This is a genomic window from Kitasatospora sp. LaBMicrA B282 (assembly GCF_050325825.1).
Classification (GTDB): Bacteria; Actinomycetota; Actinomycetes; order Streptomycetales; family Streptomycetaceae; genus Kitasatospora.
The window spans coordinates 1-53,986 of the sequence record NZ_JBNQTI010000044.1; the positions used below are offsets into that span (position 1 = coordinate 1).

Genomic DNA, 53,986 nt, shown 5'->3' on the forward strand with positions numbered 1-53,986 from the left:
GAGCACTCCCACCTCCTTGAGAGGGTAAGGCTCCCAGTAGACGACTGGGTTGATAGGCCGGATGTGGAAGCCCAGTAATGGGTGGAGCTGACCGGTACTAATAGGCCGAGGGCTTGTCCTCAGTTGCTCGCGTCCACTGTGTTGTTCTGAAACAACGACCACCATCCCGTAACGGGTGGGTGCGGTTGACAGTTTCATAGTGTTTCGGTGGTCATAGCGTGAGGGAAACGCCCGGTTACATTCCGAACCCGGAAGCTAAGCCTCACAGCGCCGATGGTACTGCAGGGGGGACCCTGTGGGAGAGTAGGACGCCGCCGAACAATTCTTCTGAAGAAGCCCCCGACCTTTCCGGTCGGGGGCTTCTTCGCGTTTACGAGTCGCGCGGAATGCGCCCCAGGGCGGGCCGTTCCCGGTAGAGCGCGACGGCGATGTCCACCAGCGGGATCCGGTCCAGTTGCTCGACCTCGGCGAGCGGGATCCAGGCAGCCAGGTCGGTCGACCCGTCCGTCTCGTTCCGCAGCTCCCCGCCGGTGACCCGCCCCTGGTAGATGATCCGCAGGCCGTGGAAGTCCCGGGGGAACGCGTGCTGCGGGTCCGGCGGGTAGTGCACGTGGTACGAGTCGACGCCGAGCAGCCGTTCCAGTTCCACCTGGTAGCCGGTCTCCTCGGCGAGCTCGCGGATGGCCGCGTCGTACGGGTCCTCGCCGTGGTCGAGGCCGCCACCGGGCATGGTCCAGAGCCGTTCGCCGGTGGGGGAGATCCAGCGCGCGAGCAGGATCCGGTCGTCCTCGACGCAGACGGCGTAAGCGGCCGGACGGACTTTCTTGATCGCATCTGATGACATGAGGGGCAGCGTAGGGTCCCAGGCATGGAGATCGCCAAGAACATCATCGACACCGAGGCCCTGGACCCCGAGCAGCTCGCCGCGGTGCAGACCGTGTTGCGGGCCGCTGCCGCGGAGGACGGGCGGGAGGCCGTCTCCGAGGCGGGCCGGCTCCGGCTGCGGGCGGGGGAGTCGCGCCCGGGCGTCGTCCACTTCGTGCAGAGCGCGCCGGCGGACCGGGCTCCCGGCGCCCCCGGCGGTTACGCGCAGCTGGAACTCCCGGCCGCCCCCGGCCCCGCCACCGCGGAGCTGGCCGTCCACCCCGAGCAGCGCGGGCGCGGGCTGGGCCGGGCGTTGGTGGCGGCGGTGCTCGACGGGGCCGGCCCGGAGCGTGCGGTCGACTTCTGGGCGCACGGCGGTCACCCGGCGGCCGGCCGACTGGCCGCGGCCCACGGCGCGGAGCTGGTCCGCGAGCTGCGGCAGATGCGCCGCACCGGGCCGGCGCCCGAGGCGGTGCCGCTGCCGGCGGGCGTGACCGTGCGCACCTTCCGCCCCGGCGTGGACGACGAGGCCTGGCTGCGGTTGAACGCGCTGGCCTTCGCCCACCACCCGGAGCAGGGCTCGTGGACCGCCCGGGACCTGGCCGAGCGGATTGCCGAGCCGTGGTTCGACCCGGCCGGCTTCTTCCTGGCGGTGCGCGGCGAGCGGCTGGTCGGGTTCCACTGGACCAAGGTGCACCCGGCCAGCGCGGCCGAGCCGGCGTTGGGCGAGGTCTACGTGGTCGGGGTGGACCCGGCCGAGCAGGGCAACGGCCTGGGCCGGGCGCTCACCGCGGTGGGTCTGCGGCACCTGGCGGAGGACCGTGCGCTGCCCACCGTGCTGCTCTACGTCGACGCCGACAACACGGCGGCCGTCCGGGTCTACGAACGGGCCGGGTTCACCGTGCACGAGGTAGACCTGATGTATCGGGTCGCGGAGGACCGGCGGCGGTGACGGCGGGCAGTAGGGCCGACCACCTCAGCTTTCCTCCTGGCCATGCGGTGTTTACCGTGGATTCAATTGCCGCCGCGAAGATCACAGGATGACGTCCGTAGTGTCTCGCTCCCGCAGCTTGGGCCACACCGCCGGGGCCGGTCGGCTAACGACCGCCGCGGGTGGTCGGCCCGCTCGGTCGCACCCGGATGCGGGTGCGACCGGGGGCCTGCGGGTGGGTGCCCCGGACGCCCCTTGGAGGAGTTGGAACCCATGACCGTCCCCCACCCGGTCGCGGCCGAAGAGCCCGAAGCCTCCGACCCGTCAGGAGCCCCCGCCATGCCCGAGTCGCCCGGTGTGCCGACCCCCTCCCGCCTGACCCAGGCGCTCGGGGTGGCCCTGGACCAGTTCCCCGACGCCGACCGCGTCGTCGAACTGGACGAGCTGCCGCAGGGCCGGTTCCTGGACCGGGAGCGCAGCTGGCTGGCGTTCAACGAGCGGGTGCTGGAGCTCGCCGAGGACCCGCAGATCCCGCTGCTGGAGCGGGCCAAGTTCCTGGCCATCTTCGCCAGCAACCTGGACGAGTTCTTCATGGTCCGGGTGGCCGGCCTGAAGCGCCGGATCGCCACCGGAGTGGCCCAGCGCAGCGCCGCCGGCCTGCAGCCGCGCGAGGTGCTGGACCAGATCTGGACCAGGTCCCGCGAGCTGATGGCCCGTCATGCCGCCACCTTCCAGCAGGACGTGCTGCCGGACCTGGCGACCGAGGGCATCGAGGTGGTGCGCTGGGCGGAGCTGACCGACAAGGAGCAGGGCCGGCTGCACACCCTCTTCCGGCAGCAGATCTTCCCGGTGCTGACCCCGCTGGCGGTCGACCCGGCGCACCCCTTCCCGTACATATCGGGCCTGAGCCTGAACCTCGCGGTGGTGGTGCGCAACCCGGTCTCCGGGCACAAGCACTTCGCCCGGGTGAAGGTTCCGCAGTCGCTCTCCCGCTTCCTGGAGGCCTCGCCGCAGCGGTACGTGCCGCTGGAGGACGTGATGGGCGCCCACCTGGAGGAGCTCTTCCCGGGCATGGAGGTGCTGGCCCACCACACCTTCCGGGTGACCCGCAACGAGGACCTCGAGGTGGAGGAGGACGACACCGAGAACATCCTCAAGGCGCTGGAGAAGGAGCTCATGCGGCGCCGGTTCGGGCCGCCGGTGCGGCTGGAGGTGGAGGAGTCGATCGACCCCTACATCCTCGACCTGCTGGTGCGCGAGCTGAACATCAGTCAGGCCGAGGTGTTCCCGCTGCCCGGGCCGCTGGACCTGACCGGGCTGTTCGGGATCGCCGAGCTGGACCGGCCGGAGCTGAAGTACTCCAAGTTCGTGGCCGGCACCGCGCGCGGGCTGACCGACGTGGAGTCGGCCTCGCAGCCGGACATCTTCGCCGCGATGCGCGAGCGCGACGTGCTGCTGCACCACCCGTACGACAGCTTCTCCACCTCGGTGCAGGCCTTCCTGGAGCAGGCCGCGGCGGACCCGCACGTGCTGGCGATCAAGCAGACGCTGTACCGCACCTCGGGCGACTCGCCGATCGTCGACGCGCTGATCGACGCGGCCGAGTCCGGCAAGCAGGTGCTGGTGCTGGTGGAGATCAAGGCGCGCTTCGACGAGCAGGCCAACATCAAGTGGGCCCGCAAGCTGGAGGAGGCGGGCTGCCACGTGGTGTACGGGCTGGTCGGCCTGAAGACGCACTGCAAGCTGTCGCTGGTGGTGCGTCAGGAGGGCGAGCTGCTGCGGCGGTACGCCCACGTCGGCACCGGCAACTACCACCCGAAGACGGCCCGGGTCTACGAGGACCTGGGGCTGCTGACCGCCGATCCGCAGGTCGGCGCCGACCTGTCGGACCTGTTCAACCGGCTCTCCGGCTACTCGCGCCGGGAGTCCTACCGCCGGCTGCTGACCGCGCCGCGCGGGCTGCGCGACGGGCTGCTGGCCCGGATCCAGAACGAGGTCGCCAACGCGCGGGCCGGCCTGCCGGCCTACGTGAAGCTCAAGATGAACTCGATCGTCGACGAGGCCGTGATCGACGCGCTCTACCGGGCCTCGCAGGCCGGGGTGCCGGTCGACGTCCTGGTGCGCGGCATCTGTGCGATCCGACCCGGCGTGGTCGGACTGAGTGAGAACATCCGGGTGCGCAGCATCCTCGGGCGCTTCCTGGAACACTCCCGGATCTTCGTCTTCGGCAACGGCGGTGATCCCGAAGTCTGGTTCGGCAGCGCCGATATGATGCACCGTAATCTGGATCGGCGGATCGAGGCGCTGCTCCGGGTGGCGGATCCGGCGCACCGGGCGGAGCTGTCCGGGCTGCTCGACCTCGGCATGGCCGAGGGCACCGCCTCCTGGCACCTGGGCCCGGACGGGGCGTGGACCAGACACAGCCAGGACGGTGACGGGCAGCGGCTGCGGGACATCCAGGAGCTGCTCATCGACTCGCGCCAGCGTCGCCGGAGCGTCGCCAGCCTGCTCTGACCTTCCGACCCGCTTCCGACCGCTTCCGACCGCTGCTGAACATCCGTCGCCTGCCCTGGGGGAACGGGGAGACCCACGACATGACTGACGCGCCCATGACGGCCTCGGCGTCCACCGCGACCGCCGGGGAGGTTCTCTCGCGGTGCCTGACCGAACAGGCCGGCCTCTTCCTGCGTGCCCTGCCGCAGGCCGTGGGGGAGGCCGGGGCCCGGCCCGGTGCGCTGCCCTCGGTGAACTCGCCGGGCGGCGCCGCCGGGACCGGTGAGCTGTTGCGTGCCGTGCGGCGGATCGGCGGTGCGCTGCACACCTTCGGCACGCTCTGCGAGCCGGTGTGGGCCGAGGAGTCGCGGACCGAGCTGCGCTGGCTGCTCGGCCTGCTCGCCCAGGAGCCGGCCTTCGTGCGCCGGTCGGCCCGGTTGCTGGCGGCGCTGGACACGTTGAGCTCCACCGGTCAGGGCACGGCTCCCGGCATGCTCGCCGGGCACCAGGGCGCGCCCAAGGCGCGGGCGCTGCTGGAGCGGCAACTCACGCTGGCCCGGACCCGGGTGCACAGCACGGTGCTGCAGGAGCTGCGCTCGGCGCGGCTGCACGCGCTGGCCGACCGGATGACGTTGCTGGTCGGGGAGGCGCCGCTGCTGCCGGTGGCGCAGGCCCGGGCGGGCGAGGTGCTGCCGGCCCAGGCGGCGGGGGCGTTCGCGGCGCTGGAGCAGGCGGTGGCGGCGCTGCCGTTGCAGCGGGCGGCCACCGCGTACCAGGGGGATGCGTTGCACCGGCTGGGCGCGGCGCCGGCCGTGAGTGCCGGGGTGCCCGCGCAGGGGCGGAGCGCGGGGGACGCGGACGGGGCGCTGGCGGCGGACGACGCGCCGTGGTCCCGGGTGCGGATCCTGGTGAAGCGGGCCCGCTACGCGCTGGAGGTGTGCGGGCGGCCGGGGCTGGAGCTGGACGTGCTGGACCAGGTGCTGGACCGGCACCAGGAGGCGGCGGACGCGGCGGTGACGGTGGCGACGGCGGCGCGCACGCCGCGGATCACCCCGGCCACGGCGTACGTGCTGGGGGTGGTGCATGCTGATCAACGACTGGAGGTCGAGGCGGCGCGGTACGCCTTCGGCCTGCAGTGGCCGAAGCTTCCGCACCTCGGATGGCAGGAATGGGCGAGCGCCTGAGCGCTGGGCACGAGCAGGACCCCCGGATGTCGGCCGCCGCGGCGGCGCCGGGGGCGGCTGCGGGATCGGCGACTGCGGGCTCGGCGGCTACTGGCACGGGGCCCGCGCTGGCCCGGCGGCAGCTGCGGGAGGCGAAGCGGCAGGGGTTGTGGACCGGGTCGGCGGTGGACGCCGCGGCCCGGCGGCCGCCGCATCCGGTGGCGGGGCGGCGGGCCGGGGGAGCGGGGCGGGTGGGGACGGTGCTGGCGGCCGGGGCGGTGGTGTGGCTGCCGGGCGGGCCGCGGCGGGACGGCACGGGTGAGCGCAAGCCGCGGATCGCGGTGATCCACCGGCCGAAGTACGACGACTGGAGCCTGCCCAAGGGGAAGCTGCACGCCGGCGAGACGCCGTGGCAGGCGGCACTGCGCGAGGTGGAGGAGGAGACCGGGCTGGTCTGCCGGCTGCAGGCGCCGCTGCCGGTGCAGCACTACCTGGCGCAGGGGCGGCCCAAGGAGGTGCGGTACTGGGCGGCGGTGCCGATCGGGGGCGAGTTCCGGCCGAACCGCGAGGTGGACCGGATGAAGTGGTTGAAGCCGGAGAAGGCCAAGGCCAGGCTGACGCACGCCCGGGACCGGGAGTTGGTCGACGCGTTGCTGGCGGTCCTCGGGCGTTTGCCGGAGTGACGGCTGGTGGCCGTCCGGTGACGTGGCTTGGCCGATTCCTTACCGTGATGCAACCGTGACTACCGACCCGTGTTTCCTGGCATCCCTCCGAGGTTCACTCCCCGTTCACTTGCGACCGGCTGATGCGTCACCTGGCCCACTTAGCTTCGGTCCTACCGGAGGGCCGTAGAGGCCCCGGACCAACAGCAAAGGCCCGCAGCATCCGTCCCGCCTGGGCGATCGCGCACGGTCTGTGCCAAAGAAAGGGACACCCTGTGAAGCTCCAGCGGAACGGCCGCTCCAAGGCCCTCGCGATCGGTGCCGTGGCGCTCGTCAGCACGCTGTCGCTCGCGGCCTGCGGCTCCGACAACAACAGCAAGCCCGCCGCCTCCGGCAGCGCCTCCGGCGGCGCCTCCGCCGCGGCGATCACCTGCGCCACCAAGCAGGCTCCGCTGCAGGGTGCCGGTTCGACCGCCCAGGGCAACGCGATCGACGTCTGGAAGGCCGCCTACGGCGAGGCCTGCTCGGGCTCGCAGGTCGCCTACAACGGTGTCGGCTCCGGTGCCGGTGTCGCCCAGTTCAACCAGGGCAAGGTGGCCTTCGCCGGCTCCGACTTCGCCCTGAAGTCGACCGACGTGGACGCCTCCAAGGCGGTCTGCCAGAACGGCGGCCAGGCCATCGACCTGCCGATGGTGGCCGGTCTGGTCACCCTGGTCTTCAACGTCCCCGGTGTGAACAACCTGGTCCTCGACGGCCCGACCGCCGCGAAGATCTTCGACGGTCAGATCACCAAGTGGAACGACCCGGCGATCGCCGCGCTGAACCCGGGCGTCACCCTGCCGGGCGACAACATCCAGACCTTCCACCGGTCGGACGACTCGGGCACCAGCTTCAACCTGACCTCGTACTTCGCCAAGACCTCGGGCGGCGCCTGGTCCTACCCGGCCAGCAAGACCTGGGCGGGCAAGGGCGGCCAGTCGGCCACCGGCAGCGCCGGTGTCGCGGCCCAGATCAAGCAGGTGCCGGACTCGATCGGCTACGTCGAGCTGTCCTACGCGCAGAACAACGGCCTGAAGACCGCCTCGATCTCCACCGGTGCCAGCAAGCCGGTCGACGCCACCGCCGCCAACGCCGCCACCACGCTGGCCAACTCCACCGTGATCGGCACCGGCAACGACCTGGCGCTGCAGCTGGACTACGGCACCAAGGCCGAGAACGCCTACCCGATCGTCCTGGTGACCTACGAGATCGCCTGTGACAAGGGCAACGCCCCGGCCACCCTGGACAGCCTGAAGTCCTTCTTCACCTACATCGCCAGCAACGGCGGCCAGCAGGCCATCGCCGACAAGGGCTACGTCCCGCTGCCGGCCCCGGTCGCCAGCAAGGTCCAGGCCGCCATCACCAGCCTGAGCTGACCTCCGGGTCCGCATGACCGGTCGGCGATCCCGCGTCGGGGGGACGGGGTCGCCGATCGGCCGCACCGGCATTTCCGCGCCGGTTCCCAATCGCTTTTCCAGCCGTTTCGCACCGTTCGTCCGGGGCACCGCCGCCATGGTGCCGCCCGCCCGCCGGGTCGCACCGCCAGACCGGAGTAAGAACCTCATGACCTCCTCCCCACCGCCCGACTCCGAGCAGTCCGGGCCTCCCGCGTCCAACCAGGGCCGTCCGCCCGCGTCCGCCGGCACGCCCAAGCAGAGCTCGCTCAAGGGCAACAGCCGGTTCGGCGACAGCCTCTTCTTCGGCCTCTCGGCCGGTTCCGGGATCCTGCTGCTGGCCATCATGGCCGCGATCGCGGGCTTCCTGATCTACCGCAGTGGCATCGCGATCAGCAAGGACCACACCAACTTCCTGACCACCTTCGGGTGGGACCCGGACAACATCCTCAAGCCGAGCTTCGGCATCGCCGTGCTGGCCTTCGGCACGGTGGTCAGCGCGGCCATCGCGATGGTCATCGCGGTCCCGGTCGCGATCGGCATCGCGCTGTTCATCTCGCACTACGCGCCGCGCCGGATCGCCCAGCCGTTCGCCTACCTGGTGGACCTGCTGGCCGCCGTGCCCAGCATCGTCTACGGCCTGTGGGGCGCGCTCTTCCTGGTGCCGCACCTGAACGGCCTGATGAGCTGGCTGAACGAGTACCTCGGGTGGACCTACATCTTCAAGACCACCCACCCCGGTGCGCCGGCCCGCAGCCTGTTCACCGTCGGCATCATCCTGGCGATCATGATCCTGCCGATCATCACCGCGGTCAGCCGCGAGGTGTTCCGCCAGGTCCCGCGGATGCACGAGGAGGCGGCGCTGGCGCTCGGCGCCACCCGCTGGGAGATGATCCGCACCGCGGTGCTGCCGTTCGGCCGCCCGGGCATCATCTCGGCCTCGATGCTGGGCCTGGGCCGCGCGCTCGGCGAGACCATCGCGGTGGCCACCGTGCTCTCCTCCAGCAGCGAGCTCTCGCTGCACATCCTGGACGCGGGCGGCGGCACCTTCGCGCAGAACATCGCCCTGAAGTTCGGTGAGGCGGGCTCGCTCGGCAAGGACGCCCTGATGGCGGCCGGCCTGGTGCTGTTCGCGATCACACTGCTGGTGAACGGTGCGGCGCGGCTGATCATCGCCCGTCGCAAGGAGTACTCGGGGGCCAACGCATGACCACCGCGCCTTCCGTCGCGGACCGCACGCCGGTCCCGCAGCTCAAGCAGTCGCTGACCGCGGCCCGGCTGCCCCGCTGGGCACCGGCCGGGGTGGCGGCCCTGTCGATCGGCCTCGGCTGCGGCATCGGTGCCGCCGCCGGCCTGATCAGCCACCTGCAGTGGGGACTGATCTCCGCCCTGCTCTTCGTCGCCATCACCTTCGGCCTGTCGGCCCGGGTCGAGGGCGTGCGGCAGGCCAAGGACCGGATCGCCACCTCGCTGATCTGGGTCGCCTTCATCCTCGCGGTCATCCCGCTGGTCTCGCTGATGGTCTACACCATCCAGCAGGGCGCCGGCGTGGTGAACGCGGACTTCCTGTCCCACTCGATGCGCGGCGTGGTGGCCTCCTCCGGCCCCGGCGGCGGCGTCTACCACGCGCTGCTCGGCACGCTGCAGCAGATCGGACTGGCCACCGCGATGGCCGCGCCGATCGGTCTGCTCACCGCGGTCTACCTGGTCGAGTACGGCCGGGGCACGCTGGCCAAGGTGGTCACCTTCTTCGTCGACGTCATGACGGGCATCCCGTCGATTGTCGCCGGTCTGTTCGTCCTCTCCGTCTGGAACATCGGTCTCGGCTTCCAGTACTCCGGCTTCTCGGGTGCCCTCGCACTGGCGATCCTGATGATGCCGGTGGTCGTCCGGTCCACCGAGGAGATGCTCAAGCTCGTCCCGAACGAGCTGCGCGAGGCCTCGTACGCGCTGGGCGTGCCCAAGTGGAAGACCATCCTGCGGATCGTCATCCCGACCGCGATCGGCGGCATCGCCACCGGTGTGATGCTGGCGGTGGCCCGCATCGCGGGTGAGACCGCGCCGGTGATGATGCTGGTGGGCGTCTGGGACTCGATCAACGCGAACCCGTTCGTCGGGCCGCAGGAGTCGCTGCCGGTCTTCATCTGGCAGCAGTACTCCCAGGTCAACAACCAGTACGGCTACGCCCGTGCCTGGGGTGCCGCACTGGTGCTGATCGCGCTGGTGATGGGGCTCAACCTGATCGCCCGCGGCATCGCCCGCTGGCGTTCGCCCAAGGCCGGGCACTGACCGACCGACTGACGTACGAACAGACGAGAGAAGACGAAAGATCATGGCTAAGCGCATCGACGTCAGCGGACTGTCGGCCTACTACGGTGGCACCAAGGCCATCGAGGACATCTCGATGACCATCGAGCCCCGCTCGGTGACGGCCTTCATCGGCCCCTCCGGCTGCGGCAAGTCCACCTTCCTGCGCACCCTCAACCGGATGCACGAGGTGATCCCCGGCGCCCGGGTCGAGGGCAAGGTCCTGCTGGACGACGAGAACCTGTACGGGGCCGGCGTGGACCCGGTGGCGGTGCGGCGCACCGTCGGGATGGTCTTCCAGCGGCCCAACCCGTTCCCGACCATGTCGATCTACGAGAACGTGGTCGCCGGGCTCAAGCTCGCCGGGGTGAAGAAGAAGTCGGTGCTGGACGGCGTGGTGGAGACCTCGCTGAAGGGCGCCAACCTGTGGAACGAGGTCAAGGACCGGCTGAACAAGCCGGGCGCCGGCCTCTCCGGCGGTCAGCAGCAGCGCCTGTGCATCGCCCGGGCGATCGCGGTCGAGCCGCAGGTCCTGCTGATGGACGAGCCCTGCTCGGCCCTGGACCCGATCTCCACGCTGGCGATCGAGGACCTGATCGGCGAGCTCAAGGAGCGGTTCACGATCGTCATCGTGACCCACAACATGCAGCAGGCGGCCCGCGTCTCGGACCGCACCGCCTTCTTCAACCTGGCCGGCGTCGGCCAGCCGGGCAAGCTGATCGAGCTGGACGACACCCAGCGGATCTTCTCCAACCCGTCGGTGCAGGCGACCGAGGACTACATCTCCGGCCGCTTCGGCTGATCGGCCGCACCGCGGCCACCGAGCTGCTCCGTGGCGCTGCATGGCGGTGCCGCCGCGGAGCATAGAAAGGGCCCGCCCCCGGGACGCGGGGGCGGGCCCTTCCGTCTGCTCGCACGGCTCGGGACGACCGGGTGGTTCAGCCCACCGCGGCGTAGGTGACCGCGTAGACGGCGGCGGCCACCAGGGCCGCGGCCGGCATGGTGATGAACCAGCCGAGCACGATGTTCTTGGCCACGCCCCAGCGGACCGCGCGGACCCGCTTGGTGGCGCCCACGCCCATGATCGCCGAGGTGATCACGTGGGTGGTGGAGATCGGGGCCTTGAAGACGTACGAGGTGATGTACATGATCACGGCCGAGGTCGACTCGGCGGCGAAGCCCTGCGGCGGGTCCAGCTCGATGATCTTGCGACCGAGGGTCCGCATGATCCGCCAGCCGCCCGCGTAGGTGCCCAGCGACAGGAACGCGGCGCAGGAGACCTTGACCCAGATCGGGATCCCGTTGCCGCTCTGGTGGCCGGAGATGGTCAGCGCCATCACCACCACGCCCATCGTCTTCTGCGCGTCCTGCAGGCCGTGGGCCAGCGCCATGGCCGCGGCCGAGGCGGTCTGGGCGACCCGGAAGTTGCGCTTGGCCCGGTGCGGGTTGGCGCGCCGGAAGATCCACAGGATGGCCAGCATCACCAGGTAGCCGGCGATCAGGCCGACGATCGGCGAGACCACCATCGGGATGACGATCTTCTCGATCACGCCGTGCCAGATCACCGTGGTGCCGCCGGCCATGGCCGCACCGACCAGTCCGCCGAAGAGCGCGTGCGAGGAGGAGGACGGCAGGCCGAAGTACCAGGTGATCAGGTTCCAGACGATCGCCCCGACCAGGCCGCCGAAGAGGATGGTCATCCCCTTGGCGCCGTGCGGGGTCTCGATCAGGCCCTTGGAGACGGTCTCCGCCACCCCGCTGCCGAGGAAGGCGCCGGCCAGGTTCATCACCGCGGCCATCGCGAGTGCGGCCCTGGGGGTCAGGGCCCGGGTGGAGACCGAGGTGGCGATGGCGTTCGCCGAGTCGTGGAAGCCGTTGGTGTAGGTGAAGAAGAAGGCGACGCCGATGACGCAGATGAGTGCTGCCATGTCCACGCTGGTCAGGACTCCTTGACGGCGATGGTCTCCACCGTGTTGGCCACGTGCTCGAAGGCGTCGGCGGCCTCCTCCAGCACGTCCACCACCTGCTTGAGCTTGAGCACCTCGATCGCCTCGTACTGGCCGCTGAAGAGGTGGGCCAGCAGCTTGCGGTGGATCTGGTCGGCCTGGTTCTCCAGCCGGTTGACCTCGATCCAGTACTCGTTGAGGTGCGCCATGCTGCGCAGGTTGGGCATCGCCTCGGCGGTCAGCTCGGCGGCCCGGGCGAGCACCTCGATCTGCTGCTCGACGCCCTTCGGCAGGGTCTGGATGTCGTAGAGGACGACCAGGTCGACGGCCTCCTCCATGAAGTCCATGATGTCGTCCAGCGAGGAGGCCAGGCTGTAGATGTCCTCGCGGTCGAAGGGCGTGATGAAGGAGGAGTTCAGCTGGTGGAAGATCGCATGGGTGGTGTCGTCGCCGGCGTGCTCGGCGGCGCGCATGCGCTCGACGATCTCCGCGCGGGAGGACACGTCCGAGCCCAGCAGTTCCAGTAGGAGCTTCGATCCGACGACCAGGTTCTCCGCGGCGGCGGCGAACATGTCGTAGAAGCTCGTCTCCTTCGGGGTCAGGCTAAAACGCACGGAAATCTCCGATGAGCGGGGAGTTGACTGAACGATGCTAGGTGCTCTACGTCAGGGTTGTGCAAACGGGGTGTGCGGCGGGGAACCGGATACTCCTCTTCCGGCCACTGGCTGACCGCGAGCTGTTCGGCCCCCGTCAGTCGGCGTGCGGGTGTGTGGTCAGTCTGACGGAACCCTCCGCCGATCGGGCCCGCCCGACGGCCGCTGCCCCCGATCAGCGCCCGGACGGGGTAACCCCGGGCCGGGCCGGGGTGCGGGACACTGGGAGGCACCGGTCGTGCTCGGCCGGGCGAGGACGAGGACGGGGCAGGCCGATGACCACCACCAGCAGCGGCACTTCGAGCGGCGCCCGGACCGAGCGGCAGCCCGGCGCGGCGGGCGGTGCGGCGGGTGGTGCGGTCGCGGACGGCGCGGCGGGCGGTGCAGGTGCCGCCCACGGGGAGGGCGGTAGTCACGGCGAGGGCGGCGGCCACGGCGCGGGCGGTCCGCACGGCTACAGCTCGCACAAGGCCGACCACCTCAAGCGGCTGCGCCGGATCGAGGGTCAGGCCCGCGGGTTGCAGCGGATGCTCGAGGAGGACGTCTACTGCATCGACATCCTCACCCAGGTCTCGGCCACCACCAAGGCGCTGCAGTCCTTCGCCCTGGCGCTGCTGGAGGAGCACATCAAGCACTGTGTGGCGGCCGCGGTGGCCGAGGGCGGCACCGCGATGGACGAGAAGGTGGCCGAGGCGATGGCGGCGATCACCCGGCTGCTGCGGAGCTGAGCGGCACTGAGCTGAACGGCGCGGCGCCGAGCGGCACGGAGCCGAGCGGGCCGCCGGCCCGGGGCTCAGCCGTCCTGTCCCGCGTCTTCGGCCGGTGCCGCGGGGCCCGGCTGCTCGGTCGGCTGCTGGAGCAGCACCTCGTCGATCCGCGCGGTGGGCAACCGCTCGGCGCTGCTGGCCGAGGCGGCGATCATCAGCTCGCCGGCCAGCTCGATCTCGTCGAGGGCGGCGCTGTCGTGGGACCCGGTCCGATCCGCTCGCTCCGCGCGATCCGTTCGATCCGCCCGTTCCGCCGAGGACGACACCCTGCACCACCCCTTCACCACCCGTATGCCGGCGCGGCAGTCACCCGTTCTCAGCCTAGAGAGTGCCGGGCCCCGCCCCCATGGCACGGACGGGTCATCTCTGGCGCCGAAACGGGTGACTGATGATTCGGTACATGACAGGCACGGGAGGGCGGGCCCGCGGACGGGCGGTGGCCGGTCGGTCGTCGGACGCGTCGCAGGCGTCGCAGGCGTGGGACGGCCGACCGGCGGGGCCGGCTACTTCGGTGAGCCGGACTCGGTCATCTCGACCACGTCCGCCGGGGCCGGCTCGGCGACCTGCACCGGCTTGCCGAAGTCGGTCAGCGACACGGTGGAGGTGACCTTCACCTGGTCCTTGGGGTCCTTCGAGCCGGCCACCCCGGCGAAGGTGAAGACCTCGGTCACCTTGTTCAGCCGGCCCTGGGCGTCCAGCCAGGCCTCGAACGGGACCTCCTTCACGGTGAAGGTGGCGGCCGCCATCCGCAGCCCGTTCGCCGCCGGACCGCCGGTGGCGTCGGCCGCCTTGGCCAGGTCGAGGGTGCCCTTGTAGTGCTTGAGCGGCACGCCGTCCTGGGTCTCGTCGCCGACCACCGAGGCCTGCTGCACCCCGCGCAGCGCCGCGGCGGCGGTGGCCGGGTCGGTGGCGCCGTTGCTGATCAGGTTGCCGTCGGCGAGCTGGCGCACGTCCAGCTTGACCCACTTGCCCGCGGGCACCTTGGCGCCGCTGTTCTGCAGGAAGACGGTCCCGGGCTCGAACACCTCGACCAGGTTCCCGGTGGTCGCCGCGCCCGGCGGGACCTGGACCTCCAGCCGGCCGATCCGCTTGCCGTAGTCGTAGCCGCCGCTGCCGGTGAAGTCCGCCTTCTTGGCCGCCGACTCGGTGGTCAGCTGGGTGGCCGCGGTGACCGAGCCGGTCCGCCCGGTGACGTCGGCGGCGTCGCGGACCGCGGTCAGCGGGTCGTCGGCGAGCTTGTCCGGCGCCGGGCTCTGGCCGGCCGTCGCTCCGCCGCCGGCGTCGGAGGAGCTGCCCGAGGCGCCGCCGCAGCCCGTCAGGGCGACGGCGAGCAGGGCGGTGGCCGCCGCCGGGCCGAGGAAGCGGGCGGAGCGCGACATGGTCATGGTGATCTCAACCCCCATGGTGATCCGACCCCCTCGGGCCGGACGACCGCTGGGCCGCCGCCCCTGGCTGGGCGGGGCCGGTACTGGCGAGAACGACCGGTGCGCGAACGGGTTACGGCGCGGGCGGCGCACGGCGGGCGGCGCGCGCCGGGGCGGTGGCCGGGCGGTGCGGGTCCGCGGGAGCGGAGCGGACGGTCCGCCCGCGGTCCCGGCCCGGCGCGTTACCGTTGACGACGTGTATGCGGAGCCGTCGGCCGAGGCCGACCCTCACGATGGACACGAGGATCCCGTGGCGGGGCACCCGGTGGCGGTGACCGAGCGCGGTTCCTTCGCCTATGCGGCCTGCGGCTGCGGTTGGTACGCGCCGGGGCGGCGCTCCCGGGACCGGGCGCGGCGGGACGCGGCCGAGCACCTGGCGGCGCCGGAGTCGGCCTAGCGGGCCGGGGGCGGGGCCGGGGGGGCGGGGCCGGACCGGGCCGCCGCTGATCGCTTCGGGTCGCTTCGGGTCGCTTCTGGTCGCTTCGGCCGTGTCAGGCCGCGAGGTCGGTGTCGGCGGCGCGGGTCGGCTCGGTGCGCGGGTGCCGGCTGCCACCGGGGCCGCGCCGACGGCGGCCGCCGCGCCCGGCGCCGGCGGGGCCCGCGGTGACCAACGGTGCGGCCGCGGTGCGGGTGACGGCGTGGCAGAGCGGCACCAGCAGGGCCATCGCGAGCGGGGCCAGCAGCAGTGCCACGGCGGTGGCCAGCGCGTAGCCGCCGAGCACGTCGGTCGGGTAGTGCACCCCCATGAAGACCCGGCAGAACCCCTGCAGCGCGGCCAGCGTGCCGGCGATCGCGCCCAGTTGCCGGTCGACCAGGAAGAGCGCCACCGCGACCGCCATCGACATGGTCGCGTGGTCGCTGACGAAGGAGTGGGTACCGGCCTTGCCGGCCACCAGCACGTCCAGCCCCGGGTGGTCGAGGAAGGGCCGCGGCCGGTCGACGATCGCGGCGATCGGCAGGTTGGCCAGCTCGGCCAGCGCCACCGCGAGCGGCACCCAGAGCACCCCGGCCACGGCCACCGGCGCGTCCGGCCGGCGGCGGGCCCGCAGCCAGGCGGCCGCGCAGAGCGCGAACAGGCCGAGCAGGATGCCGTACTCACCCGTCCAGGAGACCAGCGCGTCGAGCCAGCCCGGGGCGGCCTTGGCCCAACCGTTGACGGTGTAGAGCAGTTCGAGGTCGGGGTTGGTGGTGTCGGCAAGCAGCGTCGACACGCCGTACCTCCTGTGCTCTGCCGGGCGGCCTGGTGCTGGTGGGTGCTCGGGTGACCGGGTTTCCCCCTGGATAACGAGCAGGTCGGCGACGAGCGTTCCGCACCGAACGGGTGTTACACAAACTTGACGTGGCGGTGGTTGCGCCTCCCGCCCGGCGGGGCGTCGGGTCTGTCGCGGCGTCAGCCCTGCTTCGGCGGCGGGGCGGCGGCCGGTGGAGCGGCGGCCGGCGGGGCGGCCACCGTGGAGGGGTCGGAGCCGCCGGTGATGTTGCCGTTGCCGTTGTTGTCGCGCACCGGCAGGGCGGCGGCGCCGTCCTGGGTGACCCGGGTGGCGCCGATGTAGTCCTTCTGGTCGATCGAGTCGTAGCGCACCACGGCCCCGGTGTGCGGGGCGTCGATCATGTACCCGCCGCCGACGTAGATGCCCACGTGGTGGATGCTGCGCGGGTCGCTCAGGTCGGTGGCGAAGAAGACCAGGTCGCCGGGCCGCAGTTGGTCGCGGGAGGGGTGCGGGCCGGCGTACCACTGGTCGTTGGCGACCCGGGGCAGGGTGATGCCGACCGAGGCGAAGGCGGCCTGGGTCAGGCCGGAGCAGTCGAACTCGTAGTTCTGCGAGGCCAGTCCCTCGCCGCCCCACTGGTAGGGGGTGCCGAGCTTGGTCTGGGCGAAGTAGATGGCGCCGGAGGCCTGGGCGGAGACCGTCACCGTGCCGCTGCTGGCCGGGCCGCTGAAGCTGACCTCCAAGGCCTTGATCGAGCGGACGTAGCCCTGGGTCTCGGAGTAGGGCGGGACGCCGCCGTACTTGCGGACGGCGTCCTCGCCGGCGTTGTAGGCGGCGAGCATGTTGGCCGTGGCGTCGCCCGGGATGTCGGCGGTGTCGTGGGCGAGCGCGCAGTCGTAGGTGGCGGCGGTGGCGATCGCGTCGATCGGGTCCCAGATGTTCTTCTGTCCGTCGCCGTCGGCGTCCACCGCGTACTCGGCCCAGGTGCCGGGCAGGAACTGGGCCAGCCCGAGGGCCCCGGCACCGCTGCGGGCTGACGGGTCGAAACCGCTCTCCTGGTAGAGCTGGGCGGCGAGCAGCGGCGGGGAGAGCTGCGGGCAGCGGTTGCCCCACTGCTGGACGGCGGACTGGTAGGCGGCGGGCACGGTGCCCACGGCGAGGGTGGGGGCGCCGGCGGGGGCCTGGACGCCGCTGGCGGCGTAGGTGCCGAGACCGATCAGCAGCAGGAATCCGAAGCCGACGGCTCCCCCCGCGATCGCCGCTCGGGCGCCATTCCGGAGTACCATCAGCACCATCCCGATGCAGTGTCAGAGTGCGGGTGTCCCAGTGGAACCCGGGGCAGAGCCTCCGGCGCGACACCGGTACGCATATGCCCCCCGCACGCGCCAGGTCGATCGGCCGACACCCCCACCAGTCTGCTGCAAGGCGTTGCTCAGCGCAATCATCGGAGATACAAAGAGTGAGCGCTATCCTTCGTACAGTGGACATCCTGGCGTATGTGTCCCATGCCGCGCGACCAATCCTCAGGAAGTAGCCAAGTCGACATCAGATCTGGCCAAGAATAGGCCTCAGCCCTTCGCAGTCCCGAGGTGCGGGGCCTTGAATTGCCTGATCGGGCGGTGAGACAGGAATGCACGTGAGTGATGCAGTGAGCAGTGTGGGCCACGCCGTGAACGGATACGCGAGCGGCTTGTTGGCGGACCCGAGTCCGTCCCCCAAGGGCAACATCGACACCATTATCGGTGGAATCGCCCCGGATTGGGGTCCATTCTCCACGCTCGGTTCGGAGGCCCGGATCATGGTGGAGGTCGTGATGGCGGTCGCCATCCTGGCCTGCCTGGCGATCGCGGTCTGGGGGGCGGCGAAGCAGCGGATCGGCGCCACCGCGATGCGGGACACCTTCAGTGCCGAGCAGGGCAAGGGGCTGATCGTCGCGGGGCTGACCGGCGTGTTCATCATCGGATCGCTGGGCACTCTGTTCACCATTGTTTACGGCATGTCCATCTGACGATCAGACAGTCATCCCGTCAGGTAGTCATACCGGCATCCGGCGGCGCCCCGGCCGTCGGGTCGATCAGCCCGGCTGACTCCCGTCGTCCCGTGGGGCACCCACGGCCCGTCAGAATCGGTCAGAATCGGACGGTCGGCCCGTGCCACCGGCCTGCGGCCGGCCGGGTCGACCGCTGCCGGGCGCCCCGGAACACCATGCTGGAGCCCACCGCCGGCTCCCCGTCCCAGGAGGGCCGCCGTGCCGTTGTCCGACGACCAGCCGCACACGCGCACGCGGTTGCCGGTCGGCGAACAGCCCTCCCCGTACCCGGCGGGCCGTCAGCCCAGGCCACTGCTCAAGCTGCTGACGGTCCTGGTGGTCGTCGCCCTGCTGGTGATCGCCATCTCGATCGCCAACCGGAACAAGCCCACCCCCGGCAGCAGCCACGGCGCCGCGCCGCCCCCGCCCGGCAGCAGCAGCGCCACCGCGCCCACCGGCACCCAGCCGGTCTCCACCACCAGCAACGGGATCGCCACCGGCTACCCCGACACCGAGCAGGGCGCCCAGTCGGCGGCCGCCAACTACGCGGTCGCGCTGGGCGGCACCGACATGTTCCGGGCCGACGGCCGGCGCACCGTGCTCGCCACCATCGCCGACCCGGCGGTGGCCGACGCGCTGCGCACCCGGCTGGACCAGGCGATGACCCCCGACGTGCTGGCCGCCTACGGGCTCAACGCCCAGGGCCAGCCGCCCGCCGGGCTCAGCTTCGTCAGCCGGGCCGTGCCGATCGGCACCCACACCGACGGGTACAGCGCCGACACCACCAAGGCCGAGGTCTGGTGCGTGGGGCTCGGCGGCCTGGCCGGGACCTCCTCGACCAAGCCGGTGACCGAGAACTGGTACACCCTCACCCTCAACCTGCACTGGACCGGCGGGGACTGGAAGCTCACCGACTTCACCCGCCAGAACGGCCCGGCACCCATCCCGGCCGACCAACAGGCCGCAGGCGCCGACGAGATCACCGGCGCCGTCCAGCAGTTCGGAGGCTTCCGCTATGCCCGCTGACGGCAACCACCCCGGCCGGCTGCGCCGCGCCGGGCGGCTCGGGAGCGTGTTCGCGTTGGTGCAGCTGGGGGCGCTGCTGGCGGCACAGCGCGCGTTCGCGGCGCCGTCGCCGTCGGCGGGGCCGTCGGGGGGTGCGAGTCCGTCGCCCTCGCCGACAGGGGGGTGCAACGTACTGCCGCTGCCGGGCAGCGATGTCTACTGCGCGCAGGGCAACGGCACCGGCACCCTCCCCGGCTCCTCCACCGTCGGCACCGTCACCGACCCGCTCGGCTCGCTCGCCAAGGCGTGCGCGCAGGCCGCCGCCTGGGTGGTGCGCAGCCTGTCCGGGCAGATCGACGGCACCACCCAGGTCGACTTCACCAACGCCAGCTTCCTCCAGCAGTACGCGGTGGTCTTCGCCGGCGCGACCGTGGTGACCCTGGTGCTCTGGCTGCTCGCGGTGACCAAGCGCGCGGTGCGCGGGGTGCCGCTGACCCAGGCGTTCTCGGAGGCGATCGGCTTCCTCTGGCTGACCGTGGTGGCCTCCGCCTTCACCCCGTTGATCCTGTACACGGTGACCGGGGCGACCGACGGGCTGACCGCGGCGATCGCCTCCGGCACCAAGTCGGACACCGGGACCTACCTGGGCGGCCTGGCCGACACCCTGGAGCACGGGTCGATCGGCGGTGGCCCGCTGATCCTGGTGCTGGTCTCGCTGGTGGCGGTGCTGGCCGCCGCGGTGCTCTGGATCGAGCTGCTGATCCGGGCGGCGATGCTCTACGTCGGCGCGCTGCTCGGCACCGCGGTCTACGCGGGCCTGGTGGACAAGCAGTTGTGGAAGCACGTGCGGCGCTGGGCGGGACTGATGACCGCGATCGACCTGGCCAAGCCGGTGATCGTGATCATCCTGGGCCTGGCCAGCGCGGTGGCCAGCGGGGCCGGCGCCTCGGACGACTTCGCCCGGGTGCTGTCGGGGCTGGCGATCCTCTTCCTCTCCATCTTCGCGAGCACCGCCATCTACCGCTTCGTGCCCGGCTTCGGCGACGAGATGCTGCACCTGCGGCAGGCCCGGGCGAGCGCGGTGCAGGCCGGTTCGGCGATGATCAACGGCCCGGCCAACATGGTGAAGCAGGGCATCTCGACCCACGGTTCGCGCTCCGGCGGCGAGTCGGGCGGGTCCGGCAGCGCCTCCGGCGGCGGTTCGGTCGCGCCCGGGATCGCCGCGCACGCCTCGCGCACCCCCGCCGCGCCGCCCCAGCAGACACCCGCTCAGGCCCCAGCACAGAACCCAGCGAAGGGAGGGTGACGCACCTTGAGCAGCGAACCGCTCGGCCAGTACGGGGCGCAGTACGCCCAGCCGTACGTCCACCAGCGCCGCACCTACCTGATCGGCAAGGCCCGGCCGAACGCGCCGATCGGGCGCAACCGGGAGTCCGGGGAGATCCTGCTGATCATCTTCGGGGCCTTCCTGGGCATGCTCTGGGGGCTGCTGATGCCGATCCTGGCGCTGCGGATCGCGGGTCTGGTCGGCTTCCCGGTGCTGGCCATCGCCGCGGTCTACGTGCCCTACCGGCGCCGCACCTTCTACAAGTGGGTGGAGATCAACCGGACCTACCGGCGCACCGTGCGCAGCGGCCGCGCGGTCTGGCAGTCCACCGCGATGGACGCCGGCACCCGGTTGGACGGGCGGGAGATCGAGGTCGGCCCGCCGCCCGGGGTGGGCCGACTGCGCTGGTTGAGCGCGCCGTTCGGGCCGGACGAGGTCGGGGTGCTGATGCACCTGGAGCGGCGCACCGTCACCGCGGCGATCGAGATCGAGGGCCCGGGCGTGGGCCTGCGCGACTCGGAGGACCAGGAGGCGCTGGTCGAGCGGTTCGGCACGTTGCTCAAGCACGTGGCCAACGGGGACGGCTTCGTCACCCGGTTGCAGATCCTGGCCCGCACCCTGCCGGCCGATCCGGACGCGCACGCCAAGGACGTGGAGCGGCGCGGTGACCACGGGGCGCTGCGCTGGCTGCAGGAGTCCTACGACCAGTTGCAGTCGATGGTCTCCACCTCCTCCGAGCAGCACCGGGCCTACCTGGTGGCCTGCATGCCCTACAACCGCGAGCTGGCGGCCGAGGCGCACGCGATGGGCCGCACCGCCACCGGTGAGCGGGCCCGTGACGACGAGGGCCTGGCGGCCGTGATGGCCCGGGAGCTGACGGACATCTGCGCCCGGTTGGCCGAGGCCGACATCCGGGTCCGGCAGCCGCTGGGTCAGGCCCGGCTGGCCTCGCTGCTGCACTCGATGTACGACCCGGACCACCCGATCGACCACATCCAGGCGATGAGCAAGCGCAACGCCTGGCCGGCCGAGCTGGACGCGACCCACCCGCAGTACCTGCAGGCCAAGACCCGCGAGTCGGTGACCCGGGAGCCGTGGTGTCACGCCACCGCCTGGGTCAAGGAGTGGCCGCTCACTCCGGTGGGGGTCAACTTCCTGGCGCCGCTGCTGGTGCACACCCCGGACGTGATCCGCACGGTGGCCGTCACCATGGACCTGGAGCCGACCGACGTGGCGATCGAGCGGATGCTCACCGAGAAGACCAACGACGAGGCCGAGGCCAGCCGGGCCGCCAAGATGAACCGCACCGTCGACCCGCGCGACCTGGCCCACACCGGTCGGGTCGACCAGCGCGGCGACGACCTGGCCTCCGGTGCCGCCGGGGTCAACCTGGTCGGCTACATCACGGTCTCCGCGCGCAGCCCCGAGGCGCTGGCCCGGGACAAGCGGACCATCCGGGCCTCGGCCGGCAAGAGCTACCTGAAGCTCGAGTGGTGCGACCGCGAGCACCACCGGGCCTTCGTCAACACCCTCCCGTTCGCCACCGGCATCCGCCGCTGACCCGCCCTGGAGGTCCCCCTTGGCGATTGGCAACCTCACCGAGGCCTTCACCAGTCTGATGTTCGGCCGGGTGGAGACCACCCGGCTCCCGGTGCGCACCTCCAGCGGGCAGGCCCAGGCGGTCTACCTGCCGACCGCCGCGCCGGGCCTGGGTGACTCGGGGGTGATCATCGGGCGCGAGGTGTACAGCGGCAAGGGGTACGTGTACGACCCGTTCCAGCTCTACGGCCAGCAGCTGCCGGCCCCGCACTGGCTGGTGCTCGGCGAGTCGGGCAACGGCAAGTCGGCGCTGGAGAAGACCTACGTGCTGCGCCAGCTGCGGTTCCGCGACCGGCAGGTGGTGGTGCTGGACGCGCAGGGCGAGGACGGGGTCGGCGAGTGGAACCTGATCGCCGACGCGCTGGGCATAAAGTCGGTCCGGCTGGACCCGATGGCCGCCCGGGACGGCGGCGTGAAGCTCAACCCGCTGGACCCGGCGATCACCACCACCGGTCAGCTCTCGCTGCTGCGCACCATCATCGAGGTGGCGATGGGCCGTGGCCTGGACGAGCGGGCCGGCTTCGCGCTGAAGGCCGCGCACGCCCACGTCCGGGCCACCGTGACGGACCGCCAACCGATCCTGGGCGACATCATCGACACCCTGCGCCGCCCGGACCTGTCCTCGGTCGAGTCGCTCGGCGTCGACCCGGAGGAGGTGCAGTCCTGGGGCCTGGACGTGGCGCTGGTGCTGGACCGCCTGGTCGACGGCGACCTGCGCGGCATGTTCGACGGCCCCACCAGCACCGGGATCGACCTGGACGCGCCGCTGATCGTCTTCGACCTCTCGCACATCGACCGGAACTCGATCGCGATGCCGATCCTGATGGCGATCGTCGGCGTCTGGCTGGAGCACACCTGGATCAGGCCGGACCGGAAGAAGCGGATCTTCCTGGTCGAGGAGGCCTGGCACATCATCAACAGCCCGTTCGTGGCCCAGCTCTTCCAGCGGCTGCTGAAGTTCGGCCGCCGGCTCGGCCTCTCCTTCGTCGCGGTGGTCCACCACCTGTCGGACGTGGTGGACGGCGCGGCCGCCAAGGAGGCCTCGGCGATCCTCAAGATGGCCTCGACCCGGACCATCTACATGCAGAAGGCCGACGAGGCCCGGGCCACCGGGCGGGTGCTGGGCCTGCCCCGGTGGGCGGTGGAGATCATCCCGACCCTGTCGCCCGGCATCGCGGTCTGGGACGTCAACGGCAACGTCCAGGTGGTCAAGCACATCGTCACCGACACCGAGCGCCCGCTGGTCTACACCGACCGCGCGATGACCGAGGACGCGGTGGCCGAGCGGATCCGGGCGGAGCGGCAGCTCGCGGCGGAGCCGGGAGTCTGACGCTCCGCCCGGGACGCGAGCTGGGGGTCCCCCCGGCCGAAGGCTGGGGGAGGATCCGGGCGGAGCGGCAGCTCGCGGCGGAGCCGGGGGTGTGAGCCCCCGGCTCCGCGGAGCTGGGAGCCGGGAGCTGGGGGCTCAGTCGCGCGGCAGCACCGGCGGCACGTTGGGCGGCGGCTCGGGGGCGCCGGGCAGCCGGACCACCGCGAGGGCGCCGGGGCCGCCGTCCTCGGCGGGGCCGAGCGCGACCTGACCGCCGGAGTCCTGGATGGTCTGCGCCACGATCGACAGCCCCAGCCCGGACCCGGGCAGCTGCCGCGAGGACGGGGAGCGCCAGAACCGGTCGAAGACGTACTGCACCTCCTCGCTCGGGATGCCCGGCCCGTGGTCCCGCACGGTCAGCCGGCCCTGGTGCAGCGCCACGTCGATCGCCCCGCCGGGCGGGCTGTACTTGACCGCGTTGTCCAGCAGGTTCATCACCGCCCGCTCCAGCGTGGCGGCGTCCGCCCGGACGAACCAGGGGTCGAGCTCGACGTTGAAGACCAGCCCGGGCCCGCGCAGCTTGCCGCGGTCCACGGCCCGTTGGGCGATCTCGTGGAAGGCGACCGTGGCCACGTTCTGCCCGGGGCGCGGGGAGTCCGGCCTGGACAGCTGCAGCAGGTCGCCGATCAGCAGGGTCAGCTCCTGCATCTGTGCCTTCATGTTGCCCAGCAGCTTGCTGCGGGTGTCCGGCGGCAGCGGCCGGCCGGTCTCGTCGCTGCGGATCAGCAGGTCCACCGTGGTGCGCAGCGAGGTGAGCGGGGTGCGCAGCTCGTGCCCGGCGTCCGCGATCAGCCGGGTCTGCAGGTCGCGGGACTTGGCGAGGGCGGTGCTCATGGAGTTGAAGGAGCCGGACAGCCGGGCGATCTCGTCGTTGCCGTGCACCGGGATGGTGGTGCCGACCTCCTCGGTGCGGGCGATGTGCTCGACGGCGTCGGTGAGGTCGTCGACGGGCTTGAGAGCAGCGCGGGCGATGATCCGGCCGGTGACGCCGGCGATGGCGATGCCTATCGCGGCCACGCCGACGAGGAGGAGGGCGAGTTGCTGGAGGGAGCGGTCGACCTCGGTGAGCGGGGTGGCCAGCAGCATGACCGAGCTGGTGTGGGCGTGCCGGTCGTAGTAGTGGATGACGCGGATCATCGCGGGGGTGCCGTCGATGTAGCTGCCCTGGCGGAAGTGGCCCTGGTTGACCGGTTGGTCGAGCACGTCGTAGTCGCCGGGCACCACGACGATGGCCCGGGCGGAGCCGATCAGCAGGCAGACCTGGCTGCCGTCGGCGGAGAGGAACTCGCTGTCCGCGCCGCGCCCCGGGCCGGCGCTGAAGGCGGGGTCCCGGGCCTCGATCGCGGCGGTGGCGGCCTTGCTGGCCTGCAGGCTGGCCTTGGGGTCGCCGGCGCAGGTCAGTGCCTGTTGCACGGTGGGCGGCGGCAGGATGTCGTCGAGCTGGACCCGTTGCAGGTCGTAGAGCTTGCCCTGGACGATGAACCAGCACGCCACCGAGCAGAGCGCGATCCCGATCGTCACCGCCACCGACGCCAGGATCGCCAGTCTGCTGCGCAGCGACCTCCCCCGGTACCACCCCGCCACTCGTCCCCGCCCCCGAACCTTGCTGGCCATCGTCCTCAGACCGCTCAACCGCTGCTTACTCGTTCGCCCGGGTCGCCGCTCAGGCCGCCGTGCCGGCGGGCGCGCGCAGAGCGTAGCCGACGCCGCGGACGGTCTGGATCAGGCGCGGCATGCCGCCCTGCTCGGTCTTGCGGCGCAGGTACATCACGTAGACGTCGAGCGAGTTGGAGGAGGGCTCGAAGTCGAAGCCCCAGACCGCCTTGAGGATCTGCTCGCGGGTGAGGACCTGGCGCGGGTGCGCGAGGAACATCTCCAGCAGCATGAACTCGGTGCGGGTGAGCTCGACCGGGCGTCCGTCCCGGGTGACCTCGCGGGTGGCGGTGTTCATCCGCAGGTCGGCGAAGGCGAGCACCTCGCTGTCGTCCTCCTGGGCGGTGGCCCGGGCGGCGGCCTCGGTGGCGAGCGCGTTGCGGCGCAGCAGGGCGCGGATCCGGGCGAGCAGCTCGTCGAGCTCGAAGGGCTTGGCCAGGTAGTCGTCGGCGCCGACGTCCAGGCCGGTGACCCGGTCGCCGACGGCGTCGCGGGCGGTGAGCATCAGCACGGGGGCGGTGTCGCCGCGCGAGCGCATCCGGCGCACGGCGGTCAGGCCGTCCATCCGGGGCATCATGATGTCGAGCAGCACCAGGTCCGGCTTGTCGCGTTCGACGGCCTCCAGCGCCTCGTAGCCGTCGGTGGCGGTGGTGACCTCGTATCCCTCGAAGGCGAGGCTGCTCTCCAGGGCGTCCCGCAGTGCGGGCTCGTCGTCGACCACGAGCAGGCGGGCGGTGGCCGGCTGCTCGGCAGGGGTGCGGTCGTCGGCGGGGGGAGTCATCGGCGGTCTGGCCCTTTCTGGGTCCGGAAGGGGTCTTGCCATTGTCCGGTGTCCGGCTGCCTGAACGAAGGAGCCGCACCCCGGGGGTGGCCGGGTGGCCGACTAGAGCGTCTGGCCTGCCTGGAGCTTGGGCAGCACCTGCTTGATCGAGTTGATCGGGATGGCGAAGCCGAGGCCGACACTGCCGCTCTGGGTGCTGCCGGCGGTGCTGCCGGTGCCCGTGTACATGGCCGAGTTGATGCCGATGACCTGGCCGGCCGCGTCGAGCAGCGGGCCGCCGGAGTTGCCGGGGTTGAGCGCGGCGTCGGTCTGCAGGGCCGAGTAGGTGGCGGTGTCGGAGGAGCTGGAGCCGGCGGGCGGTCGGCCGCCGTAGCCGGGGAAGTAGGGGAAGCCGAAGCCGCCGTTGCCGCGCGTGGTGCCCTCGTCCACCTGGACGGTGACCTGGCGGTTCCTGGCGCTGATGATGCCGGCGGTGACGGTGCCGGTGAGCCCGTCGGGGTTGCCGATGGCGACCACCGGGTCGCCGACGGCCAGCTGGTCGGAGTCGCCGAGGGCGGCGGTGGGCAGGCCGCTCGCGCCCTTGGCGGTGATCACCGCGACGTCCAGCGCCTTGTCGGTGCCGGTGACGGTGCCCGTGGTCCGGCTGCCGTTCTGGTAGGTGACGGTGATCGTGCCGCCGGCGTCGACCGCGCCGGAGATCACGTGGAAGTTGGTGAGGATCTGCCCGCCGGCGGTGAGCACCACGCCGGTGCCGGTGGCGGTGCCGCCGGGGGAGGAGACGTCGAGCTGCACCACGGCAGGGGAGACGGCGGCGGCGATCGCGGCGACGTCGGTGCCGCCGTCGGACTTGGCGGCCACCGGGCTGACCACGGTGCCGGTGCTGCGGCCGGCCGCGCCGGTGGTGCCGGCGTGGCGGCTGTCGGCGACCGCGCCGCCGGCCAGGCCGCCGAGCACGGCGGCGACCGCCGCGACGGCGGTGACCAGGGCGAGTCGGCTGCGCAGGAAGCCGGTGCGGGCGCGGTGGGCCGGCCCGTGCGGGTCGGGCGTGCCCGGGGCCTGGCCGGGGGCGGTGGGCGGCGGGCCGTAGGACGGGGGTTCGGCACCGCCGGCCGGACGCGAGAAGTCGGCGTAGTAGCCCGGCGCGTAGTCGGGCGCCTGGTGGTACTCGGGGGCCTGGTGGCGCTCGGGGGCCTGCGGGTACGCGGATGCCTGCGGGTACTCGGGCTGAGCGGCCGGTGCCGGCGCCGCGGCGTACTCCTGGTGAGCGGTGGGTGCTCCGGCCGGCTTCGGCGGGAGCGTGGACCCCGGCTCATCTGCGGTGGTGCGGTACTGGTCGCTCATGCACGCCACCGTCCGCCCGGCGGATGAAGAACCGATGAGAGTCCGGTCAGAACGGGCAGAGAAGCCCGTTCACTTCTCATAAAGGACCGTTACGCTGCGCCCTCCCCGTCCACCGGCGCGGCGGCGGCCGGGCAGCCGCAGGAACGCCGCACCACCAGGCGGGAGGGGAACTTGCGCACCCGCTCGGTCTCCGAGCCGGGCACCATCAGCGAGTCGTCCAGCACCAGCTCGACGGCCGCCCGGGCCATCGCCTCGCGCTCGCTGGCCACCGTGGTCAGCGGCGGGTCGGCCAGGGCCGCCTCGGGGATGTCGTCGAAGCCGGCCACCGCCAGGTCCTCCGGCACCCGCAGGCCCACCTCGCGGGCGGCCCGCAGCACGCCGATCGCCTGGTCGTCGGTGGAGCAGAAGATCGCCGGCGGCCGGTTCGGCGAGCGCAGCAGCTCGACGGCCACCTCGTAGGCGCCGTAGCGGTGGAAGGGGGCGTCGATCAGGTGCTGGTCCACCGGCAGGCCGTGCGCCTCCATGGCCTGCTGCCAGCCCGCGACGTGGTCGATGACCGGGTCGCCGGGCGCGGGGGTGTCCACCGGGCCGCCGAAGCAGGCGACGTAGGGGTGGCCGTGCTCCTCCAGCAGGTGGCGGACCACCAGCTCGGCGCCGCCCACGTCGTCGGTGACCACCGAGACGTCGTCGATGGACTCGGGGCGGCGGTGCAGCAGCACCACCTTGGCGCCCTCCATCGCGGCGAACTCCTTGGCGGCGCGCTGCGGGGCGCCCTGGCTGACCAGGATCAGACCGGAGACCCGCATGCCGAGGAAGGCCTGGATGTAGTGCATCTCGCGGTCCTCGGCGTAGTCCGAGTTCCCCATCAGCACGATCTTGCCGCGGTCGGAGGCGGCGCGTTCCACGGCGTGGGCCATCTCGGCGAAGAACGGCTGCCGGGCGTCCGGCACGATCATGCCGATCAGGTTGGTCCGCCGGGAGGCCATCGCCTGCGCGACGCTGTTCGGCCGGTAGCCGAGCTGCTCGATCGCGGCGAGCACCCGCTCCTTGGTCGCGGGCGCGACCGGTCGCGGCCCGTCGTTGATCACATAGCTGACGACCGCGGTCGAGGTCCCAGCCAGTCGGGCTACATCGTCGCGAGTCACCTTGGCCACGCAGGGAGTCTACGCGTGTTTGTCCAGCCCCGGTCCGGGCGTCCTACTCGCCGGTCGCCGACCGCACGGCCGGCCGCGACTGTTCGGCGTCGCCCGATCCGGTGCCCGCCCCCTGCGAGGGCATGACGAAGCGGTACCCGACGTTCCGCACGGTGCCGATCAGCTGCTCGTGCTCCACGCCGAGCTTGGCCCGCAGCCGTCGCACGTGCACGTCGACCGTCCGGGTGCCGCCGAAGTAGTCGTAGCCCCAGACCTCCTGCAGCAGCTGGGCCCGGGTGAAGACCCGGCCGGGGTGCTGGGCGAGGTACTTGAGCAGCTCGAACTCCTTGAAGGTGAGGTCGAGCACCCGGCCCTTGAGCTTGGCCGAGTAGGTCGCCTCGTCGACCGAGAGGTCGCCGTTGCGGATCTCCATCGGACTGTCGTCCACCGTGGCCTGCTGCTGGCGGCCCATGGCCAGCCGCAGCCGGGCCTCCACCTCGGCCGGTCCGGCGGTGTCCAGCAGCACGTCGTCGATGCCCCACTCGGCGGTGACCGCGGCCAGGCCGCCCTCGGTGACGACCAGCAGCAGCGGGGCGCTGACCCCGGTGGACCGCAGCAGCTGGCACAGGCTGCGGATCTGCGGCAGGTCGCGCCGGCCGTCGACCAGTATCACGTCGGCACTCGGGGTGTCGACGAGTGCCGATCCCTCGGCCGGGGCCACCCGCACCTGGTGCAGCAGCAGCCCGAGGGCCGGCAGCACCTCCGCCGACGGCTGCAGTGCGTTGGTGAGCAGGAGGAGAGAACTCATACCCGGGTCGTCCTCTTTTCTTCTCCGCGGACCGGGGGCGGCACTCCGTTGTGCGCGTCGACCGGTACGGGTGGGCTACCACTCGCAAGGACGTCCGGATCGGCGCCCTGGAAGCACAAAAGGACCCGGGGGCGACTCTGCCCGGATCCCTTAGCGGTCGAGGATAGCCCAGCGGGGCCCGCCCGGCGAAGGGATCACGGACGTGACGCGGCTCGCGTTTCGCTCGTGCGCCGGGGGTGCGACCGCCCTGGCCTGCGGTGTTGCCCGGGGTCGGGCGGGCGGGGCCATCATGGAGCACGGCACGACCGGTACACGTCTGTGTACACCTTCGAGAAGAGGCCGCCATGACCGCGACCACCGAACCCGCCCCGACCGCCGCGGTGACCGGGACGATCCGCTACTGGGCCGCCGCCAAGGCCGAGGCGGGCACCGCCGAGGAGCCGTACCGGGCCGCCACCCTGGCCGAGGCGCTGGACGGGGTCCGCGCCCGGCACGCCGAGCGCCCGACCTTCGTCCGCCTGCTGGGCATCTGTTCCTACCTGGTGGACAGCGAACCGGTCGGCGGGCGGGACCACGCCCAGGTGGCGCTGAGCGAGGGCGGGACGATCGAGGTGCTGCCGCCCTTCGCCGGCGGCTGAGCCGGCACCCCGTCGGGGGCACCCCGCATGGGGTGGTCGGGCGCCCGTTCGGAACCATGGTCGGCGCCGGATCGTCGTTACGGCGAACGGCACGACCTGGGACGGCGAGGACGGGGAGAGAGCTCGATGCGCACGTGGATCAAGGTGACCATCGCCGTCGCGGTGCTGGCCGGGCTGCTGGTCGGCGCCGACCGGATCGCGGTGGTGGTGGCCGAGGGCCAGGCGGCGGACAAGCTGGCCGGTCGTCAGGGGATCACCGGCAAGCCCTCGGTCTCGATCGACGACTTCCCCTTCCTGACCGACCTGATCAGCCGCAAGGTGGACAGCGTCCACCTGTCCGGTGGCGGCGTCCAGCTCTCCGGGGGCACCCAGAACGTCGAACTGCAGGACTTCTCGGCCGATCTGAAGGGCGTTCGGATCGGCGGGGACGACAAGTCCGCCACCATCGACTCGGGCACCGGCACCGGCAAGGTCTCCTACCAGCAGGTCCAGAGCCTGCTCGCGCTCCAGCCCGGGACCAGCATCGGCTACGGCGGGCCCGGCCTGCTGAAGGTCAGCGGCGAGGTGTTCGGCCGCAAGCTCAGCACCGACGTGAAGCTGACCACCCAGGGCAACACGGTGCACGTGGACACCACCGGTGCGCTCTCCGGCCTGGCCGCGCTGCCCGGGGTGAGCCAGATGATCGACTCGAAGTTCGGCCCGCGCGACTTCACCCTGCAGGGCCAGATGCCGGTCGGCCTGCAGCTGGAGCAGGTCACCCCGGAGCCCGACGGGCTGGCGCTGACCTTCCAGGGCACCAACATGCACCTGGCGGGCTGAGTCACGCACCTGGCCGGCTGGGCAGCCGGCGCCGCCCGGCGTCGGCAAGCAGCAGGTCAAATCCCAGCATTCGAACATATCGGTCTCGCCATTCGATACGTTGGTGACAGGGGCGGGCTCGGCTCCCTAGCATCGTCCCCATGAAGCGACAGGCAGACCTCACGAAGCGGCGGGCGGTAGACCTCTGCCGCGTGGCTGCCTGCCTGTGTCGCATGCGCTGACCGGCGGCACGGTCCGGCAGAATCGACCCGCCGCCACGCCTGCACCTCCGGCCTGACCAGGCACGTCCGCCTGCGTCCTGGCTTTCTCGCACACCGCTCGACGGCACCCGCTGCCCAGCTCCGTCCCAGTATCCGGACAAACTTTCGGACAACTGACGGCAGTCTCGGCCCAGCTGTCGCGCCCGGGGCCCGCTCGGGTCCCCCACCTTCCGCCAACCGCCCCCGGATGGAGACAGACACCATGAGCCGCAGCGACGTCCTGGTCGACGCCGACTGGGTCCAGGCCCACCTGGACGACGAGAAGGTCGTCATCGTCGAGGTCGACGAGGACACCTCCGCGTACGACAAGAACCACATCAAGAACGCCGTCCGGATCGACTGGAAGAAGGACCTCCAGGACCCGGTCCGCCGCGACTTCGTCGACCAGGCCGGCTTCGAGGCGCTGCTCAGCGCCAAGGGCATCGCCAACGACGACACCGTCGTGCTCTACGGCGGCAACAACAACTGGTTCGCCTCCTACGCCTTCTGGTACTTCAAGCTCTACGGCCACTCGGACGTGCGCCTGCTCGACGGCGGCCGCAAGAAGTGGGAGCTGGACTCCCGCGACCTGGTCGACGGCGCCGAGGTGCCCGCCCGCCCGGCCACCGCGTACCAGGCGCAGCCGCAGAACACCGCGATCCGCGCCTTCCGCGACGACGTGGTGGCCGCGATCGGCGCCCGCAACCTGGTCGACGTCCGCTCGCCCGACGAGTTCTCCGGCCGCCTGCTCGCCCCGGCCCACCTGCCGCAGGAGCAGTCGCAGCGCCCCGGCCACGTGCCGACCGCCCGCAACATCCCGTGGTCGAAGAACGCCAACGACGACGGCACCTTCAAGTCCGACGACGAGCTGCGCGCGCTCTACGCGCAGGAGGGCGTGGACCTGTCCAAGGACACCATCGCCTACTGCCGGATCGGCGAGCGCTCGGCGCTCACCTGGTTCGTGCTGCACGAGCTGCTCGGCCAGGAGAACGTCAAGAACTACGACGGTTCGTGGACCGAGTACGGCAGCCTGGTGGGCGTGCCGATCGAGCTCGGCGCCTGAGCGGCCCGACCGACCTCGATCGAGAGCAAGGAGACCTGAGACATGTGTGGTGCGAAGGCCGGCGGGCCGGACCTGGCAGGAGTTGACGTGGCGAACGAGACGATCATCCAGGGTTCGGTGACCCGCGACGGTGAGCCGGTCAACGGCTACGTGCGGCTGCTGGACGCGGGCGGCGAGTTCACCGCCGAGGTGCCCACCTCGGCCACCGGGCAGTTCCGCTTCTTCGCGGCGCCCGGCAGCTGGACCGTGCGCGCGCTGGTCCCGGGCGCGACCGTGGACCGCAAGGTGGTCGCCTCCCAGGGCGCCCTGACCGAGGTGCCGATCGCGGTCTGACCCGCGGCGCCCCGGGTGACCGGAACGGACGAAAAGGCGAGCAGCCCCTGCCACGGCGGGGCTGCTCGCTCTATTTTTGAGGTGTGCAGCAGCGACGCCGGCACGGCTACTACTTCGCGGCGATGGGCGTCTGCCTCGGGCTCTTCGTCCTCGCCTGGGGCGTGGTGCGGTTCTTCTCGGTCGGTGCGGCGATCGGCCTGTGCCTGGTCGCCATGGTGATCCCGCCGCTGGCGGCGATCTTCGCGAACCGGCGCGACCCCGAGGACGACTGGTGGAACGACCCGCGCTGGGACGACCCCGACTGGGACCGCCCGGGCCACGACCGCGACCGGCCCGACCGGGAGTCGTCGGGCAGCGGACCGCCGGGGCACGACCCGCCGGACCGGCCCCAGTAGCCCCAGTGGATCCAGTAGACCCAGGAGCCTCTGTAGACCCGGTAGACCTAGTAGACCAGCGCCTGCACGCCGTCGACCGTGATCTCACTGACGAAGACCTGGGCGCCCGCGATCCGGACACCCTCGAGGGTGTCGGCCTGCTCGATGCCGCGGCGGGCGGCGCACTGGGTGCACAGGGTGACCGAGCCGGCCGCCAGGATCGAGTCCAGCAGGTCCGGCAGCGGGGCGGCGTGCGGCAGCTCGAACTCCGCCGCCCGCCCGGGCAGCGCGAACCAGGACGACTCCCCGGTCAGCCAGAGCGAGACCTCGACCCCGCTGGCGACGGCGACCGCCGCCACCGTGAAGGCCTGCGAGCAGCGCTCCGGGGCATCGGCTCCGGCGGTGACCTTGATGACCAGCTTCTTCGACACGCCGTCAGCTTAGAGGGTCCGCCACCAGCGGGCCGGCGTCATTCTGTGGCGCCCCTCACCGCGTCGCGCGGGCTGGTGCCCGATAGACTCGCGCCGTCATCGTCCGACCGCCGTCAACCGCACCGGGAGCCCGCCGTGGATGCCCTTGAAATCTTCTTCGACGTCCTGCTCGGCGTCATGACCGTCGTGATCGTGTGGTTCGCGTTCTTCTCGGTGATGAAGCTCTACCAGGGCCAGCGCTGACCTCTCCCGTACCGTAGAGGTAGCCAACCGCCCCACGACTTGCGACCAGGACCATGATCGAGATTCCCTCCGACCTCCACAAGGACGTCGTTTCGCTGGCCTTCCTGCTCGGCACCTGGGAAGGCGCCGGCGTCTTCGACTTCCCTGGCGAGGAGAAGTGCAACTTCGGCCAGGAGGTCGTCTTCCGGCACGACGGCCGCCCCTTCCTGGAGTTCCGCTCCCGCACCTGGGTGCTGAACAACGAGGGCGAGAAGGTCCGGCCGCTGGAGAACGAGCACGGCTTCTGGCGGATCACCAGCAACCACCAGGGCACCAGCGGTGAGCGCGAGGTGGAGGTCTCGATGGTCCGCGACGACGGCACCGTGGAGATCTGGTACGGCGCGCTGGCCGACGGCAAGCCGCAGATCGAGGTGGCCACCGACGCGGTCGCCCGGGTCGAGGGCTCGGCCCCGTACAGCGGCGGCAAGCGGCTCTACGGCTTCGTGAACGAGGAACTGCTCTGGGTCGGCGAGAAGGCCGCCCCCGAGGTGCCGCTGCGCCCCTACATGTCCGCGCAGCTGCGCAAGGTGCTCAGCCCGGCCCAGCTGATCAAGGACATCAACGACCTGCCGGACGACGGGATCGCCTTCTTCCGCTGATCAGCTGGATACTGATCGCCGAGCGCGCCCGGGCGGCGGACCCGGGCCACCTGGCCGAGGAGAGGCAACCGTGGCGGAGAACGGGACGGCCGGCAGCGACTGGAAGGCCGACCTGCGCGAGCGTGGCTACCGCCTGACCCCGCAGCGCCAGCTGGTGCTGGAGGCGGTGGACGTGCTCGACCACGCCACGCCGGACGAGATCCTGGTCCAGGTCCGCCGGACCGCCAGCGGGGTCAACATCTCCACCGTCTACCGGACGCTGGAGCTGCTGGAGCAGCTCGGCCTGGTCTCGCACGCCCACCTGGGCCACGGCGCGCCGACCTACCACCTGGCCGGCCGCCACCACCACCTGCACCTGGTCTGCCGGGACTGCGGCAGGGTGGACGAGACCGGTACCGAGATCGCCGAGCCGCTGATCAGCGCCCTGCGCGCGCAGCACGGCTTCGACACCGACCTGAAGCACTTCGCGATCTTCGGCCGGTGCGCCGACTGCACCGCCAAGCTCGCGCCGCCGCAGTCGTAAGCTGGCGGGCATGAAGAGCCCGCTGCTGTCCCTGCCCGGAGCCGTCCCCGCCGAGGGAGCCGACGAGGGCGTCGCGGCCCACTACGGCGACCTCTTCCGCGAGCAGCGGGAGCTGGCGGCCGGTCGGGCCTTCACCGACCTCTCGCACCGCGGTGTGATCACCGTGACCGGCCCCGACCGGCTGGCCTGGCTGCACCTGCTGCTCACCCAGCACGTCAGCGAGCTGCCGCCGCAGCAGGCCACCGAGGCGCTGGTCCTCTCCCCGCACGGGCACGTCGAGCACGCCCTCTACCTGGTCGACGACGGCACCACCACCTGGGCCCACGTCGAGCCCGGCACCCAGGCGGAGCTGCTGGCGTACCTGGAGCGGATGAAGTTCATGTACCGGGTGGAGGTCGCCGACGCCACCGCCGAGTTCGCGGTGGTCCACCTGGGCCAGGGCCACCCGGCCGCGGCGAGCGGGGCCGCCGCGGTGCGCGAACTGCCGTACGGCCGCGACCTGTTCCTGCCGCGGGCCGAACTGGAGGCGCAGGTCCGGGAGTTCGGCTCGCCGGCGGGCAGCTGGGCGTACGAGGCGCTGCGCATCGAGGCGCACCGGCCGCGGCTCGGCTTCGAGACCGACCACCGCACCATCCCGCACGAGGTGGACTGGCTGCGCACCGCGGTGCACCTGAACAAGGGCTGCTACCGCGGCCAGGAGACGGTGGCCCGGGTGCACAACCTGGGCAAGCCGCCGCGCCGGCTGGTCTTCCTGCACCTGGACGGCACCGAGGAGGTGCTGCCGGGGCACGGCACCGAGGTGCGGCTGGCCACCGACCCGGAGGGGCGGGCGCTGGGGTTCGTCACCTCCGCGGCGCGCCACCACGAGCTGGGGCCGATCGCGCTCGCGCTGGTGAAGCGGAACGTCCCGGTCGACGCCGAGCTGCGGGCCGGTGCGGTGCCGGCGGCGCAGGAGGTCGTGGTCGCTCCCTGAACCGGGGCGGCGGGAGCCGTGCGGGCCGCGGGGCTCCGGCGGCCCTCACAGCTCCAGCAGCACCGTGAACGGCCCGTCGTTCACCAGCGACACCTGCATGTCGGCGCCGAACCGGCCGGTCTCCACCTTGGCGCCCAGCGCCCGCAGCTGCTCCACCACCTCGGCCACCAGCGGCTCGGCCACCGGCCCGGGGGCGGCCGCGTTCCAGGTGGGGCGGCGGCCCTTGCGGGCGTCGCCGTAGAGGGTGAACTGGGAGATCACCAGAAGTGGGGCGGCCAGGTCGGAGCAGGACTGCTCGGTCCCGTCGCCGTCGAAGATCCGCAGCGTCCACAGCTTGCGGGCGAGCGCGGCCGCCGTCTGCGCGGTGTCCTGGTGGGTGACCCCGACCAGGACGCAGAGCCCCGGCCCGGTGATCGCCCCGACCCGTTCCCCGGCCACCGTCACGGCCGCCTCGCGCACCCGCTGCACCACTGCTCGCATGCCGGCCATTGTGCCTCCCCGGCCGGCGCCGGCCGACGGCCGCCCGACAGGTCATATCTGCCGGGCCCGTTCGCCAGGCCGCCGTTCGGGTGCATCTGCACCGTGGCGGGGCCCGCGGGGTGACACGATTCCCGGAGTCGGCCGCGCCGCCTCGGGCGCACGGCCGTTCGCGTCGTTCGGACACCCGTACCCAGCCGGCTAGCCCGGGTGGGTGGCCGGGGCGGCGGCGTGGAACCCTCGCGGGGCGCTCGGCGTGCAAGCGGGCGAGGGGCGGCAACGGGCGGGAGCGGAGCAAGGGCAGGTGGGTAGCACGATGGAGGCCAGCAAGGTGCCGGCGGACCCGGCGGTGCCGGACGTCGAAGCACCGGCGCTCGAGGTGTCGGCCCTCGAGGTGTCGGTCGTCGAGGTACCGGCGCTCGAGGTGCCGGACGTCGAGGTGTCGGGCTTCGTGGGTCTGGGCCTGGAGGAGCTGCGCACGCTGCGCCGCGAGGCGCTGGCCCAGGAGGCGGACCTCTCCTACCTGCGCCGGCTGCTGCAGGGCCGGGTGGACATCCTGCGGGCCGAGCTCGACCGCCGCACCCTGCAGCGGCGGCCGGGCCCGCGCTGCCCGGAGGAGGCCCCGCCGCCGGGCGCGGACACCCTGCTGCACCGGCTGCCGCAGATCCTGGCGGACGCCCCGTCCAACGTCCGCCAGTCGGCCCGGCACGTCACCCTGGGCCCGCCGCGCGGCGAGGAGTACCAGGCGCAGGCGGACGCCCTGATGGGCGACGTCCGACTGGCCGACCTGGCCGCGCACGCCGCCGCCGAGCTGCTCGCGGCGCTGGACCGGCTCACCGCGCACGAGCGTGAGGTCTCCGGGCGGCGCCAGGTGCTGCAGCGGACGGCGGACGGCTGTGGAGCGGAGATCACCCGGCGGTACCGTGAGGGGGAAGCGCGGGTCGACGACCTGCTGGCCGGCCGTCCGCTGCCCGACTGAGACCCGGCGGGGGGAGGGGCGCCGGCGACCACCCTCACCTGCTCCGGAAGGCCCACCCCCATGCCTGACTCCGCTGCCCGGCCCGCCGCCGTCCAGCTCCCCGTCCTCGCCGAAGTGGTCCGCTCCGGCTTCGTGGAGGGCCACCACCGCGGCTCGCTGGTGATGCTCGCCCCCGACGGTTCGGTGGAGTTCGCGCTGGGCGACCCCACCCGGCCGGTCTTCCCGCGCTCCTCCAACAAGCCCTTCCAGGCGATCGCCACGCTGCGCGCCGGGCTGCCGATCGAGGGTGAGCAGCTGGCCCTGGCGGCCGCCAGCCACTCCGGCGAATCGTTTCACCTCGACGGGGTGCGGGCGATCCTGGCCGGCGCCGGGCTGGACACCGAGGCCCTGCAGACCCCGCCGGACCTGCCGCTCGACCCGACCGAGGCGGAGTCCTACCTGGCGGCCGGCGGCACCCGGGCCCCGCTGGTGATGAACTGCTCGGGCAAGCACGCCGCCTGGCTGGCCGCCAGCGTGGCCAACGGCTGGCGGACCGAGGACTACCTGGACCCGGCGCACCCGATCCAGCAGCTGGCCCAGGAGGCGCTGGAGGAGGCAACCGGCGAGTCGATAGCCGCGGCCGGCACCGACGGCTGCGGGGCACCGCTGCTGGCCGTCTCGCTGGTCGGGCTGGCCCGCGGCTTCCGCTCGCTGCTGCTGGCCCCGGAAGGCAGCGCGCCGCGCCGGGTCGCGGACGCGATGCGGGCCCACCCCGAGTACGTGGCCGGCACCCGCCGCCCGGACACCTGGCTGATGCGGGCGATCCCCGGCGCGCTCTCCAAGATGGGCGCGGAGGCGGTGCAGGCGGTGGCGCTGCCGGACGGCCGGGCGCTGGCCTTCAAGATCGACGACGGCGCGACCCGCGCGCTCGGCCCGGTGCTGGCGGCGGTGCTGCGCCGGCTGGGCCACCCGGCCGAGAAGCTGGCGCAGATCGGGGCCGCCCCGCTGTACGGCGGCGCCGCGGTGGTGGGCGAGATCCGCCCGGTGGTCGAGCAGGCGCTCTGAGCGGCGCCCACCCGCGCTGGGACTGATTCCTCACCTTCGCCCTCGGTCGGTGCGAGCCGACCGAGGGCGGAGGTTGAGCATCACGCCCGGTGCGCTTCACGCTCAGTGGGCGTCGCCGGACTCCGCCAGCCGCTTGATCGAAGCGGTGATCTCGGTCTCGGCCTCCAGGCGGCCGACCCACTCGGCACCCTCGACCGACTTGCCGGGCTCCAGGTCCTTGTAGACCTCGAAGAAGTGCTGGATCTCCAGACGGTCGAACTCCGACACGTGGTGGATGTCCCGCAGGTGCTCCCAGCGCGGGTCGGTGGCCGGGACGCAGAGCAGCTTGTCGTCGCCGCCGGCCTCGTCCGTCATCTTGAACATGCCGATCGCGCGGCACTTGATCAGGCAGCCGGGGAAGGTCGGCTCGTCCAGGATGACCAGGGCGTCCAGCGGGTCGCCGTCCTCGCCGAGAGTGCCCTCGACGAAGCCGTAGTCGGCCGGGTAGCGGGTCGAGGTGAAGAGCATGCGGTCAAGACGAAGGCGACCGCTCTCGTGGTCCACCTCGTACTTGTTGCGGGAGCCCTTCGGGATCTCGATGGTGACGTCGAACTCCAACGGTTCCTCCAAGGTAGGGACTGACAGAATCCAAGTGTCTCCTACGGGAGGCAGTGCTGTGGAAAGGGGCTGGGCGCTGTGACGTGCGAGGGGGCGGGCCCGGGAGCCGGTCGGGCCGGGCGCCGGGGGCTGGGCGCGGGGCTGGTGACGGCGGTGGCGGCGTTCGCCCTGCTGCTGTCCGGCGGGCCGGCGCATCCGCAGGCGCTGACCGGCCGCGGCGCGGAGCCGACCGCGCCGGTGGTGCTGGTGCCCGCGGTGACCGGCGGCGACGGGGGTCTGCCGAGCACCGCGGGGCTGCAGGCCGCGCTCGGCCCGCTGCTCGCCGACCCGTCGCTCGGCACCCTGGCCTTCGCGGTCACCGACCCCGGCAGCGGCAGGCTGCTGCTGGGGCAGAACGAGAGCGCCCCCTCGACACCGGCCTCGACCACCAAGCTGGCCACCACGGTGGCCGCGCTCAGCCTCTTGCCGCCGCAGACCCGGCTGACCACCAGGGTGGTGCACGGTGCGGGTCCGGCGGACATCGTGCTGGTGGGCGGCGGCGATCCGACGCTGACCGGCCTGCCGGTGGACCAGGTCCGGATCGGCGGCGCCCCGGTGGACGCCGACTCCGCCCCCGCCTCGCTGCCCGACCTGGCCACCAGGACGGCCACCGCGCTCAAGGCGGCCGGTCTGAGCACCGTCCACCTGGGCTACGACACCTCGATGTACACCGGCCCGGCCGCGCACCCGTTCGACGACGGCACCGACATCGGCCCGATGTCCGCGCTGATGGTCGACGAGGGCCGGGAGGTCGCCACCCAGGACATCGACGCGCCGGTCCGGGTCGAGGACCCGACCGGCCAGGCGGTGGCCGAGTTCACCGCCCTGCTGGCGGCCCGCGGGATCGCGGTGGCCGGCCCGCCGGCCCCGGAGCAGGCCGGCGCGGGCGCGGCCGAGATCGCCCGGGTGCAGTCACCGGTGCTGCCCCGGCTGGTCGAGCGGGCGCTGACCACCTCGGACAACACGCTGGCCGAGGCGATCGGCCGGCAGGTGGCGCTGGCCCGGCAGCAGCCGGTCAGCTACGACGGCGCGGCGGCCGCGGTCACCCAGACCCTGGCCGGGCTCGGCGTCCCGCTGGCGGGCGTGCAGCTGTTCGACAGCAGCGGGCTGAACGTGCACAACACCATCCCGCCGATCGTGCTGGCCGACCTGCTGGCGATGGCCGCCTCGCCCGAGCACCCGCAGCTGCGCCCGGTGCTCACCGGGCTGCCGATCGCCGGCCTGACCGGGACCCTGGAGCACCGCTACACGCCCGCTCAGGGCTCGGCCGACGGCGCCGGCGTGGTGCGGGCCAAGACCGGCAGCCTGACCGGCGTCAACACGCTGGCCGGCACCCTGGTGGACGCCGACGGCCGGGAGCTGGCCTTCGCCCTGATGACCAGGACGCCGGCGGACGCCAACGCCGCCCGGGCCGCGATGGACCGGATCGCCGCGCGGCTGGTCGACTGCGGCTGCCACTGAGCGCGGTCGGTGCGCGCGCAACGGTGCGGGCGCCCGCCGCGAAGGGGTGGGGCGCGGGGCGCCGAGCACGTACCGTGAGGGCATGACGAGCGCGAGCGGCGGTGCTGACATGAGCAGTGACGGCCTGGGGGCGGCACGCGGCCACGGTGGTGACGGCGCGGACCTGGTGGACTGGGACCTGGCGGTCGCCACGGCGACCCGGCTGGCCCGCCCGGGTCCGCAGGTCACCCGGGAGGAGGCCTGCGCCGTGGTGGCCGAGCTGCGCCGGCACGCGCTGGCCGCCGAGGACGCGGTGCGCGAGTACACCGGGATGCAGGCGGCCCGGCTGACGGCCGCGGGGGCCGCGCCGGTGCTGGTGGTGGACCGCGCCGGCTGGGTGCGGGCCAACGTGGCGGGCTTCCGCACGGTGATCCGCCCGCTGACCCGCAAGCTGGCCGCCCGCCGGGCCGGCACGCCCGGTGCCGCGGTGTTCGGCGCGGTCGGCGAGAAGGTGACCGGGGTGGAGGTCGGCGCGGTGCTGGCGCTGCTCTCCGGCAAGGTGCTGGGCCAGTACGAGACCTTCGCCGAGCCGGCCGGGGCGGGCTCGCTGCCCAGTGCCCCGGACAGCCCGGCCGGTCTCTTCGACCGGCCGAGCGCCGGCGCGCCGGGGCCGGCCGGGCGGCTGCTGCTGGTGGCGCCGAACATCGTCCAGGTGGAGCGGGAGCTGGACGTCGACCCGCACGACTTCCGGCTCTGGGTCTGCCTGCACGAGGAGACCCACCGGACCCAGTTCAGCGCGGTGCCCTGGCTGCGCGACCACGTGCAGTCCGAGGTGCAGGCCTTCCTGGCGGAGACCGACGTGGAGCCGGTGGCGCTGCTGGAGCGGCTGCGCGAGGCGCTGGCGCCGGGGGAGCGGCCCGCCGGTTCGGGCACCCTGCTGGACCTGGTGCAGACCCCGCGGCAGCGCGAGATCCTGGCCCGGCTGACCGCCGTGATGTCGCTGCTGGAGGGGCACGCGGACGTGGTGATGGACGGGGTCGGCCCGGCGGTGGTGCCGAGCGTGGCGGAGATCCGGGAGAAGTTCCAGCGCCGCCGGGACAAGGGCGCGAGCCGGCTGGACCAGGTGCTGCGCAAGCTGCTGGGGATGGACGCCAAGCTGCGCCAGTACCAGGACGGCGCGGTCTTCGTGCGGGGCGTGCTGGACCGGATCGGGATGGAGGGCTTCAACCGGGTCTGGACCTCGCCGAACACCCTGCCGACCAAGGAGGAGATCCACGATCCGGCCGCCTGGGTGGCCCGGGTCGGACGCCAGTCCCAGCCGAAGCCCCCGGACGAGTGAGGGGGTGGGGCGGCGGAACGTTTCTGCATTCACCCGTCCGTGGGACGGTGGTCGTACCGGTGGCGCGGGTGGCGAAGGGCTGCCCGGCTTTCTGCGACGATCTGTGAGCGTTCCGTTACCGTCCCGCCACCCAGAGGAGTTGCTCCACCGTGGGCCCACACCCCGCCGTCGCGGCGATACGCCTGGCCGTCCGCCGCGCTCTGATGGACCTCGCGGCCGAGGCCGCCGTGCCGATCCCGGCAGCCGCCCTGCGCCCCACCGCCGCCCCGATCCCGGCGCCGGTCGCCGCCCCCGTGCCGGCCCTGGCCGCCGCCACCGTGCTGATCGGCAACGCCCGCCGCCACCCCTCCGGGCTGCCCCGCACCCCCGCCGCCCCCGGCTCCCCGCTGGTCCTGGTCGCCGTCTCCGGCGGCGCGGACTCCATGGCGCTCGCCGTCGCCACCGCCTTCGAGGCGCCCAAGCTGGGCCTGCGGGTCGGCGCCGTCACCGTCGACCACGGCCTGCAGGACGGCTCCGCCGAGCGGGCCCGGCAGGTGGCCGAGCGGCTGCGCGCGCTCGGGCTGGACCCGGTCGAGGCGGTGCCGGTGCACGTCGGCCGGCACGGCGGCCCCGAGGCGGCCGCCCGGGACGCCCGCTACGCCGCGCTGGACGAGGCCTGCGAGCGCCTCGGCGCGGTGACCGTCTTCCTCGGCCACACCCGCGACGACCAGGCCGAGACGGTGCTGCTGGGCCTGGCCCGCGGCTCCGGCGCCCGCTCGCTGGCCGGCATGCCGGCGCAGAAGGGCCGCTACCGCCGCCCGCTGCTCGACCTGGACCGTGCCGCCACCCGCCAGGCCTGCGCCGCGCAGTCCATCCCGGTCTGGGACGACCCGCACAACCTGGACCCCGCCTACACCCGCGCCCGGGTTCGGCACGAGGTGCTGCCGGTACTGGAGAAGCACCTGGGGCACGGGGTGGTCGAGGCACTGGCCCGCACCGCGCGGCTGTTCCGGGACGACGCGGACGCCCTCGACCAGTGGGCGGCCCGGGCCGAGCTGGACCTGTTCCGGCCGCAGAGCGGCGAGCTGCCGGTGCTCGCGCTGGCCGAGCTGCCGGCCGCGGTGCGCCGCCGGGTGCTGCGCCGGGTGGCGCTGCGCACCGGCTCCCCGGCCGGTGATCTCTTCGCCCGGCACCTGGAGACGGTGGACCTGCTGGTCACCGGCTGGCGCGGTCAGGGACCGCTCCAGCTACCCGGGGGCGTCGAGGTCACCCGCAGGTGTGGCAACCTGGTGTTTCGGCGGCAGGACGACTGACCGCCGGCACAGGACCACGAACCCTTGAGGACGTACTCCCGGTGGACGACAAGGACATGGGCGCCGACCTGGCGAAGGTGCTCATCAGCAAGGACGAGATCGACGCGAAGCTGCTGGAGCTGGCGGAGCGGATCGACCGGGACTACGCCGGGAAGGACCTGCTGATCGTCGGCGTCCTCAAGGGCGCGGTCATGGTGATGGCCGACCTCGCCCGGGCGCTGCACTCGCAGGTGACGATGGACTGGATGGCGGTCTCCTCCTACGGGATGGGCACCAAGTCCTCCGGTGTGGTGCGGATCCTCAAGGACCTGGACACCGACATCGCCGGCCGCGACGTGCTGATCGTCGAGGACATCATCGACTCCGGTCTGACCCTCTCCTGGCTGCTCGGCAACCTGGGCTCGCGGGGCCCGGCCTCGCTCGAGGTCTGCACCCTGCTGCGCAAGCCGGACGCGGCCAAGGTCGAGATCGACGTCAAGTACGTGGGCTTCGACATCCCCAACGAGTTCGTCGTCGGTTACGGGCTGGACTACGCGGAGAAGCTCCGCAACCTCCCGTTCATCGGTACGCTCGCCCCACACGTCTACGGCGGCTGACCCCGCCCGCCGTAGCCGGGGGGAACATCCGGCCGATTTCACCCGTTGGAGTCGGCGGACCCACAACTGCACAAGGCCGTGCCGCTCTGCTTCCCCAGAGCAGGGCATCACTGCTGTACGGTCAAATTACCCGCTCGTCGTACCACGTCCAGGGTTCGGTGAGCGGGGGTGCACACGCACATATCGGATGCGCCGGCGGCCGAGAGCCGCCAGGTGCCGTTGAGTGGCAGGAGGGACGGGGCGGCAACGCCCCGCATGGATGGACGTCAAGCGATACTTCCGCGCGCCGATCGCATGGATCCTCCTGGCAGTCGTCGCCGTCATTGTGCTGATGCAGGTCGTTTCGGACTCGAACGGCTACAAGACGGTGGACACCGGCCAGGTGGTCGCGGCGATCAATGCTGGTGATGTCCAGCAGGCGCAACTCACCACCGGTGACTCGAACACCATCAAGATCCAGCTGAAGGACGGCGCCTCGCTGCCGGCCGGCAGCTCCGGCAAGTCGCCCTCCGGGACCAAGTTCCAGGCCTCCTACATCGGGGACCAGGGCAAGGACCTGGCCGAGCAGATGAGCAAGCCCGGCCAGACGCCGCCGCAGGGCTACACCGTCAGCCCCGAGAAGACCTCGACCTTCGTCAGCCTCCTCGAGTCGATGCTGCCGATCGTCGTCATCGTGCTGGTCTTCCTCTTCCTGATGAACCAGATGCAGGGCGGCGGCTCCCGCGTCATGCAGTTCGGCAAGTCCAAGGCCAAGCTGCTCACCAAGGACACCCCGAAGACCACCTTCGCGGACGTGGCCGGTGCGGACGAGGCCGTCGAGGAGCTCCACGAGATCAAGGAGTTCCTGCAGGAGCCGGCCAAGTTCCAGGCCGTCGGCGCCAAGATCCCCAAGGGTGTGCTGCTCTACGGCCCGCCCGGGACCGGCAAGACCCTGCTCGCGCGCGCCGTCGCGGGCGAGGCGGGCGTGCCGTTCTACTCGATCTCGGGTTCCGACTTCGTCGAGATGTTCGTCGGTGTCGGCGCCTCCCGCGTCCGTGACCTGTTCGAGCAGGCCAAGGCGAACGCCCCGGCGATCGTCTTCGTCGACGAGATCGACGCCGTCGGCCGGCACCGCGGTGCGGGCCTCGGCGGTGGCCACGACGAGCGCGAGCAGACCCTCAACCAGCTGCTGGTCGAGATGGACGGCTTCGACGTCAAGGGCGGCGTGATCCTGATCGCCGCCACCAACCGCCCGGACATCCTGGACCCGGCGCTGCTGCGCCCGGGCCGCTTCGACCGCCAGATCGCGGTGGACCGGCCCGACCTGCAGGGCCGCCTGGAGATCCTCAAGGTCCACCAGAAGGGCAAGCCGGTCGCGCCGGACGTCGACCTCTCCGCGGTCGCCAAGCGCACCCCCGGCTTCACCGGTGCGGACCTGTCGAACGTGCTGAACGAGGCCGCGCTGCTCACCGCGCGCTCGGACAAGAAGCTGATCGACAACGGCATCCTGGACGAGGCGATCGACCGCGTGGTCGCGGGTCCGCAGAAGCGCACCCGGATCATGTCGGACAAGGAGAAGAAGATCACCGCGTACCACGAGGGCGGTCACGCCCTGGTCGCGGCGGCCTGCCAGTACAGCGACCCGGTGCACAAGATCACCATCCTGTCCCGCGGTCGGGCGCTCGGCTACACCATGGTGCTGCCGGACGAGGACAAGTACTCCACCACCCGCAACGAGATGCTCGACCAGCTCGCCTACATGCTGGGCGGCCGCGCGGCGGAGGAGCTGGTCTTCCACGACCCCACCACCGGCGCCTCGAACGACATCGAGAAGGCCACCGCCACCGCCCGTGCGATGGTCACCCAGTACGGCATGACCGAGCGGCTCGGCGCGATCAAGTTCGGCAGCGACAACTCGGAGCCGTTCCTGGGCCGCGAGATGGGCCACCAGCGCGACTACTCGGAAGAGGTCGCCGGGCTGGTGGACGAAGAGGTCAAGAAGCTGATCGAGAGCGCGCACAACGAGGCCTGGGAGATCCTGGTCGAGAACCGCGACGTGCTCGACAACCTGGTGCTGGAGCTCCTGGAGAAGGAGACCCTGAACAAGGAGCAGATCGCCGAGATCTTCGCCCCGGTGGTGAAGCGTCCGCACCGTCCGGCCTGGACCGGTTCGGCCCGGCGCACCCCCTCCACCCGCCCGCCGGTGCAGTCCCCGAAGGAGCTGGCGCTGACCAACGGCGCCGCCTCCGTCGAGGGCGGTCCGGTGGACATCGTGAAGCTGCCGCCGCTCGGCGGGGACGGCGTCGCGGACCACTGATCGACGGTCGGGCAGCCGCCCGACCTGGTGCGGAATGGTTGCCGCGCCCCCGGGGTTTGTACCCTGGAGGCGCGGCAACCGCGTTTTTCAGGTCCGTTCACTCTTCCCAGCTACTTGCGAGGCTCGCATGATCGACCCGGTGACGCTCGATGGACAGGGCGCGATCGGCACCTTCGACCAGAAGCGGGCGGAGAACGCGGTGCGGGAGCTGCTCATCGCGGTCGGCGAGGACCCGGACCGCGAGGGCCTGCTGGAGACCCCGGCCCGGGTGGCCCGGGCCTACAAGGAGATATTCGCCGGCCTCTGGCAGCAGCCGGAGGACGTGCTGACCACCACCTTCGACCTCGGCCACGACGAGATGGTGCTGGTGAAGGACATCGAGGTGTTCTCCACCTGCGAGCACCACCTGGTGCCGTTCCAGGGCGTGGCGCACGTCGGCTACATACCGTCCACCAGCGGCAAGATCACCGGCCTGTCCAAGCTGGCCCGGCTGGTCGACGTCTTCGCCCGCCGTCCCCAGGTGCAGGAGCGGCTGACCAGCCAGGTCGCCGACTCGCTGATGCGGATCCTGGAGCCGCGCGGGGCCATCGTGGTGATCGAGTGCGAGCACATGTGCATGTCGATGCGCGGCATCCGCAAGCCCGGCGCCAAGACCATCACCTCGGCGGTCCGCGGCCAGCTGCGCGACCCCGCCACCCGCAACGAGGCGATGAGCCTCATCATCGGGCACTGAATCATCGGGCACTGAGTCATCGGGCACTGATCGGCTGCTCCCGGGGGCACCGCTCAGCTGCGCGGTTCGCGGTCCGGGGGCGGCGCCAGGTGGTCGCCCATCCACTCCAGGGCGGCGGGCAGCTCGCGCTGCCAGGTGTCGAAGGTGTGGCCGCCGTCGGGCAGGAAGAGCGAGTCGACGGTGAGCTCCGGGTGGGCCTCGCTGACCGGGGCGGCGGTGGCCAGGAACTGCTGGGTGGCCGCGTAGTCGTCCTCGGTCCGGGTGCTGACCACCAGCAGCGAGGTCTTCGGCACCGGCTCGTTGTGCAGCCGCCAGCCGAGGTCGTAGCCCTGCGCCAACTGCTGGTTGCCGCCGAACAGGTCGCCGGTGCTCCAGTCCGGGGTCACCTGGTACTCGCCGTGCAGCGCGGCGGCCGCGGCGTAGGACTCCGGGTCGCGCAGCGCCAGGCGCAGCGCGCAACTGCCGCCGGTGGAGTAGCCGAGCACGCCCCAGGAGGTGCCCGAGCGGCTGACCCGGTAGGCGGAGCGCAGCGCGGCCGGCACGTCCTTGGCGAACCAGGTCTCGGTCTGCGGCCCGCCGGGCACGTTCACGCACTCGGTGTTGCGCGGTGCGGCCACCGTGGGCCGGGCCAGCACCACCACGGTCGGCGGCATCCGGCCGGTGCGCTGCAGGTCCCAGAGGGCCTGCACGGCGTGCAGGTCGGTCAGCCAGGCCGCGGCCGGGCCGGGGAAGCCGGCCAGGGTGAGCAGCACCGGGAAGCGCTCGCGGTGGTACTTCGGGTTGAAGTACTCGGGTGGCAGGTAGATGAACATCTGGTCGGACAGTCCGGTGGCCTTGCCGTTCACCCGGATGGAGTCCACCCGCCCGACTTCCTCCGGTTTGCCCTGCGGCAGGTCGGTGATCCCGGACAGGCCGCCCTCGTCGGTCGGGGAGACCAGGGTGTCGCCGCTCGGCGGGCCGCCCTTGCCGCCGCTCTGCGCCGGGGCCAGCGCCAGCCGGCTGGTGTCCGGGGAGAGCAGGTCCTGCCAGGAGGTGTAGAAGCCGAAGGTGTTGTTGACGCTGAGCGCGCAGACCGTGAGCACGGCCGTCTGAGTGACCGTCAGCAGGCCGAGGCGTCCGAGCACCGGCAGCGGCCGCTGCCGGGCGAGCCGGGGCCAGAGCCAGAGCGTGGCCAGCAGGGTCAGGGCGGCGGCCAGTGCGACCACGTACACCAGCGCGCTGCTCGTCAGTTCCATCCAGAGCCTCCACCTGGCGTTGCCGGACGACCTGTCGGGGCGTCAAACGGCGCACCGTGCTGCTCGTCACGGGGTTCGTCACGGCGTCAGCGGGTACCGCTGACTCATCATCGGAGACCGTTCGAGGCCCGGCCACCCGAACCGAGCGGGCCGGCGAGCGGCCGGCGGCCGGACGCCGTGGCCACTGGGGCAACGCGGTGTGAACGGCGGGCGGCACGGCCGCAGGGGCGGCTCCGGTCCGGCTTCACCCACAGGAACCAAGGCTCTAGACTTCGGCGTCGCCACTCGTGCGGGGGGCTGGGACCGGCCGCCCGGCGGACGGTCCAGCGCACGTGGACCAGCCATTACTCGCTCTTGACGGTCTTATGGTCAAGGTAAGGACATACGTATGAAGGCCCATCACGGCTCATCCTCCGGGGTGACCGGGCACCCCCGCGCAACCTCTACGCTGAGTCTCCATGAGCGTTCCCGTGTCCACTGAGCCCACCTCTCAGGCCCCGGAGCAGCCCCGTCGGCGGGGGCTGCAGACGCTGCGCAGCCAGGCGGCCGCGGTGCCGCGGGCCTGGCTGCCGGGTGCCGTCGGCTACGCCTGTCTGCTGATCGGCCTGGTCGACATCGCCAGTGCGATCTTCCCGAGACTGCGTCGGACCAGGATGCACATCTGGGCCGGGCAGCTGCCGGGCACCACGACCACCCTGGCCACCGCCGGCACCCTGCTGGTCGGCATCCTGCTGGTGCTGCTGGCGCACGCGCTGCGCCGGCGCAAGCGCCGGGCCTGGCGGATGGTCTGCGTGCTGCTGCCGGTCGGTGCGGCGCTGCACGTGCTGCGCTGGCACCAGGTCGGCCCCGCGGTGATCTCGATGGTGCTCTTCGGGGTGATGCTGGTGCACCGCCGCGAGTTCTACGCCAAGGCCGACCCGCGCACCCGCTGGCGGGCGCTGCTCAACCTGGTGGTGATGGGCGCGCTGAGCCTGGGGCTCGGCTTCCTGGTCGTCAGCTCGCACCCGGCGCGTGAGATGGGTCACCCGAGCCTGTTCGACCGGGTGCACGAGACCGTCTGGGGCCTGTTCGGCCTGGACGGCCCGATCGACTACCACCCGGACCGGATCGGCGACGTGGTCGGCTACTCGCTGGCCGGCCTGGGCCTGCTGACCGCCGTCTCCACCGCCTACCTGCTGCTGCGCCCGGAGAAGCCGGAGCCGGAGCTGACCGCCGACGAGGAGGTCCGGGTCCGGGCGCTGCTGGAGCGGCACGGCGAGCGCGACTCGCTGGGCTACTTCGCGCTGCGCCGGGACAAGAGCGTGCTCTTCTCGCCGACCGGCAAGGCGGCGATCTCCTACCGGGTGATCTCCGGCGTGATGCTGGCCTCCGGTGATCCGGTGGGCGACGTGGAGGCGTGGCCGGGCGCGATCAAGGTCTTCATGGCGCAGGCCCGGGAGCACGCCTGGGTGCCGGCCGTGGTCGGCTGCAGCGAGGTCGGCGGCGAGGTCTGGACCCGCGAGGCGGGGCTGGACGCGCTGGAGCTGGGCGACGAGGCGATTGTGGACGCCACCACCTTCTCGCTCTCCGGCCGGGCGATGCGCAACGTGCGCCAGATGGTCAAGCGGATCGAGCGCAACGGCTACTCCTGCCAGGTCCGCCGGGTCGGCGACCTGGGGCTGGCCGAGAAGCAGAAGATCGCGGACGCCGCCGCCCGCTGGCGCGGCACCGACACCGAGCGCGGCTTCTCGATGGCGCTGGGCCGCTTCGGCGACCCGGCCGACGACGCCTGCGTGGTGGTCACCGCGCACAAGGCGCCGGAGGAGGGCGAGGGCGGCGACGACCTGAAGGCGGTGCTGCACTTCGTCCCCTGGGGCAAGGACGGCATCTCGCTGGAGCTGATGCGCCGCGACCGGGCGGCCGACCCGGGGCTGAACGAGCTGCTGATCGTGGCCGCGCTGCAGGAGGTGCCGGCGCTGGGCTACCGGCGGGTGTCGCTGAACTTCGCGATGTTCCGTTCGGCGCTGGCCCGCGGTGAGCGGATCGGCGCGGGCCCGGTGCTGCGCGCCTGGCGCGGGCTGCTGGTCTTCCTCTCGCGCTGGTTCCAGATCGAGTCGCTGTACAAGTTCAACGCCAAGTTCCAGCCGGAGTGGGAGCCGCGGTTCCTGGTCTACCCGAGCACCCGGGACCTGCCGCGGATCGGCTTCGCGGTGATGCAGGCGGAGGCCTTCATCACGCTGGGCATGCCGAAGTTCGGCCGCAAGCGCCAGCGCCAGGGTCTGATGCCGACCCCGGCCGGCGACAAGGGCTCGATCGCCCCGGCGGCCTGACGGCCCGGCCACGGCCGGTCGAAGGCCCCCGTGGCGCCGGACGCCCCGCCCCCCTGCCCCGCCGGGACAGGGGGGCGGGGCGTTCGATAATGGCCCCATGAACAACGCGCTGCCCGGGCTGCCCCGTCTCGACCGCTGTGCCGTGATGGGCGTCGTGAACGTCACCCCCGACTCGTTCTCGGACGGCGGCCTGTGGCTGGACCCCGGGGCCGCCGTGGCGCACGGCCTGGACCTGGTGGCCAGGGGCGCCGACCTGGTGGACGTGGGCGGGGAGTCGACCCGCCCGGGTTCGCAGCGGGTCACCGAGGCGGAGGAGCTGCGCCGGGTGCTGCCGGTGGTCCGGGAGCTGGCCGCGGCCGGCGTGGTGGTCTCGGTGGACACCATGCGGGCCGCGGTCGCCGAGCAGGCGCTGGCGGCCGGGGCCGCGTTGGTCAACGACGTCTCCGGCGCTCTGGCGGACCCGGCGATGGCCGCGGTGGTGGCCGAGCACGGTGCGCCGTTCGTGGTGATGCACTGGCGCGGCCAGTCCGCCGACATGGACCGGCTGGCGGTCTACCGGGACGTGGTCGGCGAGGTGGTGGCCGAGCTGACCGAGCGGGTCGAGGCGCTGCTGGCCGCCGGGGTCAAGGAGGAGCAACTGGTCCTGGACCCCGGGCTGGGGTTCGCGAAGACCAGTGAGCACAACTGGGCGCTGCTGGCGGGTTTGGACGCGCTGACCGCCTTGGGACGCCCGGTGCTGGTGGCGGCATCGCGCAAGCGCTTCCTGGGTACGCTGCTCGCCGACCCGGAAACCGGGGAGCTGCGCCCGGCCCGGCAGCGCGACGACGCCACCGCGGCGGTCTCGGTGCTCTCGGCCCGGGCCGGCGCCTGGGCCGTCCGGGTGCACGACGTGGCGGGCACGGCGGACGCGGTCCGCGTGGTGGCCGCCTGGCGGGCGGCGGGGGCGAGCTGACCTGACGGAAGCAGGTGGTGGCGTGACTGGTGACGGGACGGCGGGCAACGGGATGGTGGGCAACGGCTCGGCGGCCTCCAGGGAGGCCGACCGGGAGGCGGTGCTGGCGGCCAACCAGCGGCTCTACGAGGCCCTGGAGAACGGGGACCTGGAGGCGGTCGAGGACGTCTGGCTGTCGGCGGCGGACGCCGACGACAAGACGGGCGTGGTCTGCGTGCACCCGGGCTGGCCGGTGCTGCGCGGGCGGGCCCAGGTGACCAGGTCCTACCTGCTGATCATGATGAACACCGAGTACATCCAGTTCTTCCTGACCGATGTCGAGGTCGAGGTGCAGGGCGACGTGGCCCTGGTCACCTGCACCGAGAACATCCTCTCCGGCGGCGAGGCGGAGGAGGAGGGCGAGCTGGGCCCGCTGGTCGGCGGCAAGGTGGTGGCCACCAACCTGTTCCGGCGCACCGCGGCGGGCTGGCGGCTCTGGTCGCACCACGGCTCGCCGGTGCTCACCACGGGCGAGGACGACGAGGACGGCGAGGGCTCCGGCGGCCTCGGCGGGCGCGACTGACCGGGCGGCCGGTAGGGAGGCGGCCCGCGAGTCGGAATCCACCGGGGGTAGATTCGATGGACGGCGGGCCAACGGGCCTGCCGTTCCAAGATCAGGAGCTGATTCAGGTGTTGGACCGCGTCACCCTGCGGGGCCTGCGAGCCCGCGGTCACCACGGCGTCTTCGAGCGCGAGCGCCAGGAGGGGCAGACCTTCGTGGTCGACCTCGTGCTCTTCCTGGACACCCGCCCGGCCGCCTCCGGCGACGACCTCACCCGCACGGCCCACTACGGGGTCGTCGCGGAGGAGGTCACCGCGATCATCGCGGGCGAGCCGGTCGACCTGATCGAGACCCTGGCCCAGCGGATCGCCGACCAGTGCCTCAAGCACGAGGCGGTCGAGGAGGTCGAGGTCACCGTGCACAAGCCGGACGCCCCGATCACGGTCCCGTTCGACGATGTGACCATCACCATCCGCCGGGGCCGCGGATGAGGGTTACGGTGTTCCCCGCGACCGAGCCGCCAGCCGAAGAGGATTTCTGATGAGCACCAGCGACCCGACCGCCTCGCCCACCACGTTCGACCTGGAGCACCGGTTGGACAGCGTGGACACCACGTTGCAGAACCCGCGCACCGCGGTGATGGCCCTGGGCAGCAACCTCGGCAACCGGTTGGAGACCCTGCAGGGCGCCGTCGACCTGCTCGCCGACACCCCCGGGGTGAAGATCACCGCGGTCTCCGCGGTCTTCGAGACCGAGGCCCTGGGCGGCCCCGCCGAGCAGCCCAACTACTACAACGCGGTGGTGGTGCTGCGCACCACGCTGCCGCCGTACTCGCTGCTGGAGCGGGCCAACGCGATCGAGGACGCGTTCGGGCGCGAGCGCAAGGTCCGCTGGGGGGCGCGCACCCTGGACGTGGACGTGCTGACCTACCAGGACGTGCTGAGCAGCGACCCGGTGCTGCTGCTGCCGCACCCGCGGGCGCACGAGCGGGTCTTCGTGCTGGCCCCCTGGCACGACGCCGACCCGGCGGGCGAGCTGCCCGGTCGGGGCAAGGTGGGCGAGCTGCTGGCCGACCTCGGCGGCGAGGGCGCCCAGGGCGTGCGGCGGCGCACCGACATCCAGCTGCGCCTGCCCGAGTAGGACCGACCGGGCCGGGTGGCCGCGGGGCCCCTCCCGGCCGGAGGCTGGGGGGAGCCGCCGCGGTGCCGGTACGGTGGATCGGCGCCCGCCACCCCAGCCACCCTCCGGAAGGACCCTCTTCCCCGTGAAGCCGCTCCGCCTCCGTCTCCTGCTCGGCATCTTCCTGGTCGCGACGGCGCTCGCCTGGGCCGGGGCCAAGCTGTGGAACTCGCTGGACACCCTGCCGGGGGTGCCGACGGCGGCCCCGGTGGTGCTCGCGGTGATCGCGGTGGTGCTGCTGGCGACGGCGATCTCGCTGCGCTCCCGGCTGAAGGCGATCCGCGACCGGGTGCCCGGCGCCCGGCGGGTCGACCCGCTCGGCGCCGCCCGGGCACTGGTGCTGGGCCAGGCCAGTGCGCTGGTCGCGGCCCTGGTCAGCGGCGTCTACGCGGGCCTGGGCATCGAGCTGTTGACGCTGCCGGACCTCGCCGCGCGCAAGGGGCCGGCGATCACCGCCGGGCTGGCCGTGCTGGCCGGTTGGGCCGTCGTGGCGGCGGGGCTGTGGCTGCAGCACATCTGCAAGCTGCCCGAGGACGGCAGCGGCGGGGGCGGCAAGGGGGTAGCGCCTTCGGCGCGTTGACGCGGCGTCAGGTTGGCGTGCCGTCAGGGCCCGGACGGGTGCTGTCAAGGCTGGGATCGGGACCCAGGCTGACAATGCCGGTATTCGCACGCTAGTTTCTTGCCCATGTCTCGCGGACGCCACCGACACTCCTCCCTGTTCAGCCGAGCGCTGCCGCCCACCGCGGCGGCCACTCTGACGGTGGCCGCGCTGGCCGCCCTGCTGGTCAGCGAGGATCCCGCGGTGGCCCGCTCGGTCGGCGTGGCCGCGGTGGTCGCGGTGCTCGGGTTGGCCATGGTGCTGCGGCAGCGGGACCGGTCGGCGCGGGCGGCGGCCGAGCTGGCGGCGACCCGGCGGCTGCGGGACGAGGAGCGCTTCGAGGAGCAGCTGGCGGAGGCCGAGTACGCGGCCGAGGTGGCCGAGGAGCGGGCCACCCGGCTCGGGCGGCGGCTGACCGCGGAGAAGTCGCGGCTGGCGAAGGCGGAGACCGAGATCGCCCGGCTGCTGCGCGAGCGGGCGGTGCTCGCCGCCGAACAGGCGCTGAAGGAGGCCGAGGAGGCCCGGCTGGCCCTCGCGGCGGCCCGGCCGGTGCACCCGGTGAGCCCGCGCGCCTTCCTCAAGGCGGCCGATGCGCTGCGGACCCTGGAGCGGCGGGCCGAGCGGGCGGCCCGGGCCGCCGAGCGGACGGCCGTGGCGGCGCTGCCCGAGGTGCGGGTCGCGCACGTCCCGGTGCCGGCCGCCGCGCTCGCGCCAGTCCCCGGGGTGCCGGCGCCGATCGCGCCGGTGGGGCGGATCGGGCGGCTGGAGCCGGTGGCGACCACGACTGCGGCCGCGACTGCGACCGCGGCGGCGGCCACGGCCGTGCCGGCCGCGGCCGAGCGGCCCGCGGTGACGGCCTCCCCGGTGCGTCCGGTGCTGCCCGGCCCGGCCGAGGTGGCGACGGCCGCCGCGGTGGCCGCGGTCCCGGTGGAGCGGCAGCGCCCGCGGCCGGTGCAGGGGCCGGCCCGGGGTGCCGGGTTCAGCTTCTTCGACCGCACCGCCGCGGTGCGGGCGGCGGCGCCGGCCCCCGCGGTGGGCTCGGTGCAGGAGCTCGGCGCGACGGCCGGGCGCACGGCGCCGGTGGAGCGGTCCACACCATCCGCGGCGCCAGTCACGGTGGGCCACCCAGAGCGGGAGGAGCACGAACCACACGAGGACCCGGCGGAC

Annotated in this window: 55 protein-coding genes and 2 rRNA genes; 41 read left to right on the forward strand and 16 right to left on the reverse strand. The window is 72.6% G+C overall.

The genetic code is table 11. The annotated features are described in order from the left end of the window. A 23S ribosomal RNA gene (locus ACQRUO_RS14970) occupies positions 1–121 on the forward strand; the annotation flags it as partial. An 82-nt stretch (positions 122–203) separates the two neighbouring features. Beyond that, positions 204–320: ribosomal RNA gene (gene rrf, locus ACQRUO_RS14975) — 5S ribosomal RNA — on the forward strand. Between the two features lie 50 nt (positions 321–370). On the opposite strand, the gene ACQRUO_RS14980 is transcribed toward rrf, so the two are convergent. Further along, the gene (locus tag ACQRUO_RS14980; protein WP_428316383.1) at positions 371–844 is read right to left on the reverse strand and encodes an NUDIX hydrolase; all 474 of its coding nucleotides are present in this window, start codon (positions 842–844) and stop codon (positions 371–373) included. Positions 845–868: 24 nt separating this feature from the next. Between ACQRUO_RS14980 and mshD the strand changes: the two genes are divergently transcribed. From mshD to pstB, 8 genes are all read left to right on the forward strand, one after another. Continuing rightward, positions 869–1,816, forward strand: coding sequence for a mycothiol synthase (mshD, locus tag ACQRUO_RS14985; protein WP_428316384.1), 948 nt, complete (start codon positions 869–871; stop codon positions 1,814–1,816). A gap of 252 nt (positions 1,817–2,068) precedes the next feature. Then, positions 2,069–4,309, forward strand: a complete 2,241-nt coding sequence (locus ACQRUO_RS14990) for an RNA degradosome polyphosphate kinase (RefSeq protein ID WP_428316385.1) — start codon at positions 2,069–2,071, stop codon at positions 4,307–4,309. An 80-nt stretch (positions 4,310–4,389) separates the two neighbouring features. Next, complete coding sequence (locus ACQRUO_RS14995; protein WP_428316386.1) at positions 4,390–5,472, forward strand: CHAD domain-containing protein; 1,083 nt, start codon at positions 4,390–4,392, stop codon at positions 5,470–5,472. Further along, positions 5,457–6,134, forward strand: a complete 678-nt coding sequence (locus ACQRUO_RS15000; RefSeq protein WP_428316387.1) for an NUDIX hydrolase — start codon at positions 5,457–5,459, stop codon at positions 6,132–6,134. Before ACQRUO_RS14995 ends, ACQRUO_RS15000 begins: the two co-directional genes overlap by 16 nt. A 254-nt stretch (positions 6,135–6,388) precedes the next feature. Then, positions 6,389–7,528 (forward strand): phosphate ABC transporter substrate-binding protein PstS, encoded by a 1,140-nt coding sequence (gene pstS / locus ACQRUO_RS15005; RefSeq protein WP_428316388.1) that lies wholly within the window; start codon positions 6,389–6,391, stop codon positions 7,526–7,528. 187 nt (positions 7,529–7,715) lie between these two features. Beyond that, entirely contained in the window at positions 7,716–8,756 is a 1,041-nt protein-coding gene (gene pstC, locus ACQRUO_RS15010) for a phosphate ABC transporter permease subunit PstC (RefSeq protein ID WP_428316389.1), read from the forward strand. After that, complete coding sequence (pstA, locus tag ACQRUO_RS15015; protein ID WP_428316390.1) at positions 8,753–9,835, forward strand: phosphate ABC transporter permease PstA; 1,083 nt, start codon at positions 8,753–8,755, stop codon at positions 9,833–9,835. Before pstC ends, pstA begins: the two co-directional genes overlap by 4 nt. Before the next feature lie 43 nt (positions 9,836–9,878). Then, complete coding sequence (gene pstB / locus ACQRUO_RS15020; protein ID WP_428316391.1) at positions 9,879–10,655, forward strand: phosphate ABC transporter ATP-binding protein PstB; 777 nt, start codon at positions 9,879–9,881, stop codon at positions 10,653–10,655. Positions 10,656–10,791: 136 nt separating this feature from the next. On the opposite strand, the gene ACQRUO_RS15025 is transcribed toward pstB, so the two are convergent. Next, complete coding sequence (locus ACQRUO_RS15025) at positions 10,792–11,781, reverse strand: anion permease (RefSeq protein WP_428316428.1); 990 nt, start codon at positions 11,779–11,781, stop codon at positions 10,792–10,794. Positions 11,782–11,792: 11 nt separating this feature from the next. Next, complete coding sequence (locus ACQRUO_RS15030) at positions 11,793–12,413, reverse strand: DUF47 domain-containing protein (RefSeq protein ID WP_428316392.1); 621 nt, start codon at positions 12,411–12,413, stop codon at positions 11,793–11,795. Between the two features lie 314 nt (positions 12,414–12,727). Here ACQRUO_RS15030 and ACQRUO_RS15035 point away from each other — a divergent pair, with 314 nt between their 5' ends. Continuing rightward, the gene (locus ACQRUO_RS15035; protein ID WP_428316393.1) at positions 12,728–13,180 is read left to right on the forward strand and encodes a metal-sensitive transcriptional regulator; all 453 of its coding nucleotides are present in this window, start codon (positions 12,728–12,730) and stop codon (positions 13,178–13,180) included. A 65-nt stretch (positions 13,181–13,245) separates the two neighbouring features. Here ACQRUO_RS15035 and ACQRUO_RS15040 read toward each other — a convergent pair whose 3' ends face one another. Both ACQRUO_RS15040 and ACQRUO_RS15045 read right to left on the reverse strand, forming a co-directional pair. After that, positions 13,246–13,485, reverse strand: a complete 240-nt coding sequence (locus ACQRUO_RS15040; protein ID WP_428316394.1) for a hypothetical protein — start codon at positions 13,483–13,485, stop codon at positions 13,246–13,248. 237 nt (positions 13,486–13,722) lie between these two features. Beyond that, entirely contained in the window at positions 13,723–14,622 is a 900-nt protein-coding gene (locus ACQRUO_RS15045) for a hypothetical protein (RefSeq protein WP_428316395.1), read from the reverse strand. Positions 14,623–14,893: 271 nt separating this feature from the next. On the opposite strand from ACQRUO_RS15045, the gene ACQRUO_RS15050 reads away from it, so the two are divergent. Then, positions 14,894–15,040 (forward strand): hypothetical protein, encoded by a 147-nt coding sequence (locus tag ACQRUO_RS15050; protein WP_428316396.1) that lies wholly within the window; start codon positions 14,894–14,896, stop codon positions 15,038–15,040. Between the two features lie 94 nt (positions 15,041–15,134). Here the strand turns inward: ACQRUO_RS15050 and ACQRUO_RS15055 are convergent, their stop codons facing one another. Further along, positions 15,135–15,854, reverse strand: a complete 720-nt coding sequence (locus ACQRUO_RS15055) for a phosphatase PAP2 family protein (RefSeq protein WP_428316397.1) — start codon at positions 15,852–15,854, stop codon at positions 15,135–15,137. A gap of 179 nt (positions 15,855–16,033) precedes the next feature. After that, a complete protein-coding gene (locus ACQRUO_RS15060; RefSeq protein ID WP_428316398.1) occupies positions 16,034–17,140 on the reverse strand; it encodes an NlpC/P60 family protein in 1,107 nt (368 codons plus the stop codon). 407 nt (positions 17,141–17,547) lie between these two features. Between ACQRUO_RS15060 and ACQRUO_RS15065 the strand changes: the two genes are divergently transcribed. The 5 genes from ACQRUO_RS15065 to ACQRUO_RS15085 all read left to right on the forward strand — a co-directional run bounded on the left by ACQRUO_RS15065 (position 17,548) and on the right by ACQRUO_RS15085 (position 23,144). Beyond that, positions 17,548–17,862, forward strand: a complete 315-nt coding sequence (locus ACQRUO_RS15065) for a hypothetical protein (protein ID WP_428316429.1) — start codon at positions 17,548–17,550, stop codon at positions 17,860–17,862. 240 nt (positions 17,863–18,102) lie between these two features. Then, positions 18,103–18,909, forward strand: a complete 807-nt coding sequence (locus tag ACQRUO_RS15070) for a hypothetical protein (RefSeq protein WP_428316399.1) — start codon at positions 18,103–18,105, stop codon at positions 18,907–18,909. After that, positions 18,899–20,194, forward strand: coding sequence for a hypothetical protein (locus ACQRUO_RS15075; RefSeq protein WP_428316400.1), 1,296 nt, complete (start codon positions 18,899–18,901; stop codon positions 20,192–20,194). Before ACQRUO_RS15070 ends, ACQRUO_RS15075 begins: the two co-directional genes overlap by 11 nt. A gap of 6 nt (positions 20,195–20,200) precedes the next feature. After that, positions 20,201–21,775 (forward strand): SCO6880 family protein, encoded by a 1,575-nt coding sequence (locus ACQRUO_RS15080; RefSeq protein ID WP_428316401.1) that lies wholly within the window; start codon positions 20,201–20,203, stop codon positions 21,773–21,775. 58 nt (positions 21,776–21,833) lie between these two features. Next, the gene (locus tag ACQRUO_RS15085) at positions 21,834–23,144 is read left to right on the forward strand and encodes an ATP-binding protein (protein WP_428316430.1); all 1,311 of its coding nucleotides are present in this window, start codon (positions 21,834–21,836) and stop codon (positions 23,142–23,144) included. A 135-nt stretch (positions 23,145–23,279) separates the two neighbouring features. Here the strand turns inward: ACQRUO_RS15085 and ACQRUO_RS15090 are convergent, their stop codons facing one another. From ACQRUO_RS15090 to ACQRUO_RS15110, 5 genes are all read right to left on the reverse strand, one after another. Beyond that, on the reverse strand, positions 23,280–24,710 hold the full coding sequence (locus ACQRUO_RS15090; RefSeq protein WP_428316402.1) for a HAMP domain-containing sensor histidine kinase: 1,431 nt from the start codon (positions 24,708–24,710) through the stop codon (positions 23,280–23,282). Positions 24,711–24,846: 136 nt separating this feature from the next. Further along, the gene (locus ACQRUO_RS15095; protein WP_428316403.1) at positions 24,847–25,617 is read right to left on the reverse strand and encodes a response regulator transcription factor; all 771 of its coding nucleotides are present in this window, start codon (positions 25,615–25,617) and stop codon (positions 24,847–24,849) included. A 102-nt stretch (positions 25,618–25,719) separates the two neighbouring features. Continuing rightward, a complete protein-coding gene (locus ACQRUO_RS15100) occupies positions 25,720–26,958 on the reverse strand; it encodes a trypsin-like peptidase domain-containing protein (protein WP_428316404.1) in 1,239 nt (412 codons plus the stop codon). Between the two features lie 89 nt (positions 26,959–27,047). Then, on the reverse strand, positions 27,048–28,112 hold the full coding sequence (locus tag ACQRUO_RS15105) for a LacI family DNA-binding transcriptional regulator (RefSeq protein ID WP_428316405.1): 1,065 nt from the start codon (positions 28,110–28,112) through the stop codon (positions 27,048–27,050). Positions 28,113–28,155: 43 nt separating this feature from the next. Next, entirely contained in the window at positions 28,156–28,899 is a 744-nt protein-coding gene (locus ACQRUO_RS15110; protein WP_428316406.1) for a response regulator transcription factor, read from the reverse strand. Positions 28,900–29,243: 344 nt separating this feature from the next. On the opposite strand from ACQRUO_RS15110, the gene ACQRUO_RS15115 reads away from it, so the two are divergent. The 6 genes from ACQRUO_RS15115 (at position 29,244) to ACQRUO_RS15140 (ending at position 32,386) form a co-directional block, all read left to right on the forward strand. After that, positions 29,244–29,537, forward strand: a complete 294-nt coding sequence (locus tag ACQRUO_RS15115; RefSeq protein WP_428316407.1) for a MoaD/ThiS family protein — start codon at positions 29,244–29,246, stop codon at positions 29,535–29,537. Positions 29,538–29,663: 126 nt separating this feature from the next. Beyond that, the gene (locus tag ACQRUO_RS15120; RefSeq protein ID WP_428316408.1) at positions 29,664–30,356 is read left to right on the forward strand and encodes an LmeA family phospholipid-binding protein; all 693 of its coding nucleotides are present in this window, start codon (positions 29,664–29,666) and stop codon (positions 30,354–30,356) included. A 140-nt stretch (positions 30,357–30,496) separates the two neighbouring features. After that, a complete protein-coding gene (locus tag ACQRUO_RS15125; protein WP_369405619.1) occupies positions 30,497–30,577 on the forward strand; it encodes an Ms5788A family Cys-rich leader peptide in 81 nt (26 codons plus the stop codon). 241 nt (positions 30,578–30,818) lie between these two features. Then, positions 30,819–31,658 (forward strand): sulfurtransferase, encoded by an 840-nt coding sequence (locus ACQRUO_RS15130; protein WP_428316409.1) that lies wholly within the window; start codon positions 30,819–30,821, stop codon positions 31,656–31,658. 42 nt (positions 31,659–31,700) lie between these two features. Next, positions 31,701–31,991, forward strand: a complete 291-nt coding sequence (locus ACQRUO_RS15135) for a DUF1416 domain-containing protein (RefSeq protein WP_266294945.1) — start codon at positions 31,701–31,703, stop codon at positions 31,989–31,991. Between the two features lie 83 nt (positions 31,992–32,074). Next, positions 32,075–32,386 (forward strand): DUF3099 domain-containing protein, encoded by a 312-nt coding sequence (locus ACQRUO_RS15140; RefSeq protein WP_428316410.1) that lies wholly within the window; start codon positions 32,075–32,077, stop codon positions 32,384–32,386. Positions 32,387–32,433: 47 nt separating this feature from the next. Here ACQRUO_RS15140 and ACQRUO_RS15145 read toward each other — a convergent pair whose 3' ends face one another. Beyond that, positions 32,434–32,796: a DsrE family protein gene (locus ACQRUO_RS15145; RefSeq protein ID WP_428316411.1), complete on the reverse strand. Its 363-nt coding sequence runs from the start codon at positions 32,794–32,796 to the stop codon at positions 32,434–32,436. Between the two features lie 296 nt (positions 32,797–33,092). Here ACQRUO_RS15145 and ACQRUO_RS15150 point away from each other — a divergent pair, with 296 nt between their 5' ends. The 3 genes from ACQRUO_RS15150 to ACQRUO_RS15160 all read left to right on the forward strand — a co-directional run bounded on the left by ACQRUO_RS15150 (position 33,093) and on the right by ACQRUO_RS15160 (position 35,173). Continuing rightward, on the forward strand, positions 33,093–33,677 hold the full coding sequence (locus ACQRUO_RS15150) for an FABP family protein (protein ID WP_428316412.1): 585 nt from the start codon (positions 33,093–33,095) through the stop codon (positions 33,675–33,677). 70 nt (positions 33,678–33,747) lie between these two features. Further along, the gene (locus tag ACQRUO_RS15155) at positions 33,748–34,200 is read left to right on the forward strand and encodes a Fur family transcriptional regulator (protein ID WP_428316413.1); all 453 of its coding nucleotides are present in this window, start codon (positions 33,748–33,750) and stop codon (positions 34,198–34,200) included. Positions 34,201–34,210: 10 nt separating this feature from the next. Next, complete coding sequence (locus tag ACQRUO_RS15160) at positions 34,211–35,173, forward strand: YgfZ/GcvT domain-containing protein (RefSeq protein ID WP_428316414.1); 963 nt, start codon at positions 34,211–34,213, stop codon at positions 35,171–35,173. 45 nt (positions 35,174–35,218) lie between these two features. Here ACQRUO_RS15160 and dtd read toward each other — a convergent pair whose 3' ends face one another. Next, positions 35,219–35,653: a D-aminoacyl-tRNA deacylase gene (dtd, locus tag ACQRUO_RS15165; protein WP_428316415.1), complete on the reverse strand. Its 435-nt coding sequence runs from the start codon at positions 35,651–35,653 to the stop codon at positions 35,219–35,221. A gap of 313 nt (positions 35,654–35,966) precedes the next feature. Between dtd and ACQRUO_RS15170 the strand changes: the two genes are divergently transcribed. Both ACQRUO_RS15170 and ACQRUO_RS15175 read left to right on the forward strand, forming a co-directional pair. Next, positions 35,967–36,629 carry an ABC transporter substrate-binding protein gene (locus ACQRUO_RS15170; protein ID WP_428316416.1) on the forward strand — a complete coding sequence of 221 codons (663 nt, stop codon included), beginning with the start codon at positions 35,967–35,969 and terminating at the stop codon, positions 36,627–36,629. 60 nt (positions 36,630–36,689) lie between these two features. Further along, positions 36,690–37,673, forward strand: a complete 984-nt coding sequence (locus ACQRUO_RS15175) for an asparaginase (protein WP_428316417.1) — start codon at positions 36,690–36,692, stop codon at positions 37,671–37,673. A 102-nt stretch (positions 37,674–37,775) separates the two neighbouring features. Here ACQRUO_RS15175 and ACQRUO_RS15180 read toward each other — a convergent pair whose 3' ends face one another. Next, positions 37,776–38,270: an inorganic diphosphatase gene (locus ACQRUO_RS15180; RefSeq protein ID WP_035846397.1), complete on the reverse strand. Its 495-nt coding sequence runs from the start codon at positions 38,268–38,270 to the stop codon at positions 37,776–37,778. Positions 38,271–38,423: 153 nt separating this feature from the next. On the opposite strand from ACQRUO_RS15180, the gene dacB reads away from it, so the two are divergent. The 6 genes from dacB (at position 38,424) to folE (ending at position 46,005) form a co-directional block, all read left to right on the forward strand. Beyond that, the gene (gene dacB / locus ACQRUO_RS15185) at positions 38,424–39,770 is read left to right on the forward strand and encodes a D-alanyl-D-alanine carboxypeptidase/D-alanyl-D-alanine endopeptidase (protein WP_428316418.1); all 1,347 of its coding nucleotides are present in this window, start codon (positions 38,424–38,426) and stop codon (positions 39,768–39,770) included. Positions 39,771–39,879: 109 nt separating this feature from the next. Continuing rightward, positions 39,880–41,088 (forward strand): zinc-dependent metalloprotease, encoded by a 1,209-nt coding sequence (locus ACQRUO_RS15190; protein ID WP_428316431.1) that lies wholly within the window; start codon positions 39,880–39,882, stop codon positions 41,086–41,088. A 149-nt stretch (positions 41,089–41,237) separates the two neighbouring features. Continuing rightward, the gene (tilS, locus tag ACQRUO_RS15195; RefSeq protein ID WP_428316419.1) at positions 41,238–42,380 is read left to right on the forward strand and encodes a tRNA lysidine(34) synthetase TilS; all 1,143 of its coding nucleotides are present in this window, start codon (positions 41,238–41,240) and stop codon (positions 42,378–42,380) included. A 41-nt stretch (positions 42,381–42,421) separates the two neighbouring features. After that, a complete protein-coding gene (hpt, locus tag ACQRUO_RS15200; protein WP_035798821.1) occupies positions 42,422–42,976 on the forward strand; it encodes a hypoxanthine phosphoribosyltransferase in 555 nt (184 codons plus the stop codon). A 259-nt stretch (positions 42,977–43,235) separates the two neighbouring features. Then, a complete protein-coding gene (ftsH, locus tag ACQRUO_RS15205) occupies positions 43,236–45,272 on the forward strand; it encodes an ATP-dependent zinc metalloprotease FtsH (protein WP_428316420.1) in 2,037 nt (678 codons plus the stop codon). 127 nt (positions 45,273–45,399) lie between these two features. Further along, a complete protein-coding gene (gene folE / locus ACQRUO_RS15210) occupies positions 45,400–46,005 on the forward strand; it encodes a GTP cyclohydrolase I FolE (protein WP_428316421.1) in 606 nt (201 codons plus the stop codon). A gap of 53 nt (positions 46,006–46,058) precedes the next feature. Here the strand turns inward: folE and ACQRUO_RS15215 are convergent, their stop codons facing one another. Next, on the reverse strand, positions 46,059–47,240 hold the full coding sequence (locus tag ACQRUO_RS15215) for an alpha/beta hydrolase (protein WP_428316422.1): 1,182 nt from the start codon (positions 47,238–47,240) through the stop codon (positions 46,059–46,061). Positions 47,241–47,698: 458 nt separating this feature from the next. Between ACQRUO_RS15215 and ACQRUO_RS15220 the strand changes: the two genes are divergently transcribed. The 7 genes from ACQRUO_RS15220 to ACQRUO_RS15250 all read left to right on the forward strand — a co-directional run. Next, positions 47,699–49,549, forward strand: a complete 1,851-nt coding sequence (locus tag ACQRUO_RS15220; protein WP_428316423.1) for a phosphatidylglycerol lysyltransferase domain-containing protein — start codon at positions 47,699–47,701, stop codon at positions 49,547–49,549. A 97-nt stretch (positions 49,550–49,646) separates the two neighbouring features. Further along, positions 49,647–50,501 carry a dihydropteroate synthase gene (gene folP / locus ACQRUO_RS15225; protein WP_428316424.1) on the forward strand — a complete coding sequence of 285 codons (855 nt, stop codon included), beginning with the start codon at positions 49,647–49,649 and terminating at the stop codon, positions 50,499–50,501. Positions 50,502–50,553: 52 nt separating this feature from the next. Beyond that, positions 50,554–51,063 carry a nuclear transport factor 2 family protein gene (locus tag ACQRUO_RS15230; protein ID WP_428316432.1) on the forward strand — a complete coding sequence of 170 codons (510 nt, stop codon included), beginning with the start codon at positions 50,554–50,556 and terminating at the stop codon, positions 51,061–51,063. A gap of 110 nt (positions 51,064–51,173) precedes the next feature. Next, positions 51,174–51,533, forward strand: coding sequence for a dihydroneopterin aldolase (folB, locus tag ACQRUO_RS15235; protein WP_428316433.1), 360 nt, complete (start codon positions 51,174–51,176; stop codon positions 51,531–51,533). Positions 51,534–51,582: 49 nt separating this feature from the next. Beyond that, positions 51,583–52,182 (forward strand): 2-amino-4-hydroxy-6-hydroxymethyldihydropteridine diphosphokinase, encoded by a 600-nt coding sequence (gene folK / locus ACQRUO_RS15240; protein ID WP_428316425.1) that lies wholly within the window; start codon positions 51,583–51,585, stop codon positions 52,180–52,182. 124 nt (positions 52,183–52,306) lie between these two features. Then, the gene (locus ACQRUO_RS15245) at positions 52,307–52,801 is read left to right on the forward strand and encodes a DUF3180 domain-containing protein (protein WP_428316426.1); all 495 of its coding nucleotides are present in this window, start codon (positions 52,307–52,309) and stop codon (positions 52,799–52,801) included. A 105-nt stretch (positions 52,802–52,906) separates the two neighbouring features. Then, the coding region (locus ACQRUO_RS15250) for a hypothetical protein (RefSeq protein WP_428316427.1) at positions 52,907–53,986 on the forward strand (1,080 nt) is incomplete at its 3' end.

Excerpts from the sequence above, each read along its gene's own strand:
- ACQRUO_RS15150 (WP_428316412.1), top strand. The coding sequence starts at position 33,093 with ATGATCGAGATTCCCTCCGACCTCCACAAGGACGTCGTTTCGCTGGCC.
- ACQRUO_RS14980 (WP_428316383.1), bottom strand. The coding sequence starts at position 844 with ATGTCATCAGATGCGATCAAGAAAGTCCGTCCGGCCGCTTACGCCGTC.
- ACQRUO_RS15130 (WP_428316409.1), top strand. The coding sequence starts at position 30,819 with ATGAGCCGCAGCGACGTCCTGGTCGACGCCGACTGGGTCCAGGCCCAC.
- ACQRUO_RS15025 (WP_428316428.1), bottom strand. The coding sequence starts at position 11,781 with ATGGCAGCACTCATCTGCGTCATCGGCGTCGCCTTCTTCTTCACCTAC.
- ACQRUO_RS15110 (WP_428316406.1), bottom strand. The coding sequence starts at position 28,899 with ATGAGTTCTCTCCTCCTGCTCACCAACGCACTGCAGCCGTCGGCGGAG.
- ACQRUO_RS15075 (WP_428316400.1), top strand. The coding sequence starts at position 18,899 with ATGCCCGCTGACGGCAACCACCCCGGCCGGCTGCGCCGCGCCGGGCGG.
- ACQRUO_RS15175 (WP_428316417.1), top strand. The coding sequence starts at position 36,690 with ATGCCTGACTCCGCTGCCCGGCCCGCCGCCGTCCAGCTCCCCGTCCTC.
- ACQRUO_RS15100 (WP_428316404.1), bottom strand. The coding sequence starts at position 26,958 with ATGAGCGACCAGTACCGCACCACCGCAGATGAGCCGGGGTCCACGCTC.
- ACQRUO_RS15220 (WP_428316423.1), top strand. The coding sequence starts at position 47,699 with ATGAGCGTTCCCGTGTCCACTGAGCCCACCTCTCAGGCCCCGGAGCAG.
- pstB (WP_428316391.1), top strand. The coding sequence starts at position 9,879 with ATGGCTAAGCGCATCGACGTCAGCGGACTGTCGGCCTACTACGGTGGC.
- ACQRUO_RS15120 (WP_428316408.1), top strand. The coding sequence starts at position 29,664 with ATGCGCACGTGGATCAAGGTGACCATCGCCGTCGCGGTGCTGGCCGGG.
- ACQRUO_RS15035 (WP_428316393.1), top strand. The coding sequence starts at position 12,728 with ATGACCACCACCAGCAGCGGCACTTCGAGCGGCGCCCGGACCGAGCGG.
- mshD (WP_428316384.1), top strand. The coding sequence starts at position 869 with ATGGAGATCGCCAAGAACATCATCGACACCGAGGCCCTGGACCCCGAG.
- ACQRUO_RS15170 (WP_428316416.1), top strand. The coding sequence starts at position 35,967 with ATGGAGGCCAGCAAGGTGCCGGCGGACCCGGCGGTGCCGGACGTCGAA.
- ACQRUO_RS15135 (WP_266294945.1), top strand. The coding sequence starts at position 31,701 with ATGTGTGGTGCGAAGGCCGGCGGGCCGGACCTGGCAGGAGTTGACGTG.
- ACQRUO_RS15045 (WP_428316395.1), bottom strand. The coding sequence starts at position 14,622 with ATGGGGGTTGAGATCACCATGACCATGTCGCGCTCCGCCCGCTTCCTC.
- ACQRUO_RS15215 (WP_428316422.1), bottom strand. The coding sequence starts at position 47,240 with ATGGAACTGACGAGCAGCGCGCTGGTGTACGTGGTCGCACTGGCCGCC.
- ACQRUO_RS15060 (WP_428316398.1), bottom strand. The coding sequence starts at position 17,140 with ATGGTACTCCGGAATGGCGCCCGAGCGGCGATCGCGGGGGGAGCCGTC.
- folK (WP_428316425.1), top strand. The coding sequence starts at position 51,583 with ATGAGCACCAGCGACCCGACCGCCTCGCCCACCACGTTCGACCTGGAG.
- folP (WP_428316424.1), top strand. The coding sequence starts at position 49,647 with ATGAACAACGCGCTGCCCGGGCTGCCCCGTCTCGACCGCTGTGCCGTG.
- ACQRUO_RS15160 (WP_428316414.1), top strand. The coding sequence starts at position 34,211 with ATGAAGAGCCCGCTGCTGTCCCTGCCCGGAGCCGTCCCCGCCGAGGGA.
- pstC (WP_428316389.1), top strand. The coding sequence starts at position 7,716 with ATGACCTCCTCCCCACCGCCCGACTCCGAGCAGTCCGGGCCTCCCGCG.
- ACQRUO_RS15230 (WP_428316432.1), top strand. The coding sequence starts at position 50,554 with ATGGTGGGCAACGGCTCGGCGGCCTCCAGGGAGGCCGACCGGGAGGCG.
- ACQRUO_RS15085 (WP_428316430.1), top strand. The coding sequence starts at position 21,834 with ATGTTCGGCCGGGTGGAGACCACCCGGCTCCCGGTGCGCACCTCCAGC.
- ACQRUO_RS15115 (WP_428316407.1), top strand. The coding sequence starts at position 29,244 with ATGACCGCGACCACCGAACCCGCCCCGACCGCCGCGGTGACCGGGACG.
- folE (WP_428316421.1), top strand. The coding sequence starts at position 45,400 with ATGATCGACCCGGTGACGCTCGATGGACAGGGCGCGATCGGCACCTTC.
- dtd (WP_428316415.1), bottom strand. The coding sequence starts at position 35,653 with ATGCGAGCAGTGGTGCAGCGGGTGCGCGAGGCGGCCGTGACGGTGGCC.
- ACQRUO_RS15125 (WP_369405619.1), top strand. The coding sequence starts at position 30,497 with ATGAAGCGACAGGCAGACCTCACGAAGCGGCGGGCGGTAGACCTCTGC.
- ACQRUO_RS15000 (WP_428316387.1), top strand. The coding sequence starts at position 5,457 with ATGGGCGAGCGCCTGAGCGCTGGGCACGAGCAGGACCCCCGGATGTCG.
- ftsH (WP_428316420.1), top strand. The coding sequence starts at position 43,236 with ATGGACGTCAAGCGATACTTCCGCGCGCCGATCGCATGGATCCTCCTG.
- ACQRUO_RS15190 (WP_428316431.1), top strand. The coding sequence starts at position 39,880 with ATGAGCAGTGACGGCCTGGGGGCGGCACGCGGCCACGGTGGTGACGGC.
- ACQRUO_RS15095 (WP_428316403.1), bottom strand. The coding sequence starts at position 25,617 with ATGACTCCCCCCGCCGACGACCGCACCCCTGCCGAGCAGCCGGCCACC.
- pstA (WP_428316390.1), top strand. The coding sequence starts at position 8,753 with ATGACCACCGCGCCTTCCGTCGCGGACCGCACGCCGGTCCCGCAGCTC.
- ACQRUO_RS14990 (WP_428316385.1), top strand. The coding sequence starts at position 2,069 with ATGACCGTCCCCCACCCGGTCGCGGCCGAAGAGCCCGAAGCCTCCGAC.
- ACQRUO_RS14995 (WP_428316386.1), top strand. The coding sequence starts at position 4,390 with ATGACTGACGCGCCCATGACGGCCTCGGCGTCCACCGCGACCGCCGGG.